This is a genomic window from Faecousia sp., from assembly GCF_048519415.1.
Lineage (GTDB): Bacteria > Bacillota > Clostridia > Oscillospirales > Oscillospiraceae > JAZOXB01.
This window is the reverse complement of the sequence record NZ_DBFZUT010000011.1, coordinates 1-57,671: the sequence shown is the minus strand read 5'-3', so window position 1 is coordinate 57,671 and position 57,671 is coordinate 1. Positions and strand designations below refer to the sequence as shown.

Annotated in this window: 42 protein-coding genes (1 of these 42 running past the window's edge); 17 read left to right on the top strand and 25 right to left on the bottom strand. The window is 63.0% G+C overall.

Annotated elements, in window-relative coordinates; translation table 11 throughout:
- From ACMKFF_RS01420 to ACMKFF_RS01410, 3 genes are all read left to right on the top strand, one after another.
- Positions 1–681, top strand: the 3' portion of a protein-coding gene (locus ACMKFF_RS01420; RefSeq protein ID WP_349134610.1) for a bifunctional 5,10-methylenetetrahydrofolate dehydrogenase/5,10-methenyltetrahydrofolate cyclohydrolase. It extends 198 nt beyond the left edge of the window; 681 of the gene's 879 nt are visible here — the last part of the coding sequence; its start codon lies off the left edge, out of view; it ends in the stop codon at positions 679–681.
- A 29-nt stretch (positions 682–710) separates the two neighbouring features.
- Positions 711–2,054, top strand: a complete 1,344-nt coding sequence (locus ACMKFF_RS01415; protein ID WP_419495805.1) for a DUF1576 domain-containing protein — start codon at positions 711–713, stop codon at positions 2,052–2,054.
- Positions 2,055–2,750: 696 nt separating this feature from the next.
- A complete protein-coding gene (locus tag ACMKFF_RS01410) occupies positions 2,751–3,500 on the top strand; it encodes a hypothetical protein (RefSeq protein WP_419495804.1) in 750 nt (249 codons plus the stop codon).
- A 508-nt stretch (positions 3,501–4,008) separates the two neighbouring features.
- Here the strand turns inward: ACMKFF_RS01410 and ACMKFF_RS01405 are convergent.
- The 3 genes from ACMKFF_RS01405 to ACMKFF_RS01395 form a co-directional block, all read right to left on the bottom strand.
- Complete coding sequence (locus tag ACMKFF_RS01405) at positions 4,009–5,340, bottom strand: MATE family efflux transporter (RefSeq protein WP_419495803.1); 1,332 nt, start codon at positions 5,338–5,340, stop codon at positions 4,009–4,011.
- Entirely contained in the window at positions 5,337–5,786 is a 450-nt protein-coding gene (locus ACMKFF_RS01400; RefSeq protein ID WP_349134614.1) for a MarR family winged helix-turn-helix transcriptional regulator, read from the bottom strand. The genes ACMKFF_RS01405 and ACMKFF_RS01400 overlap by 4 nt, the downstream gene beginning before the upstream one ends.
- A gap of 162 nt (positions 5,787–5,948) precedes the next feature.
- Entirely contained in the window at positions 5,949–7,250 is a 1,302-nt protein-coding gene (locus ACMKFF_RS01395; protein WP_349134907.1) for a glucose-6-phosphate isomerase, read from the bottom strand.
- Between the two features lie 756 nt (positions 7,251–8,006).
- On the opposite strand from ACMKFF_RS01395, the gene ACMKFF_RS01390 reads away from it, so the two are divergent.
- A complete protein-coding gene (locus tag ACMKFF_RS01390) occupies positions 8,007–8,939 on the top strand; it encodes an ROK family glucokinase (protein WP_419495802.1) in 933 nt (310 codons plus the stop codon).
- A gap of 55 nt (positions 8,940–8,994) precedes the next feature.
- The gene (locus ACMKFF_RS01385) at positions 8,995–9,126 is read left to right on the top strand and encodes a hypothetical protein (RefSeq protein WP_349134905.1); all 132 of its coding nucleotides are present in this window, start codon (positions 8,995–8,997) and stop codon (positions 9,124–9,126) included.
- A gap of 535 nt (positions 9,127–9,661) precedes the next feature.
- Here ACMKFF_RS01385 and ACMKFF_RS01380 read toward each other — a convergent pair.
- A complete protein-coding gene (locus ACMKFF_RS01380) occupies positions 9,662–10,720 on the bottom strand; it encodes an ArsR/SmtB family transcription factor (protein ID WP_367927171.1) in 1,059 nt (352 codons plus the stop codon).
- A gap of 414 nt (positions 10,721–11,134) precedes the next feature.
- Between ACMKFF_RS01380 and ACMKFF_RS01375 the strand changes: the two genes are divergently transcribed.
- Positions 11,135–17,650 carry a leucine-rich repeat protein gene (locus ACMKFF_RS01375; protein WP_419495801.1) on the top strand — a complete coding sequence of 2,172 codons (6,516 nt, stop codon included), beginning with the start codon at positions 11,135–11,137 and terminating at the stop codon, positions 17,648–17,650.
- Between the two features lie 830 nt (positions 17,651–18,480).
- Here ACMKFF_RS01375 and lspA read toward each other — a convergent pair.
- The 5 genes from lspA to ACMKFF_RS01350 all read right to left on the bottom strand — a co-directional run bounded on the left by lspA (position 18,481) and on the right by ACMKFF_RS01350 (position 22,699).
- Complete coding sequence (lspA, locus tag ACMKFF_RS01370) at positions 18,481–18,978, bottom strand: signal peptidase II (protein WP_418465284.1); 498 nt, start codon at positions 18,976–18,978, stop codon at positions 18,481–18,483.
- A gap of 14 nt (positions 18,979–18,992) precedes the next feature.
- Positions 18,993–19,436, bottom strand: a complete 444-nt coding sequence (gene rnhA, locus ACMKFF_RS01365) for a ribonuclease HI (RefSeq protein ID WP_417325773.1) — start codon at positions 19,434–19,436, stop codon at positions 18,993–18,995.
- Positions 19,433–21,238 (bottom strand): translation elongation factor 4, encoded by a 1,806-nt coding sequence (gene lepA, locus ACMKFF_RS01360; RefSeq protein ID WP_419495800.1) that lies wholly within the window; start codon positions 21,236–21,238, stop codon positions 19,433–19,435. Before lepA ends, rnhA begins: the two co-directional genes overlap by 4 nt.
- An 11-nt stretch (positions 21,239–21,249) precedes the next feature.
- Positions 21,250–21,588, bottom strand: coding sequence for a metal-sensing transcriptional repressor (locus ACMKFF_RS01355; RefSeq protein WP_046414983.1), 339 nt, complete (start codon positions 21,586–21,588; stop codon positions 21,250–21,252).
- Positions 21,589–22,177: 589 nt separating this feature from the next.
- Complete coding sequence (locus tag ACMKFF_RS01350) at positions 22,178–22,699, bottom strand: QueT transporter family protein (protein WP_367927166.1); 522 nt, start codon at positions 22,697–22,699, stop codon at positions 22,178–22,180.
- A 272-nt stretch (positions 22,700–22,971) separates the two neighbouring features.
- Here ACMKFF_RS01350 and ACMKFF_RS01345 point away from each other — a divergent pair, with 272 nt between their 5' ends.
- The 7 genes from ACMKFF_RS01345 to ACMKFF_RS01315 all read left to right on the top strand — a co-directional run bounded on the left by ACMKFF_RS01345 (position 22,972) and on the right by ACMKFF_RS01315 (position 30,045).
- The gene (locus tag ACMKFF_RS01345) at positions 22,972–23,823 is read left to right on the top strand and encodes a substrate-binding domain-containing protein (RefSeq protein WP_419495799.1); all 852 of its coding nucleotides are present in this window, start codon (positions 22,972–22,974) and stop codon (positions 23,821–23,823) included.
- A 682-nt stretch (positions 23,824–24,505) separates the two neighbouring features.
- Positions 24,506–25,369, top strand: coding sequence for a phosphate ABC transporter permease subunit PstC (gene pstC / locus ACMKFF_RS01340; protein WP_418487404.1), 864 nt, complete (start codon positions 24,506–24,508; stop codon positions 25,367–25,369).
- Entirely contained in the window at positions 25,366–26,247 is an 882-nt protein-coding gene (pstA, locus tag ACMKFF_RS01335; RefSeq protein WP_419495798.1) for a phosphate ABC transporter permease PstA, read from the top strand. Before pstC ends, pstA begins: the two co-directional genes overlap by 4 nt.
- Positions 26,248–26,270: 23 nt before the next feature.
- Positions 26,271–27,029, top strand: a complete 759-nt coding sequence (pstB, locus tag ACMKFF_RS01330; RefSeq protein WP_367927163.1) for a phosphate ABC transporter ATP-binding protein PstB — start codon at positions 26,271–26,273, stop codon at positions 27,027–27,029.
- Positions 27,029–27,676, top strand: coding sequence for a phosphate signaling complex protein PhoU (gene phoU / locus ACMKFF_RS01325; protein ID WP_417325783.1), 648 nt, complete (start codon positions 27,029–27,031; stop codon positions 27,674–27,676). The genes pstB and phoU overlap by 1 nt, the downstream gene beginning before the upstream one ends.
- Positions 27,677–27,688: 12 nt before the next feature.
- The gene (locus tag ACMKFF_RS01320) at positions 27,689–28,369 is read left to right on the top strand and encodes a winged helix-turn-helix domain-containing protein (protein ID WP_419495797.1); all 681 of its coding nucleotides are present in this window, start codon (positions 27,689–27,691) and stop codon (positions 28,367–28,369) included.
- On the top strand, positions 28,366–30,045 hold the full coding sequence (locus ACMKFF_RS01315) for an ATP-binding protein (RefSeq protein WP_419495796.1): 1,680 nt from the start codon (positions 28,366–28,368) through the stop codon (positions 30,043–30,045). The genes ACMKFF_RS01320 and ACMKFF_RS01315 overlap by 4 nt, the downstream gene beginning before the upstream one ends.
- Positions 30,046–30,613: 568 nt before the next feature.
- Here ACMKFF_RS01315 and acsB read toward each other — a convergent pair.
- From acsB to cooS, 3 genes are read right to left on the bottom strand one after another with little or no spacing between them, the layout of a single operon-like run.
- The gene (acsB, locus tag ACMKFF_RS01310; RefSeq protein ID WP_418487408.1) at positions 30,614–32,746 is read right to left on the bottom strand and encodes an acetyl-CoA decarbonylase/synthase complex subunit alpha/beta; all 2,133 of its coding nucleotides are present in this window, start codon (positions 32,744–32,746) and stop codon (positions 30,614–30,616) included.
- 13 nt (positions 32,747–32,759) lie between these two features.
- Positions 32,760–33,530, bottom strand: coding sequence for a carbon monoxide dehydrogenase accessory protein CooC (locus tag ACMKFF_RS01305; RefSeq protein WP_349134703.1), 771 nt, complete (start codon positions 33,528–33,530; stop codon positions 32,760–32,762).
- A gap of 2 nt (positions 33,531–33,532) precedes the next feature.
- A complete protein-coding gene (gene cooS / locus ACMKFF_RS01300; protein ID WP_419495795.1) occupies positions 33,533–35,434 on the bottom strand; it encodes an anaerobic carbon-monoxide dehydrogenase catalytic subunit in 1,902 nt (633 codons plus the stop codon).
- Positions 35,435–36,542: 1,108 nt separating this feature from the next.
- Between cooS and ACMKFF_RS01295 the strand changes: the two genes are divergently transcribed.
- Positions 36,543–38,141: a peptide chain release factor 3 gene (locus ACMKFF_RS01295; RefSeq protein ID WP_367926401.1), complete on the top strand. Its 1,599-nt coding sequence runs from the start codon at positions 36,543–36,545 to the stop codon at positions 38,139–38,141.
- Between the two features lie 553 nt (positions 38,142–38,694).
- Here the strand turns inward: ACMKFF_RS01295 and ribF are convergent.
- The 11 genes from ribF to ACMKFF_RS01240 all read right to left on the bottom strand — a co-directional run bounded on the left by ribF (position 38,695) and on the right by ACMKFF_RS01240 (position 48,966).
- Complete coding sequence (ribF, locus tag ACMKFF_RS01290; RefSeq protein ID WP_418465293.1) at positions 38,695–39,588, bottom strand: riboflavin biosynthesis protein RibF; 894 nt, start codon at positions 39,586–39,588, stop codon at positions 38,695–38,697.
- Between the two features lie 10 nt (positions 39,589–39,598).
- Positions 39,599–40,465, bottom strand: a complete 867-nt coding sequence (gene truB, locus ACMKFF_RS01285; protein ID WP_419495794.1) for a tRNA pseudouridine(55) synthase TruB — start codon at positions 40,463–40,465, stop codon at positions 39,599–39,601.
- Positions 40,465–41,415, bottom strand: a complete 951-nt coding sequence (locus ACMKFF_RS01280) for a DHH family phosphoesterase (protein ID WP_418487732.1) — start codon at positions 41,413–41,415, stop codon at positions 40,465–40,467. Before ACMKFF_RS01280 ends, truB begins: the two co-directional genes overlap by 1 nt.
- A complete protein-coding gene (gene rbfA, locus ACMKFF_RS01275) occupies positions 41,393–41,770 on the bottom strand; it encodes a 30S ribosome-binding factor RbfA (protein ID WP_349134868.1) in 378 nt (125 codons plus the stop codon). Before rbfA ends, ACMKFF_RS01280 begins: the two co-directional genes overlap by 23 nt.
- A 235-nt stretch (positions 41,771–42,005) precedes the next feature.
- Complete coding sequence (gene infB / locus ACMKFF_RS01270) at positions 42,006–44,342, bottom strand: translation initiation factor IF-2 (protein ID WP_418468362.1); 2,337 nt, start codon at positions 44,340–44,342, stop codon at positions 42,006–42,008.
- A 27-nt stretch (positions 44,343–44,369) separates the two neighbouring features.
- Complete coding sequence (locus ACMKFF_RS01265) at positions 44,370–44,789, bottom strand: L7Ae/L30e/S12e/Gadd45 family ribosomal protein (protein WP_419495793.1); 420 nt, start codon at positions 44,787–44,789, stop codon at positions 44,370–44,372.
- Complete coding sequence (gene rnpM / locus ACMKFF_RS01260) at positions 44,776–45,054, bottom strand: RNase P modulator RnpM (protein ID WP_349134871.1); 279 nt, start codon at positions 45,052–45,054, stop codon at positions 44,776–44,778. Before rnpM ends, ACMKFF_RS01265 begins: the two co-directional genes overlap by 14 nt.
- 85 nt (positions 45,055–45,139) lie before the next feature.
- Positions 45,140–46,213, bottom strand: a complete 1,074-nt coding sequence (nusA, locus tag ACMKFF_RS01255) for a transcription termination factor NusA (RefSeq protein WP_349134872.1) — start codon at positions 46,211–46,213, stop codon at positions 45,140–45,142.
- 18 nt (positions 46,214–46,231) lie between these two features.
- Positions 46,232–46,684 carry a ribosome maturation factor RimP gene (gene rimP / locus ACMKFF_RS01250; RefSeq protein ID WP_367926408.1) on the bottom strand — a complete coding sequence of 151 codons (453 nt, stop codon included), beginning with the start codon at positions 46,682–46,684 and terminating at the stop codon, positions 46,232–46,234.
- Between the two features lie 760 nt (positions 46,685–47,444).
- Positions 47,445–47,888: a ribose 5-phosphate isomerase B gene (gene rpiB / locus ACMKFF_RS01245; protein WP_367926409.1), complete on the bottom strand. Its 444-nt coding sequence runs from the start codon at positions 47,886–47,888 to the stop codon at positions 47,445–47,447.
- Positions 47,889–47,904: 16 nt separating this feature from the next.
- A complete protein-coding gene (locus ACMKFF_RS01240) occupies positions 47,905–48,966 on the bottom strand; it encodes a hypothetical protein (protein ID WP_419495792.1) in 1,062 nt (353 codons plus the stop codon).
- A 669-nt stretch (positions 48,967–49,635) separates the two neighbouring features.
- Here ACMKFF_RS01240 and ACMKFF_RS01235 point away from each other — a divergent pair.
- The gene (locus ACMKFF_RS01235; protein ID WP_419495791.1) at positions 49,636–50,724 is read left to right on the top strand and encodes a DUF2974 domain-containing protein; all 1,089 of its coding nucleotides are present in this window, start codon (positions 49,636–49,638) and stop codon (positions 50,722–50,724) included.
- Between the two features lie 571 nt (positions 50,725–51,295).
- Here ACMKFF_RS01235 and ACMKFF_RS01230 read toward each other — a convergent pair.
- Both ACMKFF_RS01230 and ACMKFF_RS01225 read right to left on the bottom strand, forming a co-directional pair.
- Complete coding sequence (locus ACMKFF_RS01230) at positions 51,296–53,122, bottom strand: ABC transporter ATP-binding protein (RefSeq protein WP_367926412.1); 1,827 nt, start codon at positions 53,120–53,122, stop codon at positions 51,296–51,298.
- Entirely contained in the window at positions 53,122–54,945 is a 1,824-nt protein-coding gene (locus ACMKFF_RS01225; RefSeq protein WP_418467847.1) for an ABC transporter ATP-binding protein, read from the bottom strand. Before ACMKFF_RS01225 ends, ACMKFF_RS01230 begins: the two co-directional genes overlap by 1 nt.
- Positions 54,946–55,602: 657 nt before the next feature.
- Between ACMKFF_RS01225 and yfcE the strand changes: the two genes are divergently transcribed.
- A complete protein-coding gene (gene yfcE, locus ACMKFF_RS01220) occupies positions 55,603–56,145 on the top strand; it encodes a phosphodiesterase (protein ID WP_419495790.1) in 543 nt (180 codons plus the stop codon).
- 11 nt (positions 56,146–56,156) lie between these two features.
- Positions 56,157–57,068 carry an RluA family pseudouridine synthase gene (locus ACMKFF_RS01215; protein WP_419495789.1) on the top strand — a complete coding sequence of 304 codons (912 nt, stop codon included), beginning with the start codon at positions 56,157–56,159 and terminating at the stop codon, positions 57,066–57,068.
- The last annotated feature ends 603 nt before the right edge of the window (positions 57,069–57,671 follow it).

Sequence of the window (57,671 nt, the reverse complement as noted above, 5' to 3'; positions counted from 1 at the left end):
GTCCTGCCGGAGGATGCCTCCAAGGAGGACCTGCTCAAGCTCATCGACGAGATCAACGCCAACGACGCCATCCACGGCGTTCTGATGTTCCGTCCGCTGCCGAAGCATCTCAAGGCTGACCAGAATGAGATCTGCAACCGCCTCGACCCGAAGAAGGACGTCGACTGCATGACCGACCTGTCGAACGCCGGTGTGTTCGAGGGCCGCAGCGATCTGGGCTTTGCCCCCTGCACCCCCGCCGCCTGCATGGAGATCCTGGACTACTACGGCATCGACTGCAAGGGCAAGAACGCCGTCGTCATCGGGCGCAGCCTCGTCGTCGGCAAGCCTGCCGCGATGATGCTCATGGGCAAGAATGCCACTGTGACCGTCTGCCACACCAAGACCGTCAACACCGCTGAAGTTTGCCGCAAGGCCGATATCCTCGTCTCCGCAGCGGGCGTGCTGAACTCCCTGACGAAGGACTATGTCCGTCCCGGTCAGGTCGTCATCGACGTCTCCATCAACTGGGATGAGAACAAGCCGAACGCGCGCGGCGGTCTGGGCGCCATTGCGGGCGACGCGGTCTATGCCGAGGTCGAGCCGATCGTCGAGGCCATCACCCCCGTCCCCGGCGGTGTGGGCAGCGTGACGACGTCCGTCCTCATGAAGCATGTCATCGAAGCTGCCGAGCGCGTCTGATTTTCGGACGGGAAAGTTGAGAGAGAATCATGCATAAGCTGAAGCAGCTTTCGGCGAGCAGCTTCCTCAGGCTTCTGTTCGCCGCATTTACCTTCGCCTTCTTCTGCTCCGCCTTCATCGCGCCGGACCGCGCGGAGATGTTCACCGGTCTGCGCCGCATCATGACGGAGTCCTCGAAGGTCTCGACCAACTATTTTGATAACGGCGGCTACGCCGGAACGTTCCTGAACGCGGGCCTCGTCTGCCTCGTCCTCACGGCCCTCTACAGCCTGCCGAAGGTCAAGGTCAATGCCACGTCGTGCCTCGCCTTTCTGCTGACGGCCGGGTTCTGCTTCTGGGGCGTCAACATCCTGAACCTCTGGTTCGGCTTCCTAGGCGTGCTGCTGTACTGCCTGGTCAAGCGCGAAAATCCCGTGAACCAGATCAACGCCATGGTCTTCACGACCGGCATCTGCCCGCTGTTCACGGACCTGATGATCCGCTATCCCCATGCGGATGTCGTCGGCTTCCGCTGGCAGGGCATCCTGCTGGCGGTCGCCATCGGCCTGTTCATCGGCTTCTGCCTGCCCGCCGGGCTGGCCCACTCGCCGAAGATGCACAAGGGCTATGACCTCTATTCCGCCGCGGTGCCCGTCGGTCTGACGGCCTTCTTCGTCCGCGCCCTGCTCTATCAGGCGCTCGGCGGCACGCTGCCCGGCGGCGCGAGCACCGACCTCGGCGTCTCGAGCTGGAATGTGGCCAATGTGTTCTGCTTCGGCGTGTTCGGCCTGTGCATTGTCGGCGCGCTCGTGCTGGGCTGCCGCCCGAAGGACTACTGGCGTCTGCTCCGCGACCCCGGCTACAGCGTCGACTTCTCGCAGAAGTACGGCAATGCCGCGTTCCTGATGAACGTCGGCGTCTACGGCCTGTTCATCGTGCTGTATTATAATCTGGTCGGCGCGACGTTCAACGCCGTGACGTTCGGCTGCATCTTCTGCATGCTGGCCTGCTGCTGCTCCGGCAGCCACCCCGTCAATGTCTGGCCCATCATGGTGGGCTATGTTGCCGCGTCGTTCCTCGGCAAGTGGTTCTGTGTCGGCGAGGCCTATACGCAGGCCATCAACGCGCAGGCCATCGTCGTCGGCCTCTGCTTTGCAAACGGTCTTTCGCCGATCTCCGGCCGCTATGGCTGGCCGTTCGGCATCCTCGCCGGTATGCTGCATTTCACGCTCGTCACGAGCGTGCCCCTGCTGCACGGCGGCTTCTGCCTGTATAACGGCGGCTTCACGGCGGCGTTCGTGTGCATGTTCTTCATCCCGGTCTTCGAGCACTTCTTCCGCACGAAGGAGGAGCGCAAACTGGCGAAGGCAGAGCGCACGGCAAATTCCCAATAATGCTGACGGGCCGCCCGGGATAACCCCGAGCGGCCCGCATTGTCAGGGCGCTGCACCGCCGCCCCGTACCGGCTGCCGTTAAAACGGCATGCACTGATTGCGTCTGTAGCGGCGGTCAGTGACCGCCTTTGGCAGCTGCAAAGATGGAGGCATTCATGGCGAACGTGTAATGCCCCCAAGTTTGTCATTGCGAGGAGGCCAACGGCCGACGTGGCAATCTCGGGAAGGCACTGTCGATTTGTACCGGCTGTCGTTAAATGGCAAACGCCGAAGTATGGGTGTAGCGGCGCTCAGTGAGCGCCTTGCAGGCTGCAGGTTTGGTGGCATCCCGCCGACCGCACGCGCCTTGTAGGGGGCGGCGTCCTCGACGCCCCGCCGCGTAAAGTTACCGTATTCGCCGGGAGTGCCCTGTGATCCAGCAGGGTACTGCGAGATTGCCACGTCGCTTCGCTCCTCGCAATGACACGTCAGGGTGGTGCGGTGGTGCACCAGTGCCCTCCTGCGGTTGAATATTCCCCTGCAAGGCGCTCACTGAGCGCCGCTACATGTTTCTCTCGCCCAGCGGCCTTGCGCAACGAGCGCCGCTACAGACGCAATCGGTTTGTATGCTTCACGCTCCACTCTGTCACTGCCCGCCGGAACATCCCGCTTTCTTTTCCGTCTAACGGAATAGAACATCCAAGGAGGAATTTTCTCATGAAACAGCTCATTCCCGCGCTGCTGGCTGCACTCTGCCTGCTGCTGGCGTCCTGCGGCACGTCCCCTGCCGCCACGCTCCCCATGGGGACGGACGAAACGCCCGTCGAAAGCGAGGCGCCTGAATCCACCGGCCCGTGGGCGCCGACCGGCGAGCAGATGCAGAAGGAAAACGCCGTCACAGATCTGCTGAACGAGAGCGGCGAGGGCTATTCCTACCGCATCCCGCAGCTGAACTGCCAGACGCAGGATGCTGAGCTCATCAACACCGCCATTTCCGACGAGCTTATGCCGCTCGTCGACGAGGCCCATACCGCGCAGGCACAGGGCTATGACCCGACGTGCGTCGAGATCGGCTGGGAGAGCCACTGGTGCGGCGACGTGCTTGTGCTCCTCACCCACTCGTCCTACCCGAACGACTGCGCCTATCATCAGGTCTACTGCTTCGACCGCATCACCGGCACGCGTCTGACGAACGCGCAGATCCTCGACCTGTGCGGCGTGACGCAGGCGGAATTCGAGGCGGGCGCGGCCGATGCCGCCGAGCGCTGCTTCCGCTCCATCTATCCGGACACCATGGGCGACGACGCGCTCTGGCAGGAGCAGCTCGAATGGACGCGCAGCGCCGAAAACGTCAATGACGATATGATGATGTACCCCGACGAGAACGGAAAGCTCATGCTCCTGTCCCCCATCGGCTCCCTCGCCGGCGCGAGCTATTATGAGCATAGCTACCCGTTTGCGGAGTAATGTGCAGGCCTCCGGCCATGTGTTGTAGGGGAGGGGCATGCCCCTCCCGGCGACGCACTTGCAGCCCGTACAAGCCGCCGTTAAAATGGTAACGGCCCCCGATTTGTCATTGCGAGGGCGCTTCGCGCCCGTGGCAATCTCGGGAAGGCACTTGCAGTCCGTACAGGGCGTCGATAAAACGCACGGACCAATTGCGTCTGTAGCGGCGCTCAGTGAGCGCCATTGGCAGTCGCAAATATGGAGGCATTCATGGCGGACGTATAATGCTCTCAAGTTTGTCATTGCGAGGCCCCGAAGGGGCCGTGGCAATCTCGGGAAGGCAGTTACGATTTCGCCGATGGCTTTCCCACGATCCAGCCGGGTACTGCGAGATTGCCACGTCGGCCTTTGGCCTCCTCGCAATGACACATCAGGTGGTGCTGTGGTGCATCGGCGCTCTCGCGCGGTTGAATATTCCCCTACCGGGCGCTCAAAAAAGTGCCGCCGGGCATTTGCCCGGCGGCTGCCTTTAATATCCGTACTTTTTCCGCTTCGCCAGCAGGAAGACCGTCGTCACAAGCACGGCCATGGTTTCCGCAAACACGATGGAGAGCCAGATGCCGTCCAGCTTCAGCACGAGCGGCAGCAGGAGCACGGCCGCGATCTGAAATACGAGCGTCCGCAGGAACGAGATGAGCGCGGACGTCAGGCCGTCGTTCAGCGCCGTGAAGAACGACGAGCCAAGAATGGCTACGCCCGCGAGCAGGAACGAGAAGGAGTAGATCCGGAACGCGCGCACCGTCATGGCCAGCAGCGCCTCGTCGTAGCCGACGAAGATCTGCCCGAGCGGCCGCGCCAGCGCCTCGCCCGCCGCCAGCATCACAATCGAGCTGCCGCCGATGAGCCGCAGGCTCTTGCGCAGCAGGCTGTGCAGCTCCGGCCGGTTCTGCGCGCCGAAGTGGAAGCTCACCACCGGCGACACGCCGACGGCGTAGCCGATGAAGCACGCGTGGAAGATCATGCTGACATACATCAGCACGCCGTAGGCCGCGATGCCGTTCTGCCCGCCGTAGCGCATGAGCTGCGCGTTATAGAGCATACCGACGAGAGACATGGAAATATTGCTCATCAGCTCCGACGAGCCGTTGCCGCAGATGCGGCCGAGCGCGCGCCCGTCAAAGCGGAAGCGCGTCAGATGCAACTCGCTGCGGTTCCACTTTCCGAGGAAATAGAGGAGCGGCAGCAGCCCGCCGACGCACTGGCTCAGCGTCGTAGCGACGGCCGCGCCCGCGATGCCCCAGCGGAACACGCCGACGAACAGCGCGTCGAGCACCATGTTCGTCGCGCCCGCCGCCACGGTCACCGCGAGGCCGAGCTTCGGCTTGCCCGCCGTGGCAAACAGGCACTGAAATGCGAACTGCAGCACATAGGCCGGGTTCGCGATCAGGATGAGCCTGCCGTAGCGCACACAGTTCTCCAGCAGCTCGCCCTCCGCGCCGAGCAGCTCCGCCACGGGCCGCAGCAGCACGATGCCGAGCACACCGAGCGCCAGACCGGACAGGGCCGTCACGCAGATGACCATGGAAAACAGCCGGTCGGCGTGTTTTCTGTCGCCCTCGCCCATCGTCTTGCCGATGAGGGCGCTGCCGCCGGTGCCGAACAGGAAGCCGACGCAGCCGAGGATCATCAGATACGGCATGATGAAGTTCACGGCCGTGAATGCGGCCTTGCCCGCAAAATTCGAGACGAAAAAGCCGTCCGTCACGCAGTAGATCGACGTGAAGATCATCATCACGATGGACGGCAGCGTCACGCGCAGCAGGCGGCGGTAGCCGAAGTGGCCGGAAAATGTGCTGTTCATTCCTGCCCCCCCAGCTCCGGCAGCTTGCAGCGGAATGCCTGCAGATAGCGCTCCATCAGCCCGAGATATTGCTGCACATCCTCTGCGGGCCATTCGTCAAAGATGCTGTTTTCCAGCCGGATCAGGCGGCCGGCCGTGGCATCTGCCACGCGCAGCCCCGCCTCCGTCAGGCAGACGCGCTTGCTCCGCGCGCCGGACGGCTCCAGATATAAAATGCCGTCCGCCTCGAGCTTGCGCAGGGCGGAGTTGACGGTCTGCTTGCTCAGACCGGTGCTCTCACAGACGGCACGCAGCGACGCGGGCGAGCCAAGCTCGCACAGGGCATAGAGGATGCGGCTCGTGCTGTCATTCTGTCCCTGTCGCTGCGCGGCCTCATGATAGGCCGCGTCCATTTCGCTCAGCAGGCAGTTGAGGCGCTTCAGCGCCGGGGAACGATATTCATGCATAATGGCCTCCAATGTCCGAAATCATACCATATTATTATAGTACGATTTCGTACAGTTGTCAAGCCGTGATCGATGCTTTGTACGGACTGCAAGCGCCTGCGGCATAAACAAACCCCCGCACGGGATGCCAATGGCATCCCGTGCGGGGGCATTCTGCTCCGATCAATAGCCGGGCTTACCCAGCAGGTGGAACATGTTCTTCTTATAGAACTCGACGCCGGGCTGGTTGAACGGGTTCACGCCCAGCATATAGGCGGAGATGCCGCACGACAGCTCGAAGAAGTAGAACAGCTCGCCGAGCGTATCGGCATCGACCTCGTCGGTCTGCAGCACGATGTTCGGCACGCCGCCGTCGACGTGGGCGCTGAGCGTGCCCTGGAAGGCCTGCTCCTCGACAAAGTCGAGCGTCTTGCCCTCGAGGTAGTTCAGGCCGTCCAGATTCTTCCAGTCGACCTCGATGGTCGTGCGCTTGCGCGGTGGGGCAAAGCGGACGATGGTCTCGAAGAGGTTGCGCTGGCCCTGCTGGATCATCTGCCCGAGGGAGTGCAGGTCGGCCGTGAATTCCACGGTCGCGGGGAACAGGCCCTTGCCGTCCTTGCCCTCGCTCTCGCCGAACAGCTGCTGCCACCAGCCCGCGAAGTAGCGGAAGCTCGGCTCATAGCAGCCCAGCAGCTCGATGGCCTTGCCGCGGCGGTACAGCAGGTTGCGGATGGCGGCATACTGCCACGCGGGGTTTTCAAACGAGCGGATGTCCAGCTCCTTGCGGGCGCGGGCCGCGCCGAGCATGACGTCCATCGGAGCGATGCCCGCAACGGCCATCGGCAGCAGGCCGACGGCGGTCAGCACGCTGTAGCGGCCGCCGACATTCGGCGGGATGATGAAGGACTCGTAGCCCTCCTCCGTGGCCATCTGGCGCAGCGCGCCGTGCTTCGGGTCCGTCGTGACGTAGATGCGCTTTTTGGCCTTCTCGGCGCCGTACTTGCGCTCGAGCATCCAGCGCAGGGCGCGGGTGGCGATGGCCGGCTCCGTCGTGGTGCCGGACTTCGAGATGATGTTGATGGAGAAATCCTTTCCCTCGAGCAGCTCGCACAGCTCCTGCCACGCGCGGGTAGACAGGTTGTTGCCTGCGAAGAAGACCTGCGGGTCGGAATCCTTCAGGTTGTGGTTCTGGCCCTTGACCAGCTCAATGGCAGCGCGCGGGCCGAGGTACGAGCCGCCAATGCCGACGACGACGAACACGTCGGAATCCGCACGGATGCGCTCCGCGGCGCGGCGGATGCGCTGCAGCTCCTCCGTCTCCTCAAACGTGGGCAGCTCCAGCCAGCCGAGAAAATCATTGCCGGGACCGCGGCCCTCGGCCAGCGTCTTGTGCGCGGCGAAGACCTCCTGCTCCGTGGCGAGCAGATCGGGCAGGGACAGGTCGCCCCAGACATTCGAAAGATCAACTTTTAACATGGACACCATGCTCCTTTGTTCAGTATCTCCCCCTTATGTTATCGCAAAACGGCCGAAAACGCAAGTCACGTCGGAAAAAAACTGCTGCAGCAGTAGAAAAAAATGCTGCGGCAGTGTATAATGAGAGCAACAGATCTCGCGGAAAGTTGTAGGGGAGCGGCATGCCGCTCCCGGCACAGCGCCTGCGATTTGTACCGGGCTATCGATAAAATGGTGCGCACCGGTTGCGTCTGTAGCGGCGCTTAGTAAGCGCCATGCAGGCTGCCAATATTTGCGGCATGGATTCAACGGCATGAGGCTTCCGGGGTTGTCATTGCGAGGCCCCAACGGGGCCGTGGCAATCTCGGGAAGGCAGTTGCGTTTTCGCCGGGGCTTTCCTGTTATCCACTCCGGTACTGCGAGATTGCCACGTCGCTTCGCTCCTCGCAATGACACATCAGGGGAGTGCGGCGGTGCACCAGCGCCCTCCAGCGGTTTAATGACCCCCTACAAGGCGCTCACCAACTGCCGCTACACCCCATACTTCGGTGCATACCGTTTAACGACAGCCGATACGAGTCGGCGGTGCTTTCCCGAGATTGCACCCCAAGGGCACTTCCTCGCGCTTCGCGCTCAGGGCGCCACGTCGGCCTGCGGCCTCCTCGCAACGACAATTCGGTGGCCAGTGCCATTTTAATGCGCCAATGCAGCGCCGGGCCGGGCATGCCCCTCCCCTACAACGCATGACATTATCCCTGCAAATACACACAACAAGTGAGGTAGCTTATGAAATACGGATTCGGTGTCGACGTCGGCGGAACGACGGTCAAGCTCGGTCTGCTCAGCGAGGCGGGCGAGCTTCTGGAAAAGTGGGAGCTTCCCTCGCGCACGGAAAACGGCGGCGAGAACATTCTGCCGGACATCGCGCGTAGCGTGCAGGACTGCATGGCCCGCCGCGGGCTTTCGCGGGACGACTGCCTTGGCCTCGGCATCGGCGTGCCGGGCCCGGTGGATGCCTCCGGCATGGTCAACCGCTGCGTGAACCTGAACTGGGGCGTATTCAACCTGCACGATGCCCTCGGCATTCTGACGGGCCTGCGCGTGCGCGCCGGGAACGACGCGAACTGTGCCGCCCTCGGCGAATTCTGGATGGGCGGCGGCTCAGGCTGCCGGTCCGCCATCTTCGTCACGCTCGGCACGGGCATCGGCGGCGGCGTCATCGTGGACGGCCGCCTGCTCACGGGCGCGCACGGCGTCGGCGGCGAGCTTGGCCATATCGAGATCAGTGCGCCGGACAAGGCCCCCTGCACCTGCGGCAAACGCGGCTGCGTCGAGCAGTATGCCTCGGCGAACGGCATCGTCCGCGTGACGAAAAAGCGCCTTGCCGAATCGGCCGAGCCGTCCTGCCTGCGTGCGATGGAGCACTTTGCCTGCAAGGACGTGTTCGACGCCGCCCGCGGCGGCGACGCCTTCGCGGTCGAAACGCTTGAGCAGGTGTTCGACTATCTGGGCGAGGCACTGGCAGACGCCTGCTGCGTCTGCGACCCGGAGCGCATCATCCTCGGCGGCGGCGTGTCCCGCGCGGGCGACTACCTGCTGCGCGGCGTCGAGCGCCATTTCCGCGCGCACATGTTCCACGCCTGCAAGGACACGCAGTTTGCGCTCGCCACGCTCGGCAACGACGCCGGGATGTACGGCGCGTTCCGTCTGCTGGCCTGATTTTTCCGCATAAAAAGAGCACCCTCCCGCCAAACTAGCGCGGGAGGGATTTTTTATGGAACGAAAAGGGCGAAAGAACGAGCTGGCGGACCCGCAGCTGCCCGCCATCCGCAGCATCGCGGACGGCCGCGCCATGCCGGCGTGTCAGGCCCCCGTGCCGGAGAGGCTGGAGAAGCCGGATAAATAAAATTGTAGGGGCCGGGCTGTCCCCTCCCGGCGCCGCACGAACGACTCGTGCCAGTTGCCGTTACAATGGTGAACGCCCCCGATTTGTCATTGCGAGGCCCCAACGGGGCCGTGGCAATCTCGGGAAGGCACTTCCAGTTCGTACAAAGTGCCGATAAAACGTACCAACCAATTGCGTCCGTAGCGGCGGTCACTGCGCAGCCGTTGGCGGCTTTGCCGCCTTACGGATGCGGCGTGCCCCTTGCGGGTAGCGAGCGCCATGCAGGCTGCCAATATTTGCGGCATGGATTCAACGGCATGAGGCTTCCGGGGCTGTCATTGCGAGGCCCCAACGGGGCCGTGGCAATCTAGCAGTACCGGGGTGGATAACAGGAAAGCCCCGGCGAAAACGCAACTGCCTTCCCGAGATTGCCACGTCGCTTCGCTCCTCGCAATGACAATTCGGGGGCTGGTGCCATTTTAACGGCAGCCTGTCCGTATCGGCGGTTTTGAGCCGGGCCTGGCTGTCCCCGCCCCTACATATTTTACAACAAATTTTACAGCAAATAGTGCTCCAGCTCACGGAGAAAGCGGCTGAGGTTTTCGCAGTCCGGCTCATAATACAGGCTCGTGCCGCGGCGCGTGGCCGTGAGAAGCCCCTCGTTGCACAGCAGGTTCATGTGGTGCGAGATCGTGGCCGGGGCGAGGGACAGCTTTTCGGCGATATCCTGCCCGTTGCACGGGCCGTCCTTCACGGCGCGCAGGATCTCCAGGCGGCTCTTGTCGCCGATGGACTTCAGCCGCCGGACAAGCGAGGCCGACTGGTCGGAATATTTCACGATCAGCTCGCCGAGCTGGGTGTAGTACACGCCGTAATACAGCGTTTCCGCCGCAAAGTCCCACTGCACGCCGTGGAACGCCATCATCGACGGCACGACGGTCAGACGCTCCGGGCGCTGCGGCAGGCTCAGGTTGACGAACAGAGCCACGGGATCGTCGCCGATCTTGGCCTTTGCGTCCTTCATTGCGCCGCGGCAAAGCGACGCGGCCGTGTCCGGCACATGCTCGAGGAACAGGGCCGTCGCCTTGCGCAGGATGATGTCCAGCTCCTCCATATAGTCATCAATGGAGTAAAACAGCGCCGTGCAGATCCACTTCACATCCTCAGTCGCCGGGCTTTGCAGCAGGAAGCGGATGAGAGCGTCGAAGCTGTCGATCCCGGCAAGGTCCTCCGTCTCCAGTCCGAGCACGCGGGCCAGCACGCGCTTGAGCGCGCCGAGCTTTTCGGCCTCCGGCAGGCTGCCGTAGTGCGGGCGGCTGTGCAGCACGGCATAGAGCGGCCGGGCCAGCGCCGAGGTCGTGCCGCCGCGCGAGGAGAAGAAAAAGCGCAGCCGCTCCTCGCTGACCTGCAGATTGGAGACGACGTAGTTTTCCAGATCGATGAGCGGCTGCAGCATGGCCTCCAGCTCAAACATCGGGATATTGTATTTCCCGGAGAGATAATCGCGCAGGGCAGGGATGCTGTGCGGGGCATCCTCCCCGGCCTGATAACGGCGCTCCAGCAGATAGATGCACTCCATCTCCGGATTGAGGCGCTCAAAATATTGGATCTGCAAGTCAGAAGTCCTCCTGAGGATGGCATTTCGATTTCTATCGTAATTCATGCATATTGTATCCCGGTTGAGCGGAAAAGTCAAGCGCTAGATTCGGACGGATATCGAAGTTTGACGAAATATCTCGTGCAAAATGTAGAAATTGCGGTGATAATTCACAACAAATGTGCGTGCATTGCGGACAAATGGAAATAATTTGAAGATGAAACTTCTTGGAATATTGAAAATATCCAGATAATCTGATGAAATAGTGCGGATTATATAAAATTTTCTTCTGATATTTCGATTTATAACGTTCATCGAATTTTGATAAGATGAATATAGAATTTCTATTGATTTTCTTTGAGCGACGTGGTAGAATACCGCCAAGGCAGAAAGTTAGCACTGCCATCTATCGAAATGAAAGGAAGAAGGACCATGAAAATGAAACGGTTTCTGGCGATCCTGTTGGTTCTGGCAATGTGCCTGACAACGCTCGGCGTTGTTCCGGCCATGGCCGTCGAACCCGCGGCCGAAGAGAGCGACGACGCGATCTCCGCCCGCTGGACCGATAAGAATTCCCTGTCTCCCGCGGATCAGGAGATCACCCCGCATGAGGTCGAGGGTGAAATTCCGTCTGCGGACGAAGTTGTTCTCTCGAGCGACGAAAACTCCCTCAAGGCCTCCGACATCGTCACGGTGATCGTGGAGCTGGAGAGCGAGCCTCTGGCAGACGCAGCCACGGGAGAACTCGACACGTTTGTCAGCTCCCCCGCCGGCCTGCAGCTCGAGCAGGACCTCCTGAACGAGCAGGCTTCCGTCCGTGCCGAGATCGAGGCACGGACCGGAAAGACCGAGACCGCTTCCGTCAATGGCGCAAGCGACCTCACCTATTCCTATACGACCGTCCTGAACGGCTTCTCCATGAAGCTCCCCTACGGCAAGCTCGACGAGGTCCGCTCGCTGAACGGCGTCAAGAACGTCTGGGTCGCGGAGCAGTACAGCCTGCCCGAGGACCTCAGTGCCGATGACTACACGATCTCCATGAGCAGCTCCACCGGCATGGTCGGCTCGACCGAGGCCAATGCCATGGGCTATGACGGCACCGGCACGATCGTCGCCATCCTTGACACCGGCTTCATGAAGGCGCACGAGGCCTTCTCCGTCATGCCGACGAATACGAAGTATTCCAAGGACGACATCGCCTCCCTGCTGCAGAGCCAGACGCTTGCAAGCAAGGTGACGGATGCCGATTCCGTGTACATCAACGAAAAGGCCCCCTACGGCTATGACTACGCGAACGGCGATACCGATGCCGAGGCCGTCGGTCAGGCGCACGGCGTCCACGTTGCAGGCACCGTCGCGGGCAACAACGGCAAGGACTTCTATGGCGTGGCCCCGAACGCCCAGCTGATGATCATGAAGATCTTCGGCGACAACTCCGGCTCCACCTCCGACGATATCATCCTCGCCGGTGTGGACGATTCCGTCAAGCTCGGCGCGGATTCCATCAACATGTCGCTCGGCTCCCCGGCCGGCTTTACGGATTACGGCGATGAGAACGAGAGCGAGGAAGAGCACCTGACGTACTACGGCGTTTATACCCGTGCCGAAAAGGCCGGCGTCAACGTCCTGGTCGCAGCCGGCAACGAGACGTCCTCCACGAACTACAATGCGCACAACAACCTGACCTACGCGGAGTATCCCGACAACGCCATCGTTGCGTCTCCGTCCACGCTGGAGGCGAGCCTGTCCGTTGCCTCCGTGGATAACGCCAAGACCACCTCTTATTACATGCTGCTCGGCGAGGAAAAGCTTGCCTACAACAACGCCGTGAACAGCGCCACCTCCACGCCATATGACATTCTGGACACCATGGACGGCAAGACGCTGGAATATGTCATGGTTCCGGGTCTCGGCGAGGAAGCCGACTATGAGGGCCTCGACGTGACCGGCAAGATTGCCGTGGTGCAGCGCGGCGGCCTCAACTTCGGCACCAAGGCGGAGAACGCCTCCAAGGCCGGCGCGGCTGCCTGCATCATCTATGACAACGTCAACGGCGCGATCATCAATGCTGCGCTGGAAAGCTTCTTCATCCCCACCGTCACCGTGACCAAGATCGCGGGCGCCAAGCTGGCCGCCGCATCCGAGAAGAAGGTCTCCTTCTCCAAGGAAAACTACGGTCTGGTAGACAACCCCATCGGCGGCGGCGTCAGCTCCTTCTCAAGCAAGGGCCCGGCTCCCGACCTGACCATCAAGCCGGAGATCTCCGCTCCCGGCGGCGGCATCCGCTCCTCCGTCCTCGGCGCGAACAATGCCTATGAGGTCTACTCCGGTACCTCCATGGCCACGCCGCACATGGCCGGTGAGGCCGCGCTGCTGCGCCAGTATATCGAGAAGAATTATCCCGATGTCAAGGGCGAGGCACTCGGCGATCTGGTCAACAGCCTGCTCATGAGCACTGCCTCCCCCTCCAGGGAGCTGGACGGGACCTATTATCCGGTCCGCCGCCAGGGCGCAGGCGTTGCCAATATTGCCAATGCCATCGAATCCGGTGCATACCTCTCCGTCGAGGGCAGCAAGCGCCCGAAGGCTGAGGTCGGCTCCAGCAAGGACGGCGTCTACACCTACACCGCGACCGTCCACAACATGACGGGCGAGGCCAAGTCCTACACCGTCGATACCACCGCCATGATCGAGACCATCACGGTCATCAACGGCGAAAACTTCGCATCCAACTCCAACCGCGACCTGACGGCCGATGAAGTGACCATCACCTATACCGGCCTGACCGCGGACAACAAGATCACCGCCCCCGCCAACGGCGAGGCGACCTTCTCCGTGAAGATCGAGCTGACCGCCGCGGGCAAGCAGGCCTATCAGGACAACTTCCCGAACGGCTCCTATGTCGAGGGCTTCACCTTCCTGACCGCCGACGAGGGCGTCAGCCTGAGCCTGCCGGTTCTCGGCTTCTATGGCGACTGGAACAGCCTGAAGGTTTTCCAGGGCACCTATGACGAGGGCCCGGCCAACATCACCTATTCCGTTCTGGCTGACGTCAACGCTGCCCTCTCCGGCAACTATGTCGGCGTGAACAGCCGCACGGATGCCTTTGCACGTCGCTGGATGGGCTTCGGCCCGGCGCGCGGCGGCCGCACCCTGGTGCATCAGTCCAGCCTGCTGCGCAACTCCGAGGCCTATCAGATCACGGTCAAGAACGCCAAGGGCGAGACCATGTGGGATTCCGGCGACCTCGGTTCTGTCCGCAAGACCTACATCGCCGTTACGCAGTCCGGCTATCAGGCCACGTCGACGCTCGTTCAGAAGGGCTGGAACGGCCGCCTGCCCGGTGCGGACGGCAGCTACAATGCCGGCGACTGGGCGCCTGAGGGTGAGTACACCTTCTCCGTCCGCGGCCGCGGCGTCGGCTCTGACGTGGACGACTATCAGAGCTACACCTTCTATGTCGATAACACGAAACCGGAGCTGAAGAGTGCCGAGCTGTTCGAGGACGAAAACGGCGACCTCAAGCTGGCTGTCACCGTCTCCGACAACAAGTATCTCCAGTTCCTCTGGCTCATCGATTCCGCACAGCAGTTCTTCTATCTGGAAGCCGCCGAGGAATTCAAGGACATGAAGGAAGGCGAGACCGTCCGTGTCGTCCTCGATGCCTCTGATCTCGTTCAGCAGCTGTCCCTGAAGGCCGCCAACCCCGGCCGCGTCGGCATCATGCTCGGCGACTGCGCGAACAATACCTCCACGACCTTCATCGATATCGGCCCGCAGGGCATCGAGATCGAGCCTGCTCAGATCAGCATCGGTCAGACGAAGCAGCTCTCCTACAAGGTCTATCCCGCCTCCATGCAGGATATCGCTCTCGAGTGGAGCTCCTCCGATGAGTCCGTCGCGACCGTCAACGAAAAGGGTGAGGTCACGGGCGTGTCCGACGGCACCGTCCGCATCACAGCCACGGCCTTCTCCCGCCTGTCCTCCTACTGCATGGTCACGGTCGGTCAGGGTGTTCCCACGGAGCGCAACTTTGGCGAGTGCGAGAATCTCGGCGAGATCTTCACGACCGAGGACGGCCTGTGGTGGAAGGTCTCCGGCCCGGATACGGTCCTGCTCCTGCCGGAGAACAACAAGACCCAGAACTACAGCGGCTCCTATTCCTCCATGGCAGAGATCACCGTTCCGGCGACCGTCAGCTATGAGGGCAAGACCTACCGCGTGACGGCAATTGCTGCCGAGGCCTTCTACTTCAACATGAAGACCACCTCCATCACCCTGCCCGAGGGCCTAGAGACCATCGGCGGTTCGGCCTTCTTCTTTGCCAGCGGCATCAAGACCCTGCACATTCCCGACAGCGTCAAGACCATCGGCAGCATGGCCTTCAACGGCGTGGCCAGCGCTCCGCTGACGCTTCCGTCCTCTCTGGAATTCATCGGAGACTCTGCCTTCAACATGTCCGGTGTGGTCGACGGCGATATCCCCAACACGGTCACCTATATCGGTGAAAAGGCCTTCATGGGCTGCAAGGGCCTGACGACCATCAGCCTTCCCTCCTCGGTCGAGACTTACGGCGCGAATATTTTCTACGGCTGCGCGAACGTCACCTATGTTGAGCTGCCGCAGGACATGGAGAAGATCCCGAGCGGCCTGCTGTGGAACTGCACCGGTCTGAAACGCATCTACATTCCGTCCTCTGTCAAGACCATCGGCAATGCGGCCTTCTATGGCTCCGGCCTCGAGAAGCTGAACCTGCCGGACGGCCTGAAGAAGATCGACCAGTGGGCCTTCTGCTCCACGAAACTCAAGGAGATCATCATTCCGGACTCCGTCGAGACCATCGGCTTCAACGCCTTTATCTACTGCGAGGGCGTTCAGAATTGCTATGTCGGCTCCGGCGTAAAGTCCATCGGCAAGGATGCCTTCTATTTCTGGAACAACAAGTATGAGGATCAGACCGGCGTTATGCATGCCGCAACGACCGAGACGGCCAAGCTCCTGCGCTACTCCGGCTACGGCCATGAGATCCTCATCAATGGCGCCCCCTACACCTCCTACTTCGGCGGCCAGTTCGCCGTGGACGGCATCAGCTACATGCCGACGTCCGACACGACCGTTGCCATCACCGCCATTAGCGATGATGCAAAGACGGAGACGTTCGCCATCCCCGCTACCGTCACGAACGAGGGCGACGGCCGCACCTACACCGTCACCGAGCTGGCAGATAAGCTCCTGTTCCAGAATCAGTCCATCCTGACTATGGAGGACCTGCCGGACACGATCGAAAAGACCGGTGACCGCACCTTCGACCAGATGTTCAACGTCCGTACCTTCGGCGAGCTGCCTGCCAACCTGAAGTACGTCGGCTATCAGTCCTTCGGCTACCTCGGCTGGGAGCGTCAGCTGGAGAACCAGGGTCTCATTCCCACCTGGCAGACAAAGGAGCTCAACATCCCCGGCACGATCGAGTTCATGGATCAGTGTGCCTTTGCGGGCAACCGTCACGAGACGATCAACGTCGGCGAGGGCATCACGGAGCTGAGCTACTACTCCCTCTTCGGTGAGGCTGCCACGACCATCAACCTGCCGAGCACCCTGAAGCGCATCAATGAGAGCGCGATTGCATCCAGCTCCAACGCAACCGTCAACCTGCCCGACAGCCTCGAGTACATCGGAAAGTCTGCCTTCGCCGGTACGCCGGTCGGCGAGACTGTCCATATGCCGGAGAACCTGACCTACATCGGCGACAAGGCCTTCGGCTCCCAGATGTACAACTCCGACTATACCGCCAAGTACTGGGTCGGGCCGACGACGGTCTACCTGAACGGCAAGCTCGATAACATCGGCGCGAGCGTCTTCCGCCCGGATGCCAAGATCATCGCCGTGCTGAACAGCCAGCGCAACATGGTCGGCGGCTGCACCGATCTCGACGAGCTGCCCACCGTTATCTGGGACGGCAAGACCGACATCGGCTACAATGACGGCTCCTGCATCCCCGAGGGCGTGACCGTTACCCTGAGCGGCAATGTCACCGTCGACGGCAAGCTCTGCATCGAGGGTAAGCTCATCGTCCCGTTCGACGCCAAGCTCACCATCACCGGGAACGCTGTCATTGTCGGCGAGGACAACATCGTCTACGAGGGCTGCAAGCACGAGCATGTCAAGGAGAACATCGTTCCCGCCACCTGCACCGAGGACGGCAGCAAGACCGTCGTCTGTGAGGACTGCGGCGAGACCATCTCCACCGAGGTCATCCCGGCCACCGGTCACAGCTTCGGCGACTGGACCGTCACGAAGGAGGCCGCCTGCTTCGAAGACGGCGAAGAGACCCGCACCTGCTCCGTCTGCCAGGCAGTCGAGACGCGTCCGATCTTCGCAAACTCCGACCACTGCCCGTCCAAGGCCTTCACCGACCTTGATGCGGACGCCTGGTACCACGAAGGCGTGGACTACGCCCTGACGAATGGCCTCATGAACGGCGTCGGCGGCGGCAAGTTCGAGCCGGACGGCCAGCTGACCCGCGCGCAGCTCGTCACCGTGCTCTACCGCGCAGCGGGCGAGCCCGACACCGGCAAGCAGGTCAACCCGTTCACCGATGTGGCGGACGACACCTGGTACACGAAGGCCGTCATCTGGGCCGCGAACAACGGCATCGTCAATGGCGTCGCCAAGAACACCTTCGCCCCGGACGACAGCATTACCCGCGAGCAGATCGCCGCAATGCTCTACCGTTACGCCGGTGCAGAGGCTGCCAAGGAAGACAAGCTCTCCGCCTTCCCGGATGCCGCCAAGGTCTCCGATTGGGCGAAGGAAGCCCTGAACTGGGCAGTCGCCAGCGGCCTCATCAACGGCGTCGCCGATGCCAACGGCACGGCCAACCTCGAGCCGCAGGCTACCGCGACCCGCGCACAGATCGCCACGATCCTCATGCGCTGGCTCGAAAAGTAAGCAGAATCCCACCGCAGGTCTTCCATCCTTCCTCCCTGCGGGCATAAAAGCCATGGCCGGGGCGCAAGCCCCGGCCATTTGGCGTCTTAGTATAGGCATTGTAGGGGAGCGGCATGCCGCTCCCGGCGCTGCACTCGCAGCCCGTACCGGCCGCCGCTAAAACGGCACCGGCTCCCGAATTGTCATTGCGAGGAGGCCGCAGGCCGACGTGGCAATCTCGGGAAGGCACCGCCGTCCCGTACCGGCCGCCGTTAAAATGGCAAACGCCAAAGTATGGGGTGTAGCGGCGCTCACTGCGCAGCCGTTGGCGGCTTTGCCGCCTTACGGATGCGGCGTCCCCTTTACGGGGGTTGAGCGCCATTGGCAGTTGCAAATATGGAGGCATTCCCGGTGAACGTGCAATGCCCCCAAGTTTGTCATTCCGAGGAGCGCAGCGACGTGGGAATCTCCTGCAACCGGTTACGTTTTCGCCGGGAGTGACCTGTTATCCAACCGGGTCCTGCGAGATTGCCACGGCCCCTTTGGGGCCTCGCAATGACAAGTCGGGGGGCATTGCGCCAATGAGTTTGTGCTGCAATCATTGCCAGCCTGCATGGCGGTCACTGACCGCCGCTACAGACGCAATCGGTGCGCACCGTTTTGCCGAAGCCCTGTACGAATCGCAGCCGTTGCGCCGGGAGGGGCATGCCCCTCCCCTACAAGGCGTTTGCGGTCGGCGAAGTACCCAAAAAATCGCAGCTGCCCACGCGGCGTCGAGGACGCCGCCCCCTACAAGGCACCGCCGATCCTGCGCGAAAAAATCCGGGGCCCTTATGGGCCCCGGAGACGCTTTATTCTGCCTTGCCGTCCTGTTCGGGCGGCGTTTTTTTCGGCCGGTCGAAAAACAGGACATACACGATGAGCAGCGCGCAGCCCGTTGTTACGAAGCAGTCGGCCACGTTGAATACGGGGAAATTGACGAATTCCAGACGGATCATGTCCGTCACTGCGCCGGAGACGACGCGGTCGATGAGGTTGCCGAGCGCGCCGCCCGCGATCATCGCGAGACATACAAGCTCAAATTTCTTCTGCAGGACCTTTTTCCAGATCAGCACGCCGACAATGGCGAAAAACGCCGCTGTCACCAGCACGAACAGCCACGTCTGCCCCTCGAGCATCGACCACGCCGCGCCGGTGTTCTTGATGTGTGTGATGTGGAAAAACCCCGGAATGGCCTTGACGACGGCCGAGCCGTTCGTGCTCGGAATGTGCGTCACCGTCAGCCACTTCGTCCACTGATCCAGCCCGACGATCACGGCCGCAAGGGCGGCCAGAATTCCGTAAAACATGCGTTCTCCCTCCGTTACGCGCGGGCGTGTGCCCGGCTCTGCGCCACGGCAAGCTCGTCGCAGCGGTTGTTTTTGGCGTTGTCGGCGTGGCCCTTCACCCAGTTCCAGCTCACGCGGTGCGTCTCGAGCAGGGGCAGCAGCTCCTGCCACAGGTCGACGTTCAGCGCGGGCTTTTTGTCGGCCTTGATCCAGCCGCGCGCACGCCAGCCATAGACCCAGCGCTTCTGCACGGCGTCGCAGACGTATTTCGAGTCGGTGTAGAGCGACACCTCGCACGGCTCCTTCAGCGCGCGCAGGGCGGAGATGACGGCCGTCAGCTCCATGCGGTTGTTCGTCGTCTGCGCCTCGCCGCCGGAAAGCTCCTTCTCCGTGCCGTTCCACTCCAAAATCGCGCCCCAGCCGCCGGGGCCGGGGTTGCCGGAGCAGGCCCCGTCGGTATAGATGGTGATGTGCTTCATTCGTCCATTTTCAGAACCGCCATAAACGCCTCGGAGGGCACGGACACCGTGCCGAACGTGCGCATGCGCTTCTTGCCTTCCTTCTGCTTTTCAAGCAGCTTCTTCTTGCGGGTGATGTCGCCGCCGTAGCACTTGGCCAGCACGTCCTTGCGCAGGGCCTTGATGGTCTCACGGGCGATGATCTTGCCGCCGACGGCCGCCTGCACCGGAATTTCAAACATCTGGCGCGGGATATTCTCCTTGAGCTTTTCGCAAATTTTGCGCGCGCGGGCGTAGGCGTTGTCCGCAAACAGGATGAAGGACAGCGCGTCGACGATCTCGCCGTTGAGCAGGATGTCGAGCTTCACAAGGCGCGACGGACGGTAGCCGTCCATCTCGTAGTCCAGCGAGCCGTAGCCGCGCGTGCGGGACTTCAGCGCGTCAAAGAAGTCGTAGATGATCTCATTGAGCGGCATGAAATAGTGCAGCTCCACGCGGCCCTCGTCAAGGTAGGTCATGTCGCGGTATTCGCCGCGGCGCTGTTGGCAAAGCTCCATGATGTTGCCAACGTATTCCGGCGGCGTCAGGATGCTGGCCCGGACGAACGGCTCCTCGCACTGCAGAATTTCGGCGGGGTCGGGGTAATTCAGCGGGGTATAGACCTCAATGGTTTCGCCGCTCGTCTTCGTGATGCGGTAGACGACGTTCGGCGCGGTCGTGATGAGGTCGAGGTTGTATTCGCGCTCCAGGCGCTCCATGATGATCTCCATGTGCAGAAGGCCCAAAAAGCCGCAGCGGAAGCCGAAGCCGAGGGCAATGGAATTTTCCTGCGTATAGGACATGGAGGCATCGTTGAGCTTCAGCTTCTCCAGCGCGTCGCGCAGGTCGCCGTATTTGCTGCCGTCGGCCGGATAGACGCCGGAGTAGACCATGGGCTGCACGGCCTTGTAGCCGGGCAGAGGCTCGCTGCAGGGGTCCTCCACGCCGGTGACGGTGTCGCCGACGCGGGTGTCCGCCACGGTCTTGATGGAGGCCGTGAGATAGCCGACCTCGCCCGCGCCGAGAGCATCGGCAGGGATCATGCCGTTCGGGTGCAGGTAGCCGACCTCGACGATCTTGTATTCCGCACCCGTGGCCATCATGCGGATGTCCATGCCGGGGCGCAGCACGCCGTTCTTCACGCGGAGATAGACGATCACGCCGCGGTAGGAGTCGTATTGACTGTCGAAGATCAGAGCCTGCACGGGGGCCTCACGGTCGCCCTGCGGGGCGGGAATGTTCCGCACGACGTCCTCAAGCACAGCGTGGATGTTGATGCCGTTTTTGGCGGAAATTTCCGGCGCTTCCATGGCGGGGATGCCGATGACGTCCTCGATCTCGTGCTTGACCTCCAGCGGGCGGGCGGACGGCAGGTCGATCTTGTTCACCACGGGGATGACCTCCAGCCCGGCGTCAATGGCAAGGTAGGTGTTGGCCAGCGTCTGGGCCTCGATGCCCTGCGAGGCATCCACGACGAGCACGGCGCCCTCGCAGGCGGCCAGCGACCGGGAGACCTCGTAGTTGAAGTCCACATGGCCCGGCGTGTCGATGAGGTTTAGGGTATAGGTCTCGCCGTTGTCGGCGTGATAGGTCAGCTTGACGGCGCGGGCCTTGATGGTGATGCCGCGCTCACGCTCCAGCTCCATGGAGTCGAGGATCTGGTCCTCCATCTCACGCTTGTCCACGGTGTTGCACTCCTCGAGCAGGCGGTCTGCCAGCGTGGATTTGCCGTGGTCAATATGGGCGACGATGGAAAAATTCCGGATGTGGTTCAAATCGGTCATGGGGCAACCTCTTACTTCATGAATTTATCAATGGCGGCGCACAGGCTCGCAATGGCCTGATCGTCGCCCTCCTCCACGGCGTCGACGATGCAGTGCTGGATATGGTCCTGCAGGATCACCTTGCCGGTGTTCTCGATGGCGGCGCGTACCGCAGCGATCTGGATGAGCACCTCGGCACAGTCGCAGTCGTCCTCGACCATGCGCTTGACCTTTTCCAGATGGCCGATGGCGCGGGCCAGACGGTTGACGACGTTTTTCTTGCTCTCGTGGACGTGCGGGTGGGAGTGGGAATGGGCTTCGGTATGGGAATGCGCGTGCGTCGGCACGCCGAATTCATTTGGTTCATGCATGGCGGAATTCCTCGCTGCAGAGATTAAATCATTACTACCATATCATATCACATTCCGGCTGGAATGAAAACCCTCCCCGGGGGAATTTTTCGACACCGCAAAGGGAAATGTAGGGGAGCGGACAGCCGGGCCCGGCGCTGAACCAGCGCAAGAAACAGGCTGACGATAAAAACGTACAAACCGATTGCGTCTGTAGCGGCGGTCAGTGACCGCCATGCAGGTTGGCAATGATTACGGAACAAATTCAGTGGCGCAATGCCCCTGAATTTATCATTGCGAGGAGGCCGAAGGCCGACGTGACGCCCTGAGCGCGAAGCGCGAGGAAGTGCCCTTGGGGTGCAATCTCGCAGTACCCGATCGGAATGTGGGAAAGCCATCGGCGAAATCGCAGCTGCCTTCCCGAGATTGCCACGGCCCCTTCGGGGCCTCGCAATGACAAGTCGGGAGCCATTACTGTTTTATCGTCAACCTGCGCCGGTTGCCGGTGCGGAGCCGGGACCGGCTGTCCACTCCCCTGCAATGGCCGATGGCGAAAAAAACTCCCCCTCCGGAGCGTGGTAACCGAACACGCGGCGGACGGGGAATATTCTCAAACTCCCTGCGGGAACAGGCGCTCCTGCAGGCGGCGGGAGCCAAGGGCAAAATACAGCGCCGTGCCGAGCACGAGCAGGACGGCGGCCTCACCGGCCGCAACGTAGACCGCGTTGAGCCAGAACGGGATCTCGCCGATGTAATACGTCAGCTCCCAGCCGACGAGCACGGCGTTCCAGGCCGCGGGCATGAGCAGCGCGGGCAGCGGGAGCTTCCAGAGCGTGGCGCGGCGCAGCAGATACATGCACGTTGTGGCCAGCAGCGTTGCGCCGGTACCGACGAGCCAGTCCAGCGGCAGCGCGCCCGCGTTGGAAATGTTGAACAGCAGACAGCCGACCGTCAGGCCGGGGATGGCTGCCGGAGTGAACAGGGCAAAAATGCACAGCGCCTCCGACGCGCGGAACTGAATGGCGGCCGACGTTGTGCCGGGCAGCAGCCAATTCTGCAGGTAGGTCAGGGCCACATAGAGCGCGGCCAGGATCGCGCCGTGCGTGATCATACGGATCTGTTTTGATTTCATGTTTTCTCCATTCCGGGACAAAAAAGGCGCAGCATGGACGCTGCGCAGCTGTCCATAGTTTTATTTTACGACAGGATGGTCTCGAACTGTCGATATTCGGTTACGATGGTATTGTAGCGGAGTTTGCACCGACAGTCAAGTGTATTTTGTGTTAAGAAGTCCATGATTTTACACGGATTTAACTTCATTGCGGTGTCAGGCTTTACAGCGAGCCGGTATGATAAGCGCGTGATCCGAAATCAAAGAAAACAATCAAAAAGGAGTTTTGAGTTATGAAAAAGATCTTCAAAGCAATTCTTGCCATCAGCATTATCGGCGCCATGGCGCTGGGCTTCGCCGCCTGCGGCGGCAACGGCGGCAGCGATGCCATCGCCGTCATCTCCCGTGAGGAAGGCTCCGGCACCCGCGGCGCGTTCGTCGAGCTGACCGGCGTCGAGGTCGACAAGGTCGACAAGACCGTCGCCACCGCCGAGATCAGCAGCTCCACCGCAGTCGTCATGCAGACCGTCGCCGGCAACAAGGCTGCCATCGGCTACATCTCCCTCGGCTCTCTGGACAACACCGTCAAGGCCGTGAAGGTCGACGGCGTCGAGGCCACGGCCGACAACGTCAAGAACGGCACCTACCCCATCTGCCGCCCGTTCAACATCGCCACGAAGGGCGACCTGAGCGACGCTGCGAAGGACTTCATCGCCTTCATCCAGAGCGACGAGGGCCAGCAGGTCATCACCGATAAGGGCTGCGTCTCCACCGGCTCCACCGGTGCCTTCACCTCCGGCAATCCGACCGGCACCGTTGTCGTCGAAGGCTCCTCCTCCGTCACCCCGGTCATGGAAAAGCTCGCCGAGGCCTACATGGCCATCAACAGCGGCGTGACCGTCAAGGTCCAGCAGTCCGATTCCTCCACCGGCATGACCTCCGCCATTGAGGGCCTGTGCGACATCGGCATGGCCTCCCGTGAAGTCAAGGACAGCGAGAAGGAGCAGGGTCTGGATGTCACCACGATCTGCATGGACGGCATCGCAGTGGTCGTGAACAACGACAACACCGTCGATAACCTGAGCCTTGAGCAGATCCGCCAGATCTTCACCGGCGAAGTCACCGACTGGAGCGCCGTGAAGTAAGGAATTCCAAAAGGAAACGCACAGCGGGAGTCCGGCTCCCGCTGCCTGCGCGTTTCGCAGGCAGCCATCGATGCGCGCTGTAGGGGAGCGGACAGCCGGGCCCGGCGCAACGCTGCCGACCCGGACAGGCTATCGTTAAAACGGTGAAAACCAAAGGTTTGTCATTGCGAGGAGGCGTAGCCGACGTGGCAATCTCGTGCAGGCAGTTGCAGTTCGTACAGGCTGCCGATAAAACCGTACAAACCAATTGCGTCTGTAGCGGCGCTCAGTGAGCGCCTTTGGCAGTTGCAGGTTGCCCGGCATCCTCATCGAGCGTACAGGCCTTCAGGTTTGTCATTGCGAGGCCCCAAAGGGGCCGTGGCAATCTCGTGCAGGCAGTTGCGTTTTTCGCCGATGGCTTTCCTGTTATCCACCATTATACCGCGAGATTCCCACGTCGCTTCGCTCCTCGGAATGACAAACTTGGGGGCATTGTGGCAATGAATTTGTGCCACCGAACCAGTGGCCTCCATGGCGCTCACTGAGCGCCGCTACAGACGCAATCGGTGCGCACCATTTTGACGGTACTCTGTGCCAACTGCAAGCAATTGCCGCGTCGGCCCGTTGGCCTCCCCGCAATGGCCAATCTGAGAGCCCTGCATTTTCCACTTTCCCACGATCCTGTCTTCTTTCAGGAGGAACTATGAAACACAATCTCCACGCCATTCGGGAAGGGACCATGAAGGTCGTCTTCCTGCTGACGGCCTGCATCTCCATCCTTGCCGTGGCGCTCATCTGCATTTTCCTGTTTGCCAACGGCATCCCCACCATGCATAAGATCGGCCTCGGAAAATTCCTGTTCGGCATGGTCTGGGCGCCGAATCAGGACCTCTACGGCATCTTCCCCATGATCATCGCCAGCATCCTCGTCACGGGCGGCGCGATCCTCATCGGCGTCCCGCTGGGCCTGCTGTGCGCGCTGTATCTGGCGCGCTTCTGCCCGAAGCGGCTCTACAGCGTGCTGAAGCCCGCCGTTGATCTGCTGGCCGGCATCCCGTCCATCGTCTATGGCTTCTTCGGCCTTGTCGTGCTCGTCCCGGCCCTGCAGGCCATGTTCGGCAGCGGCAAGAGCATCGTCACGGCCTCCATCATGCTCGGCATCATGATCCTGCCGACCATCATCAGCGTCTCGGAATCGTCGCTGCGCGCCGTGCCGGAGAGCTATTACGAGGGCTCGCTCGCGCTGGGCGCAACGCATGAGCGCAGCGTGTTCTCCGCCGTGTTCCCCGCCGCGCGCTCCGGCATCCTCGCGGGCATCATCCTCGGCGTCGGCCGCGCCATCGGCGAGACCATGGCCGTCGTGATGATCGCGGGCAACCAGCCCATCCTGCCCAAGAGCCTGCTCAGCGGCGTGCGCACCCTGACGGCCAATATCGTGCTGGAGATGGGCTACGCCACGGACCTGCACCGCGAGGCCCTCATCGCCTGCGGCGTGGTGCTGTTCGTGTTCATCCTGCTCATCAATCTGTGCTTCTCCGCCGTGAAACGAAAGGCTGACGCAACATGAAAAAAACGGAACGTTCGAAACCGAGCGCCGGGCGCACGAGCCGCGCGTCCTACCGCCGCCATCCGATGTCGCTTGTCCAGCGCATCGCCGTCACGGCCTCTGCCGTGATCACCTTCGCCATTCTCGTCGCGCTGCTGGCCTATATCCTCATCATGGGCGTGCCGAACCTGAAGCCGGGCCTGTTTGCCTGGCATTATACGTCGGACAACTGCTCCATGACGCCCGCCATCATCAATACGCTCCTCATGGTCGTGCTGTCGCTGCTGCTGTCCGTCCCGTTCGGCATCGGCGCTGCCATCTACCTCGTGGAGTATGCCAAGCGCGGCAATAAGCTCGTCAAGGTCGTCCGCCTTACGGCAGAGACCCTCTCGGGCATCCCATCCATCGTCTACGGCCTGTTCGGCTACCTGATGTTCGTCATCGCCCTGAACATGGACAAGTCCATGCTGGCAGGCGCGCTCACGCTGGCCATCATGGTCCTGCCGACCATCCTCCGCACGACGGAGGAGGCCCTGAAGGCCGTGCCCGATTCGTTCCGCGAGGGCAGCTTCGGCCTCGGCGCGGGCAAGCTGCGCACGGTGTTCCGCATCGTGCTGCCGTCGGCCGTGCCCGGCATCTTCTCCGGCATCATTCTGGCCATCGGCCGCATCGTCGGCGAGACGGCCGCCCTCATCTTTACGGCAGGTACGTTCAGCGGCGTCGCGGGCGGTGTCATGGAATCCGGCCGCACGCTGGCGGTGCACATGTACTGCCTGCTCAACGAGGGCCTGCACCGCAGCGAGGCCTATGCCACGGCCGTTGTGCTGCTGGTCATGGTCATCGGCATCAACGCGCTGTCCGGCGCCGCGGCAAAGCGAATTGCCCGGCGCACGCAGTGAGCGCAACAGGAAGGAGTTCCCATATGGAACAGGATAAGATCGTAATCGAGCACCTCAATCTCTGGTACGGCAGCTTTCAGGCGCTGAAGGACATCAACCTCCGCCTGCCCGCCAATGAGATCACGGCCTTCATCGGCCCGTCCGGCTGCGGCAAGTCGACGCTGCTCAAGTCCCTCAACCGCATGAACGACCTCGTGGAGGGCTGCCGCATCGAGGGCACCGTCACGCTGGACGGCGAGGATATTTTTTCCCGCAAAATGGACGTGAACCTGCTGCGCAAGCGCGTCGGCATGGTCTTCCAGAAGCCGAATCCCTTCCCCATGAGCATTTATGACAACGTGGCCTATGGCCCGCGCACCCACGGCATCCGCTCCCGCGTGAAGCTCGACGAGATCGTCGAAAAATCGCTGCGCGGCGCCGCCATCTGGGACGAGGTCAAGGACCGCCTGAAAAAGAGCGCCCTCGGCATGTCCGGCGGCCAGCAGCAGCGCCTGTGCATCGCGCGTGCGCTTGCCGTGGAGCCGGAGGTCCTGCTGATGGACGAGCCGACGAGCGCTCTCGACCCGATCTCCACTTCGCGCATCGAAGAGCTTGCCATGGAGCTGAAAAAGGATTATACTATTGTTATGGTCACGCACAATATGCAGCAGGCCGCCCGCATCTCGGACAAAACGGCGTTTTTCCTGCTGGGCGATATGGTCGAATTCGGCCCGACGGAGAAGATCTTCTCCATGCCGCAGGACCGTCGCACCGAAGATTACATCACGGGGAGGTTTGGCTGATGCGCATCCGCTTTGACGAGCAGCTGGAGCTGCTCAACCGGAAACTGATTGAAATGGGCGCGCTGTGCGAGGACGCGATCTCCGCCTCCATGCACACGCTGAAAAATGAAACGGACAAGCAAAGCGCCGAAAAGGCGGCCGCGCTGGAGCGCGAGATCGACCACAAGGAGCGCGAGATCGAGAGCCTGTGTATGAAGCTTCTGCTGCAGCAGCAGCCCGTTGCGCGCGACCTGCGCACGATCTCCTCCGCCCTGAAAATGATCTCCGATCTGGAGCGCATCGGCGACCAGGCCTCGGACATCGCGGGCATCACCGGCTACATCGAGGATGAGCAGCTCAAGTCGGGCACGCACATCTATGAAATGGCCCGCGCCGCCAGCCGCATGGTCACGGACAGCGTCGACTCCTTCGTCCGCAAGGATCTCGGCAAGGCCCGTGCCGTCCAGAAGGAGGACGACATCGTCGACGGCCTGTTCGACACCGTGAAAAACGAGCTGGTCGGTCAGATCACCGAGCACCCGGACCTGAGCGGCGAGTGCCTCGATCTTTTGATGATCGCAAAGTATCTCGAGCGCATCGGCGACCATGCCGTGAATGTGGCAGAGTGGGTCGAATATTCCATCACCGGCGCACATGCCGGAGAGTAAGGGGAACTTTTTATGATCTATTTGCTGGAGGACGACAGCGCCATTCGTGAGCTTGTCGTCTACACGCTCTGCAGCACCGGGCTGGAGGCCACGGGCTTCGCCGCGCCCTCGGAGTTTTATGACGCCATGGAGCGCGCCCTGCCGGAGCTGCTGATCCTGGACATCATGCTGCCGGAGGAGGACGGGCTTTCCATCCTGCGCCGGCTGCGCGCCAGCCCGCGCACGGAGCACCTGCCCGTCATGATGCTCACTGCGCGCAGCAGCGAATATGACAAGGTCATCGGGCTGGACGGCGGCGCGGATGATTATCTTACAAAGCCGTTCGGCATGATGGAGCTGATCTCCCGCGTGCGCGCTCTGCTGCGCCGGGCGGAGTTCGGCCGCGAGCGCCGCGAGACGCTGCGCTGTGGGGACATCGAGTGCGACACCACCGCGCACACCATGCGCGCCTGCGGCGAGGAGCTGACGCTCACGCTCAAGGAATACGAGCTGCTGCACCTGATGCTCGAGCACCCAATGCAGGTCTTTACGCGTGACCGGCTGCTTTCCAGCATCTGGGGCTATGAATTTGACGGCGAGAGCCGCACCGTGGACGTCCACATCCGCTCCCTGCGCCAGAAGCTCGGCGCAGCGGGCGGCCAGATCGAGACGGTCCGCGGTGTGGGCTACCGCCTGCGGGAGACTGCGGTATGACAAAACGAATTTTCCGGTCCATTTTTCTGGTGGCCCTCGTCGTGCTCCTGCTGAGCGTGGCGCTGCTGTCCGTCGTGTTTTATAACGACTATGCCGTGCAGTACCGCTCGGAGCTGAAGAGCGAGGCCCTCTCCATAGCCCATGCCATCAACGGCGGCCTTGCGGAGGAGGACTACCTGCGCTCGCTGGAGCAGGATAAGATCTCACCGATCCGCATCACCTGGATCGGCGCCGACGGCACCGTCCGCTATGACAACGAGGCCGCCCCCGCGCAGATGGAGAACCATGCCGCGCGCACCGAGGTGGCTGACGCCCTGCGCTACGGCGCGGGTGAGAGCGAGCGCTATTCCGCGACGCTGTCCCAGAAGACGTTCTACTATGCCTGCCGCCTACAGGACGGCACGGTGCTCCGTCTGGCCGGAACGCGTGATTCCGTGCTCGGCATCCTGCTGCGCATGCTGCGCCCGGCCGTTGCGGCCGTGCTCGTCGCCATTGCGCTGGCGTGGCTGCTGTCCTATCGTCTGTCGAAGCGCATCGTCCGTCCGCTGAATGCCCTCGACCTGGAGCATCCGGAGCAGGCGGAGGCCTATGACGAGCTTTCCCCCCTGCTGGAGAAAATTTCCGCCCAGAACCGGCAGATCGCCGCGCAGATGGACGAGCTGCGCCGCCGCCAGACGGAGTTCACCGCCATCACGGAGCACATGAACGAAGGCCTGCTCATCGTCGACGCCCGGACGAACCTGCTGTTCTGCAATCCGAGCGCGCGCCGTCTGCTGCAGATCGAAAATGTCGAAAAGCAGTCCGTGCTGGCCGTGAACCGCAGCGAGGACTTTCGGGAGGCCGTGCAGCGCGCTCTGTCGGGCGAGCATGACCTGCGCACCCTGACGCTCGACGGCCGCATCTACCAGCTCATGGCCAACCCGGCTATGGAGGACGGCCGCCTTGCGGGCGCGGTGCTCGTGCTGCTGGACGTGACGGAGCGCGAGGACCGCGAGCAGCTCCGCCGCGAGTTCACGGCGAACGTCTCCCACGAGCTGCGCACGCCGCTGACGTCCATCTCCGGCTTTGCCGAGCTCATCCGCGACGGCATCGCAAAGCCGCAGGACGTGCAGCACTTTGCCGGGAACATCTATACCGAGGCCCAGCGCCTCATCGCTCTGGTCGGCGATATCATCCGCCTGTCCCAGCTCGACGAGGGCAGCGTGGGCAGCGAGAAGACGGACCTGCGCCTCGACGGCATGGCCGCGAGCGTCGTCTCCCGCCTGCAGGACGCGGCCGCGCAGCACGACGTCACGCTCCGCACGGAGCTGAAGCCCTGCCGCGTGCTCGGCATTGCGCAGATCCTCGACGAGCTGATCTACAATCTCTGCGACAATGCCATCAAGTATAACCGCAAGGACGGCAGCGTGACCGTCAGCACGGCGGAGGAGAACGGCCAGCCGGTCCTCCGCGTGGCGGATACCGGCATCGGCATCCCGGCAGCGGAGCAGGACCGCGTGTTCGAGCGCTTCTACCGCGTGGATAAGAGCCATTCGCGTGCCATCGGCGGCACGGGCCTCGGCCTGTCCATCGTGAAGCACGCTGCGGCCTACCACCACGCCCGCGTCGCGCTGGAGAGCACCCTTGGCACGGGTACGACTGTCACCGTCACCTTCCCTCGCCCCGGCGAGGCGTAAGAAAACAGAACGAGCCGCTGCGGTTCTGCCGCAGCGGCTTTTTGCACACAAATGTTATTCATGTTTGTAGGGGAGGGGCATGCCCCTCCCGGCGACACGCTGACGATTCGTATTGGCTATCGATAAAATGGTAAAAACCAATTGCGTCTGTAGCGGCGCTCACTGCGCAGCCGTTGGCGGCTTTGCCGCCTTACGGATGCGGCGTCCCCTTTACGGGGAGCGAGCGCCTTGCATGCTGGCAATCTTTGCGGCACGCATTCTGCGGCGTGAGGCCTTCAAGTTTGTCATTGCGAGGAGGCCACAGGCCGACGTGGCAATCTCGCAATACCCGGCCGGATCGTGGGGAAGCTGTCGGCGAAAACGTAACTGCCTTCCCGAGATTGCCACGGGCGCAAAGCGCCCTCGCAATGACAAACCTTTGGCTTTTACCATTTTAACGATAGCCTGTTTGTTGTGCAGGTGCGCAGCCGGGAGCGGCATGCCGCTCCCCTACAACGTGCCGTCGATGGCCCCTCAAAATGCAAAAAACCGGGGATGCCGGAAAATCCGGCATCCCCGATCGGGTCTCTTACATATCGAACGGTTCCATGGAGAGGACGGGGTGGCCGACCTCGGTCAGGTAGTTCAGCAGCTCCTCGGGGTCCTCGGTGCAGATGGTCTCGTCGGCGATCATGTCGGCGAAGTTATCCACATCGTAGAGCTCCTTGGCAGCCTCGTTCAGCTTGTCGCGCATCTGCTCCTTGAGCTCCTTCGGCAGCCAGACAATACGGCCGAGGCCGCCTTCGGCAGCGATGAACTTCTTGGAGGCGATGAAGTGCTTGCCGTGGCCCATGAAGCCCGGCGTCTGCACGCCGCCGCCCGTCATGGAGGCCATCTCGGAGAACGTCATGCCGAGCGGGGTCATGCCGGCGTACTCACGCATCGTGATGACAACGCCCATGCTGACCGGCTCGACGCCGCAGATGCATTCGAAGCAGCCGCAGGACGTCATCGGATCCTGGAACAGGGAGTACAGCGTGACGTGCTCGAGCGCGCCGTGCGAGTACTTCTGGACGGCCTCGTCCACGTCCTCGTAGCGGCCGAGACGCTCGTCGATGCAGTGCTCCTTCGGCACGACCTGGCAGGGACCCTGCGGGTCGAGCTCGTTCGTTGCCTTGGCGTCCAGCCAGGAAACGGCGCCGCAGAGGCCGAGGCGCTCCGGGGTGACGATGCAGACATGGCTCGGGGAGAAGGCCTGGCACATGATGCAGGTGTAGAACACGGGCACGGACTCGTCCGTCATGCTGCGCAGACGGTCGTCGCGGCGGTTGAAGACCTCATTGGCCATCGCGCGCAGCTCCTTGTTCTTCGCCTCGTCCACGACGATCTTGACCTGGCACTTGTCGACGACGGTGTCGAACTCGCTCTTGATCTTGGCGTAGAGGACCTCGCCGATGTGGCGGAAGCGGAAGCCGGCCTCAAAGTCGGCCTTCGAAACGCGGATACGGATCATATCGCGCTGGCCGGTGTGCATAACGCCCTCGATGCAGTTCAGGAAGGAGTGGATCTTGCGCTCCATAACGGACTCGAAGTCGGACTGCATGTTCTTGCCCGCGACCTCGACGATGTAGGACAGGGAGATCTTGGAGCCGACGGGGATCTCGTCGAGCTCGGGGCCGTCGACCGTGATCTTGTGGTCCTCGATCTCGGCGGCGTCTCTCGTGGTGACCAGCTCGAAGCAGTCCTTGCGGGAGCCGTCGACCTCGACCTGCATGTCGCCCTTGCGGATGATTTCGCCTTCGAACGCGGAAGCGAAGGAGACAGGAATGTCGATCGTGGTGATCTTGATCTTGATGTCGCGCGCCTCGAGGGAGGTGGCGTTGAACTTGCTGACGTCCTCCTGCACGATGAGGCTCTTCGGGACGCGGTAGATGTTCTCGGTCTCGTTCGTAACGACCGGGAAGCCGAGGGCAATGGCGCCAGCGCCGCAGGCGACGATGACGTCGTCCAGGGGCTTGAAGGCGTTGACGAACGCGGGAACGCGCTCCATCGTGTACTTCATCAGGCTGCCTGCGTCGCCCGGGGTGATGTTGCCGAAGATCAGGGCCGCGCGCAGCGCGACGGAGACGACATGGATGACGGCGGTGACGTCCTTGCCGAGCGGGATGACGCGGACATTGTCGCCGGTCTTGTAGCCCTTCTCCTCGAGCTGGTCGATGACGCCGCCCACGAGGGTGACGAGGATGCCCTGGCTCTGGTAGCTCTTCACGAGCGCGACGGCCTCATCGGCAGAGGGAGCGGAGCCGAGGATAACGGCAACGCCGGGGATGTCGCCCGTGACCAGCGGCACGCCGAGGTTACGAATGACGGCGTCGGACAGGTGGCCGTAGCAGGGCAGCTCATAGGGCGTGGCGCCGTTGAGGTACTTCAGGACCTCGATGAACTCGGCGCACAGCGCGGTGGCCACGCCGGACATGAAGGCGTCGTTCAGGCGGGGATTGCGGGTCATGAGCGTCTTGACGACGCCGAGAGCCTGCTTCAGCTCGCCGAGGGTGCCGACCTTCGAGCCGGTGACGGCGTAGTAGCAGGGCAGGGAGTAGGCAGTGTCAGGGAAGGACACGGCCTGGCCTTCGCCGTACTGGGCGATGGCATTGTCAATGGCGGCCTCGGTCAGGCCGTAAACGGCATCGTTGCCGCCGAATACACGTTCAAATAAAGTCACTGGGATTTTCCTCCTATTTTTCATCCCGATCCAGGATGGCCTTGATGTTCCGAATCTCTTCCATAGCCGTGCGGCTGAAATCGTACGGGGACTTTCCGTTGCGGTCAGCGTCCATGATCTCCGGATTGTAGTGGATGCAGCCGAGGAAGTCCTCTGCGGGGATGACGCTGCGGACATACGCCTCGTCGCGCTCGTCGCGCACCTTGTTGGCCACGACGCGCACGCGCTTCACGCCGAGATCGGCGGCAAGACGCTTGACGTTTCCGTAGGTCTGGACGCTGCGTGCGCCCGGCTCCACCACAACGAGGAACTGGTCCATGTTGGCTGCCGTGCCGCGGCCAAGGTGCTCCAGCCCTGCCTCCATATCCATGATGACGACGTCGTCCTTGCGGTAGGTCAGCGCGCTGAGCAGGGCCTTGAGCATCACATGCTCCGGGCACACGCAGCCGCTGCCGCCGACGTCGACCGTGCCCATGACAAGCAGCTTCACGCCGTTGACCTCGTGGGCGTATTTTTCGGGGATATCGGAAACGAAGGGGTTGAGCTTGAAGAATTTATTGGCCTCGTTCGCGCCGGTGCGCTCCTCGACGAGCGTGCGCATTTTGGAGATGGGGACGATGGAATCGACCTCCTCCTGGCTCATGCCAAGCGCAAGGCCCAGGTTGGCGTCCGGATCGACGTCCGCAGCCAGCACGGGGCGGCCCTCGTCGGCGTAAAGCCGCGCCAGCGTGGAGGCGAGCGTCGTTTTGCCGACGCCGCCCTTGCCGGTGATCGCGAGCTTCATACTCAGATGCCCAGCGCAGCGCGCTTCTGCTCGATGCGCTCGATCATGAGATCGCCGAGCTTCTCGATGTCAGTTTCCACGGTGTAGTTGGCCTCGACCCAATCCTTCACGCCGTGCTCGCCGGTCAGCAGGTCGCAGATCTCGCTGGAGCCCTTGACGTACGGGTCAACGCCGAGGAAGGTGTCGATGCCGGTGGCCACAACGTAGTTGCCGATGGAGACGGCCTTCTCGCTCATCCACTCCGGGGCGCAGCCCACGACGGGAAGCTGGGAGATGTTCAGGCCGGAGTCCTTCGACAGCTCGGAGGCCAGGATCATCATACGGGAGATATCAACGCAGGAGCCCATGTGCAGCACGGGCGGGATGTTGGCCAGCTCGCACACGCGCTTCAGGCCGGCGCCGCAGAGCTCCTTGGCGTGCACCGGATCCATGAGGCCGGCCTTGGCGGCGGCCTGCGCGGAGCAGCCGGAGACGATGAGGATGATATCGTTGGCGAGGAGCTTCTTCATGAGCTCGATGTGGGCATAGTCGGGGCGGACCTTCGGATTGTTGCAGCCAACCATGGCGACAGCGCCGCGGAGAACGCCGGAGGTGACGCACTCGAGCAGGGGCTTCGTGGTGCCGAAGGTGTCGACCTGGCTGTTGGCAACGCCGTCGAGGACCTTGACGATGGCTTCGAGGGAATAGCCGACGCGGGCGTGGGAGACCTGGTTCGGAATGTTGACCAGATCGGTCTTGCGGTTCGTGAAGTTCTCAACGGCCATCTTCACAATGGACTTGGCGTTCTCACCGGCGTTGTCGGCGGAGAAGCGGATGAACTCGGAGTCCGGCATGCGGGCGATGGGGGAGGTGGTGACGAACTTCGTATGGAAGCACTTCGAGAGCGGGCCGAGGGCCGGGAAGATGCACTGCACATCGACGACGATGGCTTCGCATGCGCCCGTAAGGACAACGTTCTCCTGCGTCAGGAAGTTGCCGGCCATCGGGATGCCGTGGCGCATGGCGACCTCGTTCGCGGTGCAGCAGACGCCGCAGATGTTGATGCCCTTCGCGCCGACGCTCTTGGCAAGCGCGATCATTTCGGGATCATTGGCATAGTAGACGATCATCTCGGACAGGGAGGGATCGTGGCCGTGGACGACGATATTGACCATATCCTTCTCCATAACGCCGATGTTGGCCGTAGTGTCCACGGGCTTCGGCGTGCCAAACATGACGTCGGAGAATTCGGTGCCCATCATGGAGCCGCCCCAGCCGTCGGACAGGCCGCTGCGGAGGGACTGGCGGATCAGGGCTTCGGGCAGGGAGGAGCAGCCCATATGGGTCATATGCAGAGCGGTCGCGACCTCGCGGTCGATGGCGCGCGGCTCGATCTCCGCCTTGTGCCACAGCTCCTGCGTGTGCTCCGGAGCGCGCTTCAGGAAGCGCTGCACGCCGAAGGGCTTGCCGTATTCCATCAGGCCGATCTCGGCCATCTCGTGCGCCAGCTCATAGATGTCCTTGCCTTCGGTCTCGACGCCCCACTCATGCGCGATGCGGATGAGCTTCTCGGGGTCCTTGACCTGATAGTTGCCGCCTTCCTTCGTCTGATGCAGGGTGTGCATGATCTCACGGCCATGATCAGAGTGGGTGGCAGCGCCGCCGGCGGTGAACTTCAGGAAGTTTCTGCCGACGATGCCGTGCACGTCGCAGCCGCAGATGCCGCGCGGGCTCTTCGGCGTGATACGGCAGGGGCCCATAGCGCAGATGCGGCAGCAGGTGCCGGCCTCACCGAAGCCGCAGTGCGGCGTCTGATTCTTGACGCGCTGCTGCCAGCTGTCGGCGCCGACCTTCTTGCCGTTTTCCAGCAGGGAAGCGGTGGCGGCCTCCATCTCCTCTATGGTAACGAAGCGTTCTTGATCCATTGGGTAGTCCTCCTGTATTGATCTCGGGTGTTGGGATCGTGGGTCACAAAAAGATTTTTTGCAGGCTGACGAGCCTGCTGCAAGGGGCATACTGCGCCCTTGTTTTCCGATATGATTTTATCAATAAAAGCCCCTGTTGTCAATGACAAATCCGGCGGCTCTGGGGAAATTTGCACGAAAGGCAGGGAATTTCCGGACGTTTTGTCATATGGTTTGCCATCCCCCGCAGGGGGATGGATGAAATAAGGAATAATGAATACTGAAGAATGAAGAATGAAGAATGGATCATACGCCGGCCGTCGTTCAATCCGCACTGGCCCTGTAGGGGCGGGGACAGCCAGGCCCGTCCGCGAAGCGGCAGTAGTACCGCCGATTCGGTGCGCCGCACCGTTCCCATGGCTGTGCTGCCCTGACGTGTCATTGCGAGGAGCGAAGCGACGTGGCAATCTCGGGAAGGCATTGCCGATTTGTACCAACCGCCGTTCAATCCGCACTGGCCCTGTAGGGGCGGGGCATGCCCCGCCCGTCCGCGAAGCGGCAGTAGTACCGCCGATGCGGTGCGCCGCACCGTTCCCATTGCTGCGCTGCCCTGACGTGTCATTGCGAGGCCCCAACGGGGCCGTGGCAATCTCGGGAAGGCACTTCCAGTTCGTACAAGGTGCCGATAAAAACGCACCGACCGATTGCGTCTGTAGCGGCGCTCATTGAGCGCCTTGCAAAGGGGTATTAAACCGCTGGAGGGCGCTGGTGCACCACAGTACCCGCCTGACGTGTCATTGCGAGGAGCGAAGCGACGTGGCAATCTCGCAGTACCCGGCCGGACAACAGGAAAGCCATCGGCGAAATCGCAACTGCCTCCCCGAGATTGCCACGTCGGCCTTCGGCCTCCTCGCAATGACAAACCTTTGGCGTTTGCCATTTTAACGACAGCCTGTCTCTTACGCCGGTGCAGCGCCGGGACTGGCTGCCCCCTCCCCTACAACGCACGCCAAGGCCCTTCCCGAAAAAATGCCGCTCCCTGCTTGTATTACCCGGGGAAACATGGTAAAATAATCAGTAAAATCGTGTGGTGCGCCCAAATGCAGGCGCGCAAAATCGGAGGAATCTTATGTCAACCTTACAAGAAGAGATCAGCCGCCGCCGGACGTTTGCGATCATTTCGCACCCGGACGCCGGCAAAACCACGCTGACGGAAAAATTCCTGCTCTACGGCGGGGCCATCGCGCAGGCGGGCGCGGTCAAGGGCAAGAAAAACGCCCGCGCTGCCGTCTCGGACTGGATGGAGATCGAAAAGCAGCGCGGCATTTCCGTCACCTCCTCCGTCATGCAGTTCCAATATGAGGGCTTCTGCATCAACATCCTCGATACGCCGGGCCATCAGGATTTCTCGGAGGATACCTACCGCACGCTCATGGCGGCGGACTCCGCCGTTATGGTCATCGACGGCAGCAAGGGCGTCGAGGCGCAGACGCGCAAGCTGTTCAAGGTCTGCGCCATGCGCCATATCCCGATCTTTACGTTTGTCAACAAGATGGACCGCGAGGCCAAGGACCCGTTCGACCTGCTCGACGAGCTGGAAAACGAGCTCGGCATCGAGACCTATGCCGTGAACTGGCCCATCGGCTGCGGCAAGGAGTTCCAGGGCGTCTATAACCGCCGCGGGCAGCACATCGACTTCTTCTCCGGCGTGTCCGGCAAGCGCCGCGCCGACCGCGAGGAGGTCCTGCTCGACGACCCGCGCGTCGGCGAGCTTATCGGCGCGGACCGCTGGCAGCAGCTGCGCGACGATGTCGAGCTGCTCGGTGCAGGCCGCGAGTTCGACATGGACGAGGTCCGCCGCGGCCGGCTCAGCCCGGTGTTCTTCGGCTCGGCCCTGACGAACTTCGGTGTGGAGCCGTTCCTCGAGGCCTTCCTGCAGATGACGCCGCCGCCCCTGTCGCGCACGGCCGACTGCGGCGTGATCGACGCCTTCAGCCCGGACTTCTCCGCCTTCGTCTTCAAAATTCAGGCAAATATGAACAAGGCCCACCGCGACCGCCTCGCCTTCCTGCGCATCTGCTCCGGCAAGTACGAGCGCGAGGCAGAGGTGTTCCATGTGCAGGGCGGCCGCAAGCTGCGCCTGTCGCAGCCCCAGCAGCTCATGGCGCAGGAGCGCGAGATCATCGACGAGGCCTACGCCGGGGATATCATCGGCGTGTTCGATCCCGGCATCTTCTCCATCGGCGACACCATCACCACGCCGGGCAAAAAGTTCCGCTTTGCGGGTATCCCGACGTTCCCGCCGGAGCATTTCTCCCGCGTCAGCCCGAAGGACACCATGAAGCGCAAGCAGTTCGTCAAGGGCACGGAGCAGATCGCCCAGGAGGGCGCCATCCAGATCTTCAAGGTGCCGGACACCGGCATGGAGGAGGTCATCGTCGGCGTCGTCGGCACGCTGCAGTTCGACGTGTTCCGCTACCGTATGCAGAGCGAGTACGGCGTGGAGCTGCGCATGGAGGGCCTGCCCTATGAGGTCCTGCGCTATATCCGCAAGAGCCCCGTCGAGGAGAAGGAGCTGAACCTCTCGTCCGACGTTGAGCTGCTCGAGGACTACCGCGGCCATAAGCTGCTCGTCTTCTCCAGCCCGTGGGCCATCGACTTCACCCTCCGCCGCAACCCCGGCCTCGAGCTGGTCGAGACCCTGCAGGAGCTGGATACGGCGGAGTAAGACTACCGGCGCACCACGGCACTCCCCTGACGTGTCATTGCGAGGCCCCAACGGGGCCGTGGCAATCTCGGGAAGGCACTGCCGATTCGCACTGACCGCCGTTAAATCCGCACTGGTCCTGTAGGGGCGGGGCATGCCCCGCCCGTCCGCGAAGCGGCAGTAGTACCGCCAATTCGGTGCGCCGCACCGTTCCCATTGCTGCGCCGCCCTGACGTGTCATTGCGAGGAGCGAAGCGACGTGGCAATCTCGCAGTACCCGGCCGGACAACAGGAAAGCCATCGGCGAAATCGCAACTGCCTCCCCGAGATTGCACCCCAAGGGCACTTCCTCGCGCTGCGCGCTCAGGGCGCCACGTCGGCCTGCGGCCTCCTCGCAATGACAAATCGGGGGGGCCATCCTCGTTTTATCGACGGCCCGCTGATTACGCCGGTGCAGCGCCGGGAGGGGACAGCCCGGCCCCTACAAGGTGCGTGCGGTCGGCGGGCATGCCCCGCCTCTGCCAATATACCATAAAATGACCGCCCGCCGGGGTTACCGGCGGGCGGTCGTGGTTTATCGATCGCGGAAAAACTCCCGCGTCTGTTCGGCGTTGTGCAGGATGGCGGCGCGCAGCTCATCGAGGCTGTCAAACTTCCGCTCCGGGCGGAGGAAGGTGTAGAATTCCAGCCGCAGCGTCCGGCCGTAGAGGTCGCCGTCAAAATCCAAAATCCACGGCTCCACGGTCACATGCGTGCCGCCGACGGTCGGGCGCGAGCCGATGTTGACCACGGCGGGCAGGCGGCGGCCGTCAAAGCAGGCCAGCGCGGCATAGACGCCGTGGCGCGGGCACAGCAGCTGCGGCGGCAGGGCCAGATTCGCCGTCGGGATGCCGATGGTCCGGCCAAGGCGGCGGCCGGAGACAACCGGGCCGGTGAGCACATGCGGGTGGCCGAGGCAGCGCACGGCCTCTGCCATGTCCCCGGCCTCCAGCAGAGCGCGGATGCGCGTGGACGAGACGGGCGCGCCGTCCAGCTCGATGACGTCGATGCGGTCAAAGCCGATGCCGCGCTGCGCGCAGAAGGCCGCGAGCTTCTCCGGATTGCCTGCGCCGCGGTCGCCGAAGCGAAAATCGTGGCCGCAGACGAGGTGCACGGCGTGGTAGCGCCCGAGCAGCGTCTCCTCCGCGAAGCGCTCCCACGGCTGCGTCATGGTCTCGCGGTCAAAATGCAGCGTGAGCACCTCATCGATGCCGTAATATTCCCGCATGAGGGCGGCGCGGTCCTCCGGCGTGTTCAGCAGCGGCACGCTGTGGCCGGAGACGAGCGTGTCCGGATGTGTGTCGAAGGTCAGCGCTGCCGCAGGAACGCCGAGGCGGTCCGCCGTTTCGCGCGTGCGCCGCAGCAGGCCGCCGTGGCCGATGTGGACGCCGTCAAAAAAGCCGAGCGCCAATACACAGGGTCGTGTCATATGCATCCTCTCAAATCGCAAAAAAGCTCTTCACGGTCTCCATGCGCCCGTCCCGGACCTCGCCGAGAGCGAGGAATTCGCCGCTTTCGGCATACAGGCGATAGCGGCCGGGGGCGAAGCGGAGTGTGAACGAAGCGCCGTTGCGGCAGCACTTCTCCTGCGCGGGCGTCAGCGTCAGTGCAGGATGGGCCGCAAACAGCGTGTCGACCGGCAGCAGCAGGGACTCCGGCGCAGGGTGGACCAGAATGTCCGCCAGCGGCACGGCCTGCGCCGCCGTATAGGCCCCGGCTGCAGTGCGCCGCAGCGCGGCCATGCAGCCGCCCGTTCCGAGCGCTGCGCCGAGGTCGTGGCACAGCGTGCGGACATAGGTCCCCTTGGAGCAGTGCACGCGCAGCGTGAAGTCCGGCGGCGCGCACGAAAGCAGCTCCAGCGCGTGGATCGTGATGGCCCGCGCGGGCCGCGCGACCTCCTGCCCGGCGCGCGCCAGCTCATAGAGCTTCTTCCCGCCGATCTTGATGGCGGAATACATCGGCGGCACCTGCTTCTGCGGGCCGAGGAAGCGCGGCAGGACCGCGCGCACGTCCGCCTCCGTCACGGAGGCGGCATCGCGCTGCTCCAGCACGCGGCCGGTGATGTCCTGCGTGTCGGTCACAAGGCCGAGGCGCAGAACGGTCTCATAGGTCTTTTCGGCATGCTCAAAGAACTCGACGGCGCGCGTCGCCCGCCCGAAGAACACGGGCAGCACACCCGTGGCCATGGGGTCGAGCGTTCCGCCGTGCCCGGCGCGGCGCTCGTGCAGCGCCCCGCGCAGCTTGGCCACGACGTCCTGCGACGTCCAGTCCTCCGGCTTGTCGACGATCAGGATCCCGCTTGCCATCAGAGCTCGACTCCGCTGTCGGCGATGGCCTGCAGAATGGCCTTCTTGGCCGCGTCGAGGCCCTCGGGCACGCTGGCTCCGGCCGCGCCGCGGTGTCCGCCGCCGCCCAGCCGGGCGCAGATGGCGGCCGCGTCATATTTCGGTGAGCAGCGCAGGGAGATCTTGCCGCCATCCGGGCCTTCGCGCAGCATGACGCCGATCTCGACGCCTGCAATCTCACGGCTGAAGCCGGAGATATCGTCCACGTCGTCCTCCGTCAGGCCAAGCTCCACGAGCAGGGCGTTCGGGAGCGTGTTCACGGCGACGGCCCCGCCGGCGTAGAACTCCATCTTCTCCGTCAGGCGCGCCTCGAGCTGCAGGCGCGGCAGGCGCTTCGTCATGAACAGGGCCGTGTTGATGGCGAACGTGTCCGCACCGGTGTCCTTGCAGGCGGCGGCGCAGCGCAGGGTGTTGGCTGTCGTATTGTTGAAGCGGAAGCAGCCGGTGTCCGTCGAGATGGCGACATAGAGGGCCGCGCCCATGGAGGCATCGAGCTTGACGCCCATGAGCTGCAGCAGCCGCAGGACGATCTCGCCGCAGGCCGCTGCGCTTGCGTCCACAAAGGCCTGCAGGCCGAACTGGCGGTTCCCGGCGTGGTGGTCGATCTGCAGCTCGACGGCGCAGTCCGGCAGGTCGAACGGCAGCAGGTTCTCCGCCGCAATGTCCACGCTCACGACGCAGGCGCTGGACGGCAGCGTCTCGCACGTCAGCTTGCCGAGCCACGGGCGGAATTTCTCCGTGAACTGCGGATTTTCCAGCACATGGGCCGTCTTGCCGAGGCTGCGCAGACCTGCGCACAGGGCGGCCGCGCTGCCGATGGTGTCGCCGTCCGGACGGCGGTGCGTCAGGAGGACATAGTTGTCATTGCGCAGCAGAAAATCCGCCGCTTCACGAATGGTCAGCTGTTTCATCTTCCGTGTCCTCCGGAATGTCGAGCTTGGAGAGAATGTCGAGAATGTGCGCGCCGTGGACGATGGAGTCGTCCTCCTGCCACTGCAGCTCCGGCGTGTAGCGCAGCTGCAGGCTCTTGCCCAGCGCGCGGCGCAGGAAGCCGCCCGAGGACTTCAGTCCTGCGAGTACTTCTTTGGTGCAGCTGCGGTCGAGCAGCGAGACATAGACCTTGGCATAGCGAAGGTCCGGCGTCGTCTCCACATGGGTGATGGAGACCATGGTCTTCTGGACGCGGGGGTCCTTCAGCAGGCGGAGCTGCTGGGCCAGCTCACGCTGGATCTCCTCATTGATGCGTCCGATGCGGTTGGATGCCATAAAAATTTCCTCCTTCCGGCGCGCCGGTGCGCGCCGCGTGCGTCAGGGAGCAGGTACTCCGGGCCTGCGGCGAATTCGCCGAAGCCGTCAGCGTGTTCCGCGGCGTCTGCCGCGAGATTGCCACGGGCGCAAAGCGCCCTCGCAATGACAAATCAGGGAACCCCGGCGCAAATATAAGAGCGGGCGCGGAGAAGCACTTTCCCCGCGCCCGCGTGTGAGAAACGGTCGGTCGACCTTAGCGGGGGATCTCCTCCATGACGTAGCACTCGAAGATGTCGCCCTCTTTGATGTCGTTGAACTTGTCGATGGACATGCCGCACTCGTAGTTCTGCGCGACCTCCTTGACGGAGTCCTTGAAGCGCTGCAGCGAGCCGATCTCGCCCTCGTAGATGACGATGTTGTCGCGCAGCACGCGCACCTTGCTGTCGCGCGTGACCTTGCCGTCCTTGACATAGCAGCCCGCGATGGTGCCGATGGCGGAGACCTTGTAGGTCTGACGGACCTCGGCATGGCCGATGATGGCCTCACGGTACTTCGGCGCGAGCATGCCCTTCATGGCGGCCTCGATCTCGTCGATGGCATCGTAGATGACGCGGTACATGCGGATATCGACATTGGCGCGCTGGGCCGAGGCCTGCGCGGCGGCGTCCGGACGGACGTTGAAGCCGACGACGATGGCGTTGGCCGTGGAGGCCAGCAGGATATCGGACTCGTTGATCGCGCCGACGCCTGCGTGGATCACGCGCACGCGGACCTCCTCGTTCGACAGCTTTTCGAGGCTGGCGCGGACGGCCTCGGCAGAGCCCTGCACGTCGGCCTTGACGATGAGGTTCAGCTCCTTCATCTCACCCTCCTGCATCTTGGCAAAGAGGTTGTCGAGCGTGACCTTGCTGGCCTGCTTTGCGGCGGCATCCTTCTCGGCCTGCTTGCGCTGCTCGACGAGCTGACGGGCCATGCGCTCATCGGCGACGGCGTCGAACTCATCGCCCGGCGTGGGCGTTTCGGCAAGGCCGGTGATCTCGACCGGGATGGACGGACCGGCGGACTGGATGGCGCGGCCCTTGTCGTCCGTCATGACACGCACGCGGCCGACGGCCGTGCCCGCGATGATGAGGTCGCCCTTGTGGAGCGTGCCGTTCTGCACGAGCAGCGTGGCGATGGGGCCGCGGTTCTTGTCGAGGCGGGCCTCGATGACGGTGCCCTTCGCGGCGCGGTTCGGGTTGGCCTTGAGCTCCTGCATCTCGGCGGTCAGGATGACCATCTCGAGCAGCTGATCAATGCCCATGCCCGTCTTGGCAGAGATCGGGCAGACGATGGTGTCGCCGCCCCACTCCTCGGGGATGAGGTCGTATTTCGTGAGCTCCTGCTTGATGTTTTCGGCGTTTGCGCCGTGCTTATCCATTTTGTTGACCGCGACGATAATGGGGATGTTCGCGGCCTTGGCGTGGTTGATGGCCTCGACGGTCTGCGGCATGATGCCGTCGTCCGCCGCAACGACCAGAATGGCGATGTCGGTGCACATGGCGCCGCGGGCACGCATGGAGGTGAAGGCGGCGTGGCCCGGCGTGTCAAGGAAGGTGATGGGCTTTCCGTTGATCTCGACGGTGTAGGCGCCGATATGCTGCGTGATGCCGCCGGCCTCGCCGGAGACGACGTTCGTCTTGCGGACGGCGTCGAGCAGGCTTGTCTTGCCGTGGTCGACGTGGCCCATGACGACGACGACCGGGCTGCGCGGGACGAGCTCGTCCTCGGTGTCCTGATGATCGTCAATGAGGCGCTCCTCGATGGTAACAACGACCTCGCGCTCGACCTTGCAGCCCATCTCCGTGGCGACGAATTCCGCCGTGTCGAAGTCGATGGTCTGGTTGATCGTGGCCATGACGCCGTTCTTGAGCAGGGTCTTGATGACCTCGGTCGCGGTCTTCTTCATGCGGGAGGCCAGCTCGCCGACGGTGATCTCATCGGGGATCTTCACGGTCAGCGGGGTCTTCTTGATGACCTCCAGGCGCAGGCGGCGCATCTTCTCCTGCTCCTCGTTGCGCTGCTTCGAGCCGAAGGCCGGCTTCTTGCCGCCCTTGGTCTTATTCTTGTTCTTGCTGGCGATCTTCTGCTTGCCGCCGGAGAAATTCTGCGCGCGCTCGGAGATGAGCACGTCCACGCGGTCGTCAAAGCGGTCGGCATTGACGGTGACGGCAGAGGTATCGACGACGCGGCGCTCGCGCTTGCGCTGCTCCTGCTGGGGCTTGGCGGCCTTGTCGGCGCTCTGCGCAGCGGGCGCGGCATTTGCGGCCGGAGCGCTGCCCTGTGCGGGCTGGGCTGCGGGCTTCGGGGCCTCTGCCTTCTTCGGCTCGGGCTTCTTTGCCTGCGGGGCCACGGCGAACACCTGCTCCAGCGAAGCGATCTGGTGCTTCTGCGTGATCACGTCGAACACGACGTTCAGCTGCTCGTCCGTCAGCACCTGCGTGTTGCTGCGCGGCTTCTCAAAATATTTTCCAACGATCTCCGCAATATCCTTCGGCGTCACGCCAAAGTCAGCGGCGACCTCCTTCACGCGGTATTTCACAAAACTCATATTCTCGCCACCTCCTGATTGACACACTTACGATTTCCCATGCCGGACGTTCCTGCGGTGGGCCTTTTCCTCGGCGCGCCGCTTTTCCACGCGCTTGACGCGCTCGTCCAGCTCCTGCAGCAGGTCCGCATACTTTTCCGGCTCGCCGAGCGTCTTGACAAACGCCAGCGCAAGCTGCACATCCGTGATGGCGGCAATGGCGCAGCTCGTCGTGCCGAGGGCGTCGCCCAGCTCGTCGCGCGTATAGGGCAGCGTCAGCAGCGGCTGCGCCGTCCCGGCCACGAAGCTCTTGGCCCGCCGCACGGTGTGGCCGCCGGCATCCGAGGCCAGCAGCATCAGCCGCGCGCGGCTGGCGCGGGCCGCTGCGCCCGCCTGCTCCTCGCCGAGGACGATGTTTCCGCCCTTGCGCGCGAGCGACAGCAGACCCAGACTTCTATTCTGTTCCATCCGGCAGCGCCTCCATTTCCAAACGCAGGGTTTCGTACAGCTCCTGCGGCACCGTTACGCCCAGCGCGCGGTCGATGGCGTGCGAGCGCATTGCTTTCTTCAGGCATTCCGCGCTGCGGCACACATAAGCGCCGCGTCCGGGCGCTTTTCCGCGTGCGTCGAGGCTGACCTGCCCCTCCGGGCTGCGCACCACACGGGTCAGCTCACGCTTGGGCTTCATTTCGCGGCAGCCGAGGCATTGACGCATCGGCACTTTCTTCGGCACGGTACATCCCCTCCGATCCTACTGTGGAAAGGCCCGAGGCCTTTCAAGAAAACGATTTGACAGAATGATATGCAGTTCCCGAAAATTATTCGGCAGCTGCTTCCTCCAGCGCCTCGGCCTGCGAGGCGGGCTTGATATCGATCTTGCAGCCGGTCAGGCGCGCGGCGAGGCGGGCGTTCTGGCCCTCCTTGCCGATGGCGAGCGACAGCTGGTCGTCCGGCACGATGACGCGGCAGGCCTTTGCGCCCTGCTGCAGCTGCGTGACGGAGATGACGTCCGCCGGGGACAGCGCGGAGGCCACGAACTGGCAGATGTCCTCGGACCACACGACGATGTCCATTTTCTCGCCCTGCAGCTCCTCTACGACCGCGCCGACACGCGCGCCGCGGGCGCCGACGCAGGCACCGACGGGATCGATGTTCTCCTCGGCCGCGTGGACGGCGATCTTCGTGCGGGAGCCGGGCTCACGCGCGATGGAGCGGATCTCCACGGCGCCGGAGCTGATCTCCGGGACCTCCAGCTCAAACAGGCGCTTGACGAGCGCCGGATGCGTGCGGGAGACCATGACCTGCGGGCCGCGGCTGCTGCGGCGGACCTCGATGACATAGACGCGGATCATGTCGCCCTCGACGAAATGCTCCGTCTTGACCTGCTCACCGACGGGCAGCAGGGCGTCGGTCTTGTCCGTGCCCTGGCCGATGCGGATGGTCATGTCGCCGTTCGGCTCGAAGCGCAGCACCGAGCCGGTGAGGATCTCGTGCTCCTTCGAGGAGAAGCTCTCGAAGATCATGCCGCGCTCGGCCTCGCGGATGCCCTGAATGATGACCTGCTTGGCCGTCTGGGCGGCGATGCGGCCGAAGGCCTGCGTCTTGATCTCCACGTTCACGAGATCGCCGAGCTGTGCGTGCGGGTCGACCTTGCGCGCGGCGTCGAGCGTGACCTCGGTGGCGGGGGTGATGACCTCGTCGACGACCTCCTTCTGCGCATACATGCGCATGGCGTCCTCCGTCAGCTCGACGTAGACGTTGTCGGTGTAGCCGTCGCGGTCCTTTTTATAAGCGGCGACAAGCGCCTGCGTGATCTTTTCGACCATGTAATCCACGGGGATGCCGCGTTCCTTCTCCAGCTGGCGGAGCGCCGCAAAGATTTCAGCGTTCATGATTTCTCTCCTTCGTGATTAGAACTCCACGCGGAGCCGCACGAGCGCGACCTCCGCCTTGTCAAACGTGACCTCGCGGCCGCGCATCTCGATCGTAACTGCCCCGTCCTCATAGCGCACGAGGCGGCCGGGAAACTCCTTCTGGCCGTCGCGCGGGCGGTAGAGTTTGACGAGCACCGGCTCGCCCAGATAGCGCTCGAAGTCCGACGGACGCTTGAGCTGGCGCTCCAGCCCGGCGGAGCAGACCTCAAAGCGGTAGCTCTCGGGGATGGGGTCCTTTTCGTCAAGGACCGGGTCGACTGCGCGGGACACGGCCTCGCAGTCGTCGATGTCCACGCCGCCCTCCTTGTCGAGGTAGAGCCGCAGGAACCACTCGCCGCCCTCGCGGACGTATTCCACGTCCCAGAGGCTGCAGCCGCAGGCCTGGACCAGCGGCTCGGCGAACTCCCAAACCTGATCGGTGATCTTCATGGAAATGCTTCCTTCCTGCCGGGGACCGGCGCAGAATTTCAGAAGAAAAGAGAGGGGAAAACCCCTCTCTTAGTAAAGTCTACTATAGATTGTCCTTATTATAACACTGAAATACCCGGAATGCAAGAGCTTTTTGAAACTTTTTCCCCGAAAATCGGCCTGTTTTCTCCGCGGAGAAGGACATTTGTCCGCTGCTCCGGTATGTGTGAAAAAGTAGGGGCGAGGCATGCCTCGCCCGGCGACGCACCTGCCGCCCGTACAGGCTATTGTTAAAATGGTAAATGCCCCCCAAATTGTCATTGCGAGGGCGCTTTGCGCCCGTGGCAATCTCGGGGAGGCACTGCCGATTCGTACCGGCTGCCGTTAAAATGGTATGTACCAATTGCGTCTGTAGCGGCGCTCAGTGAGCGCCCTGTACAGGGCAATTAAACCGCGCAAGGGCGCTGGTGCACTGCCGCACCCGCCTGACGTGTCATTGCGAGGCCCCGAAGGGGCCGTGGCAATCTCGCAGTACCCGGCCGGATCACAGGAAAGCCCCGGCAAAATCGTAACTGTCTTCCCGGGATTGCACCCCAAGGGCACTTCCTCGCGCTTCGCGCTCAGGGCGCCACGTCGGCCTGCGGCCTCCTCGCAATGACATATCAGGGGAGCATGGCGCCGGGAACGGTGCATTGCACCGAATTGGCCGTCCGATTGCCGCTTCGCGGACGGGCCTGGCTGTCCCCGCCCCTACAGCATCACGGAGTCATGGGGAGCCGTCTCAGCCCTGCTCCACGGCCATCAGCTTTTCGATGCGGCGCTTATGGCGCTCTCCGTTCGAGAACGGAGTGTCAAGGAACGTGTCGACGATCTCCAGCGCCAGCAGCTCGCCGACGAAGCCGGCGCCGAGGGCCATCATGTTCGCGTCGTTGTGCTCGCGCGTCAGGCGGGCGGACACCGGGTCGGACAGCAGGGCGCAGCGGATGCCGTGCACCTTGTTCGCCGTGATGGAAACGCCGATGCCCGTCGTGCACATCACGATGCCGCGCTCACATGCGCCGGAGGCGACGGCCTCAGCCGCCGGGCGGGCAAAGTCTGGATAGTCGCAGCTGTCCTTCGTAAACGTGCCGAAATCCACGCATTCCATACCGCGCGCGGTCAGATGGGCCTTCACGGCCTCCTTCAGCGCCAGCGCGCCGTGGTCACAGGCAATTGCAATTTTCATAAGATAACCTCCTGTATCAGAACATAAAAAGGATGGAAGAGACGGCGCACAGCGCCAGCACGGCGGCCGGGACCGCCGCAGAGACGGCCGCGCCGCGGTCGCACAGCCTCTGCCAGACCCACGCGAGGGCCATGGCCAGCGGCAACGGCAGCAGGAACAGGCCGGAGAGGGCCCACAGCGCTGCAGCGGAGACGAGCAGCAGCAGGATCATCGCGCAGCGAAGGTCGTGCCCGCGGCAAAGCCCGTGCAGCAGCTCCGGCAGCGTCAGAACGGCAAGCGCACCGAGCGCCAGCTCCGTCGGCGAAAATCGTCCCGGCAGCGTCACGGCGGCGCGGACATTTCCGCACAGCGCGGGCCAAAGCGCCTCATAGAAGCGGAAAGAACGCAGCGCCTCAAGCGGCGTGCCGCGCCCCGCCATCCACCAGCCGAGCACGGCCACGCCCAGCGCGCCGAGCAGACTCAGCGGGAGCGTCAGCGCAAGCGACCGGCCGAGGCCCGTGCGGCGGGAGAGCCGCGTGCAGACATAGCCGATGGGATATAGCGGCAGCAGCAGAAGCAGCGCCCGCTCCTTCAGCAGCCCGGCGGCAAAGCACACCACGGACAGCACGATCCAGCCCCCGCCGCGACGCTTTGCCGTGCGCCAGAGCACATAGCCCAGCAGCGCTGCCGTCACGGCAAGGGAGCCGTCCTGCAGCAGGCCGAAGAGCAGCGCGCCGGACAGGGCGGGCAGCATCCCGCCCAGCAGGCGGCGCAGCAGCAAATGGGCGCAGCCCGCAGCCAGCCCGGCAAACAGGACCAGCAGCAGCGCCTCCGGCGTCACGGGCAGGGCATGGAAGGGCAGCCAATGCTCCAGCAGGCGCAGGCCCGTCACGGCAAGGCACAGCAGCAGGGCCGCCGGGGCGTCCATCCCGTGCAGGGGGCAGCCCGAAACCGGCTGCCACGGCGGCGGCGTCAGGCGGCCGATCCATTCCGTCGTCCCGGCGCGCGGGCGCAGCACGGCAAAATACCGCGCCAGCATCCAGATGGCGGCTGCCAGCGCGCAGCCGGGCACGGCAAAGCGAACGATCTCGCGGAGCATCGGCCTTCCCCCTTTCGTTTCTCTTATCTTATCATAGGGCAGCGGAAAGTGCAACGGTAATTCCGCGGGAAGGCCATCGACGGTAGTCTGTAGGGGAGGGGCATGCCCCTCCCGGCACGGTACTCACGGTCCGGTACAGGCCATCGTGAAAATGGTATGCACCCCCGAATTGTCATTGCGAGGAGGCCGCAGGCCGACGTGGCGCCCTGAGCGCGAAGCGCGAGGAAGTGCCCTTGGGGTGCAATCTCGCAGTACCCAGCCGGATAACAGGGTACTCCCGGCGAATACGGCAGCCTTACGCGACGGGGCGTCGAGGACGCCGCCCCCTACAAGGCGCGTGCGGTCGGCGGGAATCCCCGGAAATTTGCAACTGCCGAAGGCGCTCACTGAGCGCCGCTACAGACGCAATCGGTTGGTACGTTTTTATCGGCACCTTGTACGAACTGGAAGTGCCTTCCCGAGATTGCCACGTCGCTTCGCTCCTCGCAATGACAATTCGGGGGCTATTATCATTTTAATGTCAGCCTGTTCCGTACGCAGGTGCGGCGCCGGGCGGGGCATGCCCCGCCCCTACAACGCACAACCGGAAACTTTCCGTTTCTATTCGCCCCGCCTCGCGCTTTTCTTTTCTCCCGAAATATGGTATGATGGGCGCAGGAGGTGCTCTGCATGGCGAATGTGTTTGACTATCTTGACTGGCGCGGCGATCTGACGCTCGATCTCGTGCCGTTGTGCGACGTGGACGCCGTTGTGCTGTCCCGCCTGTCCTACCTGCCGCTCGACGGGCTCGTCCCGCCGGAGGGGGCGCCGGTCGGCGCGCTCATGCGGCAGCTCCTCGCTTCGAAGCCGCCGCTGCTCCTGCCGGAGGACGGGCGGTTCATCCCTGCCCTTGCGGCAAGCCAGCGCTTCTGCGAGATGCGGATCATGGATTATGTAAACCAAATCGACCTCGAGAGCCAGACGCAGTTTGCGGCCATCACCGTCGCCCTCGGCGACGGGCGGCATTTTGTTGCCTTCCGCGGGACGGACGGCACGCTCGTCGGCTGGAAGGAGGATTTCAACATGGCCTTCACCTGCCCCGTCCCGGCCCAGCGCCTCGCGGCGCATTATGCCGCCTCGGCCATGCTGCGCTTTCCGGGGGAGTTCCTGCTCGGCGGCCACTCCAAGGGCGGCAACCTCGCGGTCTATGCCGCAGCGTTCTGCCCCGCAGCCCTGCAGGAGCGCATCGCGGCGGTGTATAACAACGACGGCCCCGGCTTCGACGCCGAGGTGATCGCCCTGCCGGGCTACCAGCGTATCTGCGCGCGGGTGCAGACGTTCGTGCCGCAGTCATCCATTGTCGGCATGCTGCTCGAGCACGAGGAGGCCTATACCATCATCCACAGCACGGGCGACGGCTTCGGCCAGCACAATCTCTATACCTGGGAGGTGCTGCGCGACCGCTTCGTTACGCTCGAGACCGTCACGAACGGCAGCCGCTTCCTCGACCGGACGCTCAAGCAGTGGCTGGCCGGGCTGGAGCCGGAGCAGCGCGAGCGGACGATCGACACGGTCTACCACATGCTGTGCGAAACGAACGCCGAGACGCTGCATGAATTGAAGGAGAATCGCTTTTCCCGCGCGCTGGCGCTGCTGCGCTCGGCCAAGGGGCTGGACGAGGATACGCGCAAGCTGCTCGTCCATGCCGCAGGGGTGTTTTTCCGCAGCGCGGGCCGTTCCCTGAAGCAGGCGCGCGTCCCAGACGAACAGGAATCCTGAAAAAACGACCGGGACGGGATGAACATCATCCCGCCCCGGTTTTTTGTAGGGGGTTCGTTGGCGCGTTGCAGCGGCGCCCGGCCAATTGCACACGCCATTGTAGGGGAGGGGCATGCCCCTCCCGACGGTGCACCTGCAGTCCGCATCGGCCGCCGTTAAAATGGAACCGGCCTCAGGTTTGTCATTGCGAGGAGCGAAGCGACGTGGGAATCTCGTGCAGGCACTTGCAGCCCGTACAGGGTAACGATAAAACGTACCAACCGATTGCGTCTGTAGCGGCGCTCATTGAGCGCCTTGTAGGGGACAATTCAACCGCAGAAGGGCGCTGGTGCACCGCCGCGCCACCCTGACGTGTCATTGCGAGGAGCGAAGCGACGTGGCAATCTCGCAGTACCCGGCTGGTTCACAGGAAAAGTCCCGGCGAAAACGCAACTGCCTTCCCGAGATTGCCACGGCCCCGTTGGGGCCTCGCAATGACAAGTCGGGGGCCGTTACCATTTTAACGGCAGCCTGTTTATTACGCTGGTGCGGCACCGGGAGGGGACAGCCCGGCCCCTACAATTTCACTGCCTTACTTCAAAATTCTTGCGGCGCTTTCTTCGGCAAACTGGCGGGTATAGAGGTCGTGGTAATAGCCGCCCTTCTGCAGCAGCTCCAGGTGCCTGCCCTGCTCGACGATGCGGCCGTCGCGCACGACGAGGATGAGGTCTGCCTTGCGGATGGTGGACAGGCGGTGGGCGATCAGGAACGACGTGCGGTCGCGCAGCAGGTGGTCGATGGCGTTCTGGATAAGCTGCTCCGTCTGCGTGTCGATGGAGGACGTCGCCTCGTCGAGCACGAAGATGCGCGGATCGGCCAGCACGGCGCGCGCAAAGGAGATCAGCTGCTTTTCGCCCGTGGACAGGCGGTCGCCGCCCTCGCCGACGTCGCTGTCCCAGCCCTTTTCGAGCTTGGCTGCGACCTGATCGGCCGAAACGGTCCGCGCCGCTGCCTCGACCTCGGCGTCCGTGGCGTCCAGACGGCCGTAGCGGATGTTCTCGCGGATCGTACCGGAGAACAGATGCGGATTCTGCAGCACATAGCCGATGTTCGAGTGCAGCCACAGCTGGCTGCGCTCACGGTAGTCCCGGCCGTCGATGAGGATCTGGCCGGAGGTCGGCTCAAAAAAGCGGCAGGCGAGATTCACGAGTGTGCTCTTGCCCGCGCCGGTCTCACCGACGATGGCAACGGTCGTCCCGGCGGGGATTTTCAGCGAGAAGTGCGACAGCACGTCCTCGCCGCCGTCCGGGTAGCGGAACGTGACGTCGCGGAACTCGATGTCGCCGCGCAGCGGCTCCCAGTTTTCGCGCTTGGGGTGGAAGGCATCGCCGTAGCGGGCGATGACCTCCGGTGTGTCGGCGATCTGCGGCTTTTCGTCCAGCAGGCCCGTCACGCGCTCGATGGAGGCCTGCAGGGAGATGAATTCCGCGATATTCGCGGCCGTCATCTGGATCGGCTCGAAAATGCCGACGGCGTAGGTCGTGAAGGCCGAGAGCGTGGCGATCTGCAGCACCTGCTCCTGCACCATATAGCCGCCGCGCAGCAGCACGATGGCCACGGCCGCCGTGGAGCAGAACAGCACGAGGGGGATATACACGGCGTTCAGCCGCGCAGCACGGATGCCGCAGTCGTGCATCTCCTTCGTCAGCGCGCGGAACGAGGCCGTGTTCTGCTCCTCGATGCCGAGGGTCTTCGACGTCTTCGCGCCGGTGATGCCCTCATTGAACGCGCCGGTGATGCGGGAGTTCAGCTTGCGGACGCGGCGGTTCCAGTGCAGGATGCGATTCTGAAAATAGCCCGTGAGCACGGCGATGACCGGCACGATGACGATAACGACAAGGGCGAGCTTCCAGTTGAGCAGCAGCATCGCGGCGAACGTGCCGAGCACATAGAACATGGCCCAGAGGATATCCGTCAGGTTCCACGCGACCATGGAGGCAATGCGCGAGGTGTCGCTCATGACGCGGCTGAGCAGATAGCCCACCGGCGTGACGTTATAGAACGAGAACGACAGCGTCTGCAGGTGTGTGAAGAGGTTCGCGCGCATGTCGCGCCCGGCGCACATCTCGATCTTCATGGAGTTGCGCGCAAAGGCCACAACGGACAGGGCCTGCAGCAGGATGACGCCGAAATAGCACAGCGTGTAGGGCAGCAGGCCCGACAGCGTCCCGGCCTCGATATAATTTGAGATGGCATAGCGCTGGAACAGCGGCAGCACGACGTCGATGGCGGCCGTGATCAGGTTGAAGGCGAACATGCCCGCAAAATCGCGGCGGTATGGCCGCATGACGGGCATCAGGCGCTTCCAGATGCCCCATTGGAACGATTTGGTATAGTCCTGTTCATCAAAGGCAGGCATCAGACTCCCTCCTTTCCGAGCAGGCGGCGGTCGTCGCTGCTCATCTGGATGTCATAGATATCGCGGTAAATGCCGGGCTTGGCGATGAGCTCGGCGTGTGTGCCCAGCTCCGAGACGCGGCCGCCGTCGAGCACGAGGATGCAGTCGGCCTGCATGAGTGTCGTTACGCGGTGGGAGATGAGCAGCACCGTCGCCTTGCCGAGCGATTCGTGCAGGGCGGCGCGGATCTTTGCGTCCGTCTCGGCGTCCACGGCCGAGAGCGAATCGTCAAACACCATGATGGGCGCCCTCTGCATCAGCATGCGCGCAATGGCCACGCGCTGCTTCTGCCCGCCGGACAGCGTCACGCCGCGCTCGCCCACGAGCGTCTCATAGCCCTCCGGGAATTCGCAGATGGCCTCGTCCACGCAGGCAATGGCCGCGGCGCTGCGCAGCTCCTCCTGCGGCGCGCCGGGGCGCGTGGCGGCGATGTTCTCGCGGATGGTCTGCGAGAACAGGAACGGCTCCTGCAGCACAAGGCCGATCTGGCTGCGCAGGCTCTCGCGCGTAAAGCTGCGGATGTCCACGCCGCCGATGGTGATGCGGCCCTCCTGCAGGTCGTACAGCCGGTCGAGCAGATGCACGAGCGTGCTCTTGCCCGAGCCGGTGCCGCCGAGGATGGCAAATGTGCTTCCCTGCGGAATCGTGAACGAGACGTCCTGCAGCACGGGCGTCTCGCCGTAGCCGAACGTCACATGGTCAAAGACGATGTCACCCGCCGCGCTGTGCGGCGCGGCCTCGGGCGCGTCCTTCTCCTCCGGCGCGCGCAGGATATAGCCCACGCGGTCAAGCGACACGCCCGCCTTGCTCATGTCCGAAAGCACGCGGCCGAGCGAGCGCACCGGCCACGACAGGGCCTCGTTATAGCTGATGAAGGCGAGAAATTCGCCGAGCGTCATATTGCCGTGCACGCTTTCGACGATGCCGCAGACGATGATGACCATGACCTGCAGGCACGTCAGCAGCGTGCCGGAGGCCCAGTAGACCGAGAGCAGGCGGCCGAGGCGAATCCACAGGCTGGCAAATTTCTCGTTCTTTTCGCAGAAGCGGTCCGTTTCGAAGCGCTCGCGGCCGAAGGCACGCACAACGCGCACGCCGGTCAGGTTCTCCTGCGCACAGGTCGTCAGGTCGCCCTCGGCCTCGTCCGCCGCCTGAAAGCGGCCGGAGATGCGCCGGTAGAACACACCGGACGACAGACCGACGATCGGGATGAACGCCAGCGCCACGAACGACAGCTGCACGTTCATCCGGAACATGATGACGAGATATAAAATGATGAGGAAGACCGTGCGCACGACCTCCACGAGCTGGTTGCACACGAACGTGCGGATGACGTCGACGTCCGAGGTGCAGCGCTGGATGATCTCGCCCGTGGAGTGGGCCGTGTGCCACGAAAAGCTCAGGTGCTGGATGTGGTCATACAGCCCGTCGCGGATGCGCTTGACGAACGACTCCGACCCGCGCGAAAGCTGCGTGCGCTGGCCGTAGTTGCAGAAGCCGCGCAGCAGGGCCAGCAGCAGTACGGCCGCGGCCGCGAGCCACAGCGCGTGGAGCTTCTGCGCCTGCAGCAGCGGCAGAAGCGGCTGCAGAAACGCCGGGAGCGACGGCTGCTCCGCGCCGAGGATGGAGTCCACCGTCAGGCGGATGACCTGCGGCGTGAGGGCATTGAATACCATCCCGAGGCAGGCGCACAGCAGGGCCACGACAAAATAGTGGATGCTGCCGCGCAGAAAGCGCACGATGAGCTGCACCTTCTCCCGCCACGGGATCGATTGCGTTTCCATAGAAGATCTCTCCTTTTTTCTGATTGCCGGGGGATGTTGATATGCTGACTGTAACGGCCTTCTCTCTCAAAGGCAGGACCGCATGATTCAGCGAGAGTATTCGGCGAAAAAGGTCCGGCGAAGGCCGAAGCTGCTATCATGCGGCACTGCCGCAATAAATAAAAAACGCCTCTCCTGCCGGAGAAGCGCACAACAAGGAACAAAACAGGGCCTTTTATCCCCGCTTCCGGGCGCGCAAAACCGACAGACCGGTCCCCTGGACCAAAATAGAACCCGATGTAAAGAACAGATAGGACATTCTGCGCGCCTCCTTTCGTAAAATCTAATATCCAGTATAGGGGAAAACTGCGACTTTGTCAACCCTGATATCCGAAATAATTCGGGAAGCAGTGCGTTATTTCTCGAGAGCGTTCGGCGAGAGCTTTTTGTCGAGACAAGGCTTGAAACGTGCAGAGTGCTTTGTGTATCCGCAGGGGGCAAAGCCGCCAACGGCTGCGCAATACATCAGGCCTTTCGAGCCGATAGATCGGCGAAAAAAGATCCGGCGAAGGCCGAAGATGCAATTGTGCGCTGTTGCCCCAGAGGTTTTTCCTTGCCGTTTTGCCGCATTTGTGGTATGATCGGGGGAGAATTGCAACGGAAAGGAACGAAGAAACCATGAAATGGATCATTGCCTCGGACCTGCACGGCTCTGCCCACTACTGCCGCCGGCTCCTCGAGGCCTGGAAGCGCGAGGAAGCGCCGCGTATGCTCTTCCTCGGCGATCTGCTGTATCACGGCCCGCGCAACGACCTGCCCGAGGGCTATGCGCCGAAGGAGGTCATCGCCCTGCTGCAGGAGCGGCAGGCCGACATTTTCTGTGTGCGCGGCAACTGCGAGGCCGAGGTCGATCAGATGGTGCTGCCCTTCCCCGTTCTTGCGGACTACTGCCTGCTCGAGTCGGCGGGCCATCTCATCTATGCCACGCACGGCCACCATTTTAACGAGGACCATCTGCCGCCCCTGCATCCGGGCGACGTCCTGCTCCACGGCCACACGCACATCCCCCGCCGCACCCTGCGCGACGGCGTCTATGTCCTGAATCCCGGCTCCGTCTCTATCCCGAAGGCCGGGAGCTGGCATGGCTATATGACGCTGGAGGACGGCGTGTTCACCTGGAAGACGCTCTCCGGCGACGTGCGCGACACGCTGCGGCTCTGAGGGGGCTTATTATGGAATTCACAGCAGCGCAGGATGGCCTGCGCGTGGACGTCTTTCTGGCGGGCTGCCTGCCGGAGCTGACCCGCAGCGCCGTGCAGCGCCTGCTCGCTGAGGGTGGCGTGACCTGCGGCGGCGCGCCCGTGCGGAAAAACGCGCGCACGGAGGCCGGGGCCGTCTACGCCGTCACCCTGCTGGAGGCGCGGCCCGTCGAGACCGCCGCACAGGATATCCCGCTCGATATCGTCTATGAGGACGGGGACGTGCTCGTCATCAATAAGCCGAAGGGGCTTGTCGTTCACCCGGCCGCCGGGCACGAGGACGGCACGCTCGTCAACGCCCTGCTCTATCACTGCGGCGACAGCCTGTCCGGCGTGGGCGGCGAGCGCCGCCCCGGCATCGTCCACCGCATCGACCGCGACACGACCGGCCTGCTCATCGTGGCGAAGAACGATTTTGCCCACCAGCGCCTTGCCGCTCAGCTCAGCGACCACACGCTGCGCCGCACCTATGAGTGCATCGTCCGCGGCGGCTTCCGCGAGGACAGCGGCACGGTCAATGCGCCCATCGGCCGCGACCCGCGCGACCGCAAGCGCATGGCCGTCACGGAGAAGAACAGCCGCGAAGCCGTGACGCACTGGGAGGTCATCACGCGCTACGGGCAGTATACTCACCTGCGCTGCCGCCTCGAGACCGGCCGCACGCACCAGATCCGCGTGCATATGGCGTGGATCCGCCACCCCATCGCGGGAGACCCGGTCTACGGCATCGGCAAGCCGGAGCTCGGCCTGCATTCCCAGTGCCTCCACGCGAAGGAGCTGACGTTCCTGCACCCCCGCACCGGCGAGGAGATGACGCTCTCCTGCCCCCTCCCGGAGGAGTTTGAGAATGCGCTGAAGAAGCTGCAGAGGACAATGGGACTGTAGGCTGGCGTCCTGCACCCGCCATTGTAGGGGCGAGGACAGCCAGGCCCGGCGCTGCACTTGCAGCCGATACAAGCCGCTGTTAAAATGGCGACTGCCCCCGAATTGTCATTGCGAGGGCGCTTTGCGCCCGTGGCAATCTCCTGCAACAGCTTGCGAATTCGCCGAGGCCTTCCTGCTATCTACCATTGTACTGCGAGATTGCCACGTCGGCCTGCGGCCTCCTCGCAATGACAAATCGGAGGCTTTTACCATTTTAACGACAGCCTGTTGATTGTGCCGGTGCTGCGCCGGGAGCGGCATGCCGCTCCCCTACAACGCTCCATCGATACCCTCATTTTCCCAGAAAACCACCGCAAGCCGGAGGCAGTGCCTCCGGCTTGGTGCATATTCTCGGGTGCTGCCTCATACTAGAATCTGATAAAAAGCTTTAAAAGCTTTTTATAGCGCCGAGGGCGCGTCAGATTCTGCATGAGACGGCGCAGCGTGCGTCAGCACGATGCGAGTGTGCGTAGCACACGGGATTCCTGATTAAATGTTTTAATCAGGAATCAGTATCAGAACTTTCCCCCGCCGCCGCCGAACGACGAGCCGCCGGAGCCGGAA

Excerpts from the sequence above, each read along its gene's own strand:
- ACMKFF_RS01415 (WP_419495805.1), top strand. The coding sequence starts at position 711 with ATGCATAAGCTGAAGCAGCTTTCGGCGAGCAGCTTCCTCAGGCTTCTG.
- ACMKFF_RS01410 (WP_419495804.1), top strand. The coding sequence starts at position 2,751 with ATGAAACAGCTCATTCCCGCGCTGCTGGCTGCACTCTGCCTGCTGCTG.
- ACMKFF_RS01405 (WP_419495803.1), bottom strand. The coding sequence starts at position 5,340 with ATGAACAGCACATTTTCCGGCCACTTCGGCTACCGCCGCCTGCTGCGC.
- ACMKFF_RS01400 (WP_349134614.1), bottom strand. The coding sequence starts at position 5,786 with ATGCATGAATATCGTTCCCCGGCGCTGAAGCGCCTCAACTGCCTGCTG.
- ACMKFF_RS01395 (WP_349134907.1), bottom strand. The coding sequence starts at position 7,250 with ATGGTGTCCATGTTAAAAGTTGATCTTTCGAATGTCTGGGGCGACCTG.
- ACMKFF_RS01390 (WP_419495802.1), top strand. The coding sequence starts at position 8,007 with ATGAAATACGGATTCGGTGTCGACGTCGGCGGAACGACGGTCAAGCTC.
- ACMKFF_RS01385 (WP_349134905.1), top strand. The coding sequence starts at position 8,995 with ATGGAACGAAAAGGGCGAAAGAACGAGCTGGCGGACCCGCAGCTGCCC.
- ACMKFF_RS01375 (WP_419495801.1), top strand. The coding sequence starts at position 11,135 with ATGAAAATGAAACGGTTTCTGGCGATCCTGTTGGTTCTGGCAATGTGC.
- lspA (WP_418465284.1), bottom strand. The coding sequence starts at position 18,978 with ATGTTTTACGGAATTCTGGCCGCCCTTGCGGCCGTGATCGTCGGGCTG.
- rnhA (WP_417325773.1), bottom strand. The coding sequence starts at position 19,436 with ATGAAGCACATCACCATCTATACCGACGGGGCCTGCTCCGGCAACCCC.
- lepA (WP_419495800.1), bottom strand. The coding sequence starts at position 21,238 with ATGACCGATTTGAACCACATCCGGAATTTTTCCATCGTCGCCCATATT.
- ACMKFF_RS01355 (WP_046414983.1), bottom strand. The coding sequence starts at position 21,588 with ATGCATGAACCAAATGAATTCGGCGTGCCGACGCACGCGCATTCCCAT.
- ACMKFF_RS01350 (WP_367927166.1), bottom strand. The coding sequence starts at position 22,699 with ATGAAATCAAAACAGATCCGTATGATCACGCACGGCGCGATCCTGGCC.
- ACMKFF_RS01345 (WP_419495799.1), top strand. The coding sequence starts at position 22,972 with ATGAAAAAGATCTTCAAAGCAATTCTTGCCATCAGCATTATCGGCGCC.
- pstC (WP_418487404.1), top strand. The coding sequence starts at position 24,506 with ATGAAACACAATCTCCACGCCATTCGGGAAGGGACCATGAAGGTCGTC.
- pstA (WP_419495798.1), top strand. The coding sequence starts at position 25,366 with ATGAAAAAAACGGAACGTTCGAAACCGAGCGCCGGGCGCACGAGCCGC.
- pstB (WP_367927163.1), top strand. The coding sequence starts at position 26,271 with ATGGAACAGGATAAGATCGTAATCGAGCACCTCAATCTCTGGTACGGC.
- phoU (WP_417325783.1), top strand. The coding sequence starts at position 27,029 with ATGCGCATCCGCTTTGACGAGCAGCTGGAGCTGCTCAACCGGAAACTG.
- ACMKFF_RS01320 (WP_419495797.1), top strand. The coding sequence starts at position 27,689 with ATGATCTATTTGCTGGAGGACGACAGCGCCATTCGTGAGCTTGTCGTC.
- ACMKFF_RS01315 (WP_419495796.1), top strand. The coding sequence starts at position 28,366 with ATGACAAAACGAATTTTCCGGTCCATTTTTCTGGTGGCCCTCGTCGTG.
- ACMKFF_RS01305 (WP_349134703.1), bottom strand. The coding sequence starts at position 33,530 with ATGAAGCTCGCGATCACCGGCAAGGGCGGCGTCGGCAAAACGACGCTC.
- cooS (WP_419495795.1), bottom strand. The coding sequence starts at position 35,434 with ATGGATCAAGAACGCTTCGTTACCATAGAGGAGATGGAGGCCGCCACC.
- ACMKFF_RS01295 (WP_367926401.1), top strand. The coding sequence starts at position 36,543 with ATGTCAACCTTACAAGAAGAGATCAGCCGCCGCCGGACGTTTGCGATC.
- ribF (WP_418465293.1), bottom strand. The coding sequence starts at position 39,588 with ATGACACGACCCTGTGTATTGGCGCTCGGCTTTTTTGACGGCGTCCAC.
- truB (WP_419495794.1), bottom strand. The coding sequence starts at position 40,465 with ATGGCAAGCGGGATCCTGATCGTCGACAAGCCGGAGGACTGGACGTCG.
- ACMKFF_RS01280 (WP_418487732.1), bottom strand. The coding sequence starts at position 41,415 with ATGAAACAGCTGACCATTCGTGAAGCGGCGGATTTTCTGCTGCGCAAT.
- rbfA (WP_349134868.1), bottom strand. The coding sequence starts at position 41,770 with ATGGCATCCAACCGCATCGGACGCATCAATGAGGAGATCCAGCGTGAG.
- infB (WP_418468362.1), bottom strand. The coding sequence starts at position 44,342 with ATGAGTTTTGTGAAATACCGCGTGAAGGAGGTCGCCGCTGACTTTGGC.
- ACMKFF_RS01265 (WP_419495793.1), bottom strand. The coding sequence starts at position 44,789 with ATGGAACAGAATAGAAGTCTGGGTCTGCTGTCGCTCGCGCGCAAGGGC.
- nusA (WP_349134872.1), bottom strand. The coding sequence starts at position 46,213 with ATGAACGCTGAAATCTTTGCGGCGCTCCGCCAGCTGGAGAAGGAACGC.
- rimP (WP_367926408.1), bottom strand. The coding sequence starts at position 46,684 with ATGAAGATCACCGATCAGGTTTGGGAGTTCGCCGAGCCGCTGGTCCAG.
- rpiB (WP_367926409.1), bottom strand. The coding sequence starts at position 47,888 with ATGAAAATTGCAATTGCCTGTGACCACGGCGCGCTGGCGCTGAAGGAG.
- ACMKFF_RS01240 (WP_419495792.1), bottom strand. The coding sequence starts at position 48,966 with ATGCTCCGCGAGATCGTTCGCTTTGCCGTGCCCGGCTGCGCGCTGGCA.
- ACMKFF_RS01235 (WP_419495791.1), top strand. The coding sequence starts at position 49,636 with ATGGCGAATGTGTTTGACTATCTTGACTGGCGCGGCGATCTGACGCTC.
- ACMKFF_RS01230 (WP_367926412.1), bottom strand. The coding sequence starts at position 53,122 with ATGCCTGCCTTTGATGAACAGGACTATACCAAATCGTTCCAATGGGGC.
- ACMKFF_RS01225 (WP_418467847.1), bottom strand. The coding sequence starts at position 54,945 with ATGGAAACGCAATCGATCCCGTGGCGGGAGAAGGTGCAGCTCATCGTG.
- yfcE (WP_419495790.1), top strand. The coding sequence starts at position 55,603 with ATGAAATGGATCATTGCCTCGGACCTGCACGGCTCTGCCCACTACTGC.
- ACMKFF_RS01215 (WP_419495789.1), top strand. The coding sequence starts at position 56,157 with ATGGAATTCACAGCAGCGCAGGATGGCCTGCGCGTGGACGTCTTTCTG.